The following is a 57671-nucleotide window of genomic DNA, read 5'->3' on the forward strand; positions in this document are numbered from 1 at the left end:
GCACCATTAACGGGGAACGCTATATTGAGTTTCTCGAAGAATTGATTACAAACCGGTTCGCCAATATGTCAATGAGCATAGGACCCAATTAAGGGTTTATTTCTTGCCCAAACGCGCACCTGAATTCAACCCGGATGAACAAGTTTGGAATGAAATTAAAAATAACCGTTTGGGGAAGCAACCTATAAAAAATAAAGCTGATTTAAAAGAACGGATTATTTTTGCATTGGATTCATTGAAGCACAATGCAGAACGTATTAGCTCCTTTTTCAGACTGGAAGATACTAAATACGCTTCGAATGTAGCTTAATTAATCACGGGCTCTATAGGCGCCAAATTTAACAAACGCGTCAGTCCGGCATGGATTTTCGAAATCTAAATACCAGGGATAGCAATGCTTAGGATTCGGTCATAAATAACTTCCCTATTTTTGGAGGGTTCGGTTGCTCGATTGGCAGGTGTCGGCGGCAGGGCAGATTTTTGCTCCTGCAAAATCTGCATTCATGCCATCCTTGGCAATCAGTCGCCGACGTCAAGCCTACATGGACGTATTCACAGCGTCCTGCCAGGCGAGTTACCGAACCCTCGACAAAGCTCATAACTCGAGGAAGTTATTTTTCGCGAAATCCTTAGCGTCATATCCCTACGTCCGGGATATCGTCAATTCATGCCATTAGGATAAACAATGATGCAAATGCACTATAGAATGACCGTTCAGTTGGCGCTTATACCATCCCCGATAAACCGCTTGAAAAATACCATCATAACCCTGCATTTTTTAATAAATCCGCCATTCTGTTCAACCCGTCGATGCCTTGTATGTCGGTTGCCTGTAATGGAATCGGATATCTCGGTAGTTCGCTAAAGTCTTGGTCTATTTGCTGTAGATGTATTTTTTCTTGCCGACGGCGTTGCGCTAAAAAATCACCTTCGGCTTCTTCCGGCAATATGCGGTTGACGACCAAGCCGACTAGAGGCAGCCGCTCTTGCTGCAAGATTTTTACGGTGCGTACGGTTTCGAGAATCGGCAATTTTTCGGGCGTTAAGACAAACAGCAAGGCCGTTTGCTCGCTGTCTTGAAACAGTTCGCGGGTTCGCTGTAGCAAGCGCTGCCGGGTCAGCAACGTTTCGGCGATAGCCTTGGTGCGTGCGTCCATACCTGCCGTGGCATGCTCTTTTGGATCGGACAGCGGATTATCGATGTCGCGCCCGGCTTTAGGCGTTAAGTGCTCGAGAACTTCAGCCAATTTTTCCGATCGTTGATTGGCGTTTAGCAAGCCCTGAGTCCAAGCGGCGATGGCTTCGGGCAGACTCAATAAACGCAAGGTATGGCCGGTCGGTGCCGTATCGAAAATGGTCAGATCGTAGTCCTTGAGTCCCAGTGTTAGGGTATTGGCAATGCGTTCGAGCATCGCGGCTTCTTGCGCGCCCGGCGATTGACGGGTCAAGCGCATTTGTTTTTCGATCGCACCATACATTTCCTGTCGGGTAAACCGCTTCAGTTGGATGCTCACCCGCTCCAGATGTTGTTCCACTTCGCGGTCGGGGTCTAATTCCAAGCCGTCTATATTGGCCGCCAGCCGGGTGATGTTGTCGCCGATCCTGCAGCCGAATGCATCGGCCAGGCTATGCGCCGGGTCGGTCGAAACCAGCAGCACTTTTTTTTCGCGCCGGCCGGCAAGTAAGGCAAGCGCCGAGGACACCGTGGTTTTTCCGACACCGCCCTTGCCGCCGACCAACAGAATCCGCTTTTCGGTTATCAAACTCATCGCATCAACAGCATTTGATATGGTCCAGCGGCGAGTGCTCCATGCCCATGCGCCGATGCCAGTCGTGAAAACGTTCGAGTAGGATGGGCTGTAATTCCAATGTGTAATAACTGACGGGATTGGGCACCCCCATCATTTCGCTGAACACCAGCAACATGAAGAGATCGTCCTGCTCGCGGCGAGCGCGGGCGATAGCCGCTCGATAGGGGGCGTTATAGAACGCTTCGGCGTAATGATCGGCCCGGTCGAATAAGGCCTTTAGTTCGTTCAATTTCATGTATTGACGGCCTCCGCTTTATTGGCTTTGATTTGTTTACCGAGTACCCAGCTCGATTCCAGAGAAATCAGGATGGCGGCGATCAATACTACGATGTCGAGCGACAGCAGGAACCAGTCTTGTTGGTCGAAAAAACTTTTCAGCTGGATTAGCAGGCCCAGCGTGGTCATAATCAGTAAAAACAGCAACGGTGCCAGGGTATACCACATCGGCCGGCCGCGTTTTACCAACATGACCGTAATCACCAATAGCGTGAATCCTGCCAACAATTGATTGGTTGTACCGAACAACGGCCATATCAAGAGCCCCCCGGAACCGTCGCCGCCGACGCCGAAGGCCAATAGCAAACACGAACCGACCGCCAATAGAGTCGCCTGAAGCGGTTTTTGCAGCCAACCGATCCGGTAAATAACACCCCATTCCTGAAAAATATAGCGCTGTAACCGCAAGCTGGTATCCATTGTGGTACCGGCAAACAATACGACCATCACAGTTAGTAGCGTTTCCGCCAAAACGTTATCCAGCCCAAGACCTTGTTGCAGGATATTCGCCCCGCCTTGGATGAATGCGCCGACGCCGCCTTGCCCGAAGCTGTGATAAATCGCTTGCCAGTCGCCTAGCGTAGAAAATCCCGCAGTTGTCGCAATGATGGCCGACAATGCTAATAAACCTTCGCCGACCGCGCCGAAATAACCGACAAAACGTAAATCCGGCTCTTTATCCAACTGCTTGGAAGTCGTACCGCTCGACACCAAGCCATGAAAACCGGAGATGGCGCCGCAAGCAATGGTCACGAATAAAATCGGAATGATCGACGGCGTGCCTTCCGGCAAATGGGTATTGAAGGGAGGGGCGACAATCTCCGGTCCTGCAGCCAATACCGCACCATAAAACAAAATCAGTCCGATGAACAATTGAATGCCGTTGATGTAATCTCTCGGTTGCAACAACACCCACACCGGCAATAACGAAGCGATCGCAGCATAAGCGAATAGGATAATGATCCAGCTTTGGTTGGCGTTTAAACCGGCTACTTGCTCAGGCAATGAAACCGGCAGTTTGGCGCCTACATAAATCATCGCATACAATGCAATGACGCCTAATAACGTAACGCTCATCAAGCCGATAGAACGGCGGTAAATCAGTTGGCCGATGATCAACGCCACAACGATAGCCCCCCACACCGGTATCGTCGCGCTGGGAAAACCAATCAACTGGCGGGCAATGACGACCGCGAACACGGCATTCACCATCAGCAGCAACAGAAAGATCACGATCATGAAACAGCTGCGGGCGCGTTTGCCGATGATATCGCCGGTCAACGAACCGATCGATTTGGCTTGATTGCGGTTACTGGCCCAGATGCCGCCGGCATCATGCACGCCGGCAAAGAAGATGGTGCCTAACACCACCCAAATGAAAGCCGGCACCCAGCCCCAGATCACGGCGATGGCGGGACCGATAATCGGCGCGGCACCGGCGACGGAGGTAAAATGATGCCCCCATAGTACATATTTGTTGGTCGGTACATAATCGATGCCGTCGTTCAATTCATGGGCCGGAGTCAGAAAATTAGGATCGACTTTAAAGATTTTTTCGCAGATAAATTTGGCGTAGACAAAATAACCCAGCGCCATTGCGGCCAGGCCCATTAACATCAGATAAATTGCATTCATTCAACCGACTCTTGAGAGAAAAAGTGCCCTAGATTATCAAAATCCGGCCGATTATACCCCTCGTAGATCAAATTAAGCCCCGAGCATTACTGAAATTTGACGTGCGAAAGGTATAACAAAAATGGCGGCTTGTTTGAGTAGACGGGATGATGAACATCAATATAAGTTGCCGATTACAGTGAAAGTTCGCAGATTGGGACTCTTTATCTAATTTTTCGATACGCAAAAGCTCAGCAATGAAATGACCGGTTCCGAACAGGGTTCGCTCGACCAACAGGTGTCGGCGGCAGGGCAGATTTTTGCTCCTGCAAAACCTGCATTCAACCAACAGCTAAAAAGGGGTCAGGTTCTGATGTATCCCCACAAAACGCTCGTTCCCATGCTCTGCGTGGGAATGCCGCTTTAGACGCTCTGCGTCGACTGCCGCGGGCAATTGGATTAAGAAACTGTAGAGAATGTCTGGTTGATCTTGTCGGGATTATCGACCTCTGGGGACGCAGAGCGTCCCGGGATGCATTCCCACGCAGAGCGTAGGAACGATAAAAAATCAATAAATCTATCAATTTTTAGCCATAGCAAATTGTTTTATTTGGCTATTTCGTGGGGATACCTCAGGGTCAGGTTTAATTTCGCACTTGACTACGAAACTCGTTGCACAAAAAGTTCGTACATTAAGCTCGAAAACATGTGCCGTTCTTCAGATTCTGATTTTTCTTGTCCCTTAAGCTTTAAGTTTGAGGGGGCCGTCGACTTCCAAGTTCCAACTTACCGGGACAAGATTTGTAAACCCGTCCTAAACGTTTCGACCGTAGCCCAAGCAAATCGGAACGTTCGGAGCAGGTTAAATAACCCGCTCCGCGTGAAGGAACTGATACAATTTACTCATTATTTACATAGCAAGAGGACTTATCACCATGCAAAAAATCCATTGGCATTCGTTTACGACAGCGGACAAAGTTGCCGCGTCCGCTGCACAACAGATCCTTGCAGCCGCCGAACAAGCCATCGAGGCAAGAGGCGCCTTCAAATTAGTCTTGGCGGGAGGAAGCACGCCCAAAAAGGTATATCAATTGTTAGCTGAAAGCTCGGACGATTGGAGTAACTGGCATATTTATTATGGAGACGAGCGCTGTTTACCGGTTGATCATGCCGAGCGTAATAGCCGCATGGCCGGCTCGGTATTTTTGGATAAGGTTTCTATTCCTGCCGGACAAATCCATACGATGCCGGCCGAACTCGGCCCGGAAAAAGCGGCCGAAGCCTACCGCACAACAATCGAACTGGCCGGACGATTCGATATGGTCTTGTTAGGCATGGGCGAAGACGGACATACCGCGAGCTTATTTCCAGGCCACGTTCATTCAACCGATGAAACGGTACATGCCGTTTTCAATTCGCCGAAGCCGCCGCCGGAAAGGGTTTCTTTGAGCGCTAAAACCCTGAGTAATAGCTTGCAGGTGTTGTTTTTAGTAACTGGAGCCGGCAAGCAAGAAGCCGTGAAGCAATGGCGTCAGGGAGAAGTCCTGCCGGTCGCATTAATCAGACCGGAAGCCGGCGTCGATGTTTATATCGATGAGGCCGCTTTAGGCGATGCTTGAGATAGTTGTCAACAAGCCTCTCGCCGAGACCGGCTACTAAGAACACGAAGGAGAGCGAATTTTAAATTTCGGGCCTTCCGTGTTCTTTGTAGTTGAAGTAGAGATTATCGCCAAAGCACAATGCCCGGATTATTGACGACGATATAGCCCCTCGGGTGCCTCCGATAAAACGTATTGCCTACGACAAAATACGGCGAACCTCGCCACATCACTTGATGATGCAATCTCGGCAATGTCGCTATAATCGCGCCGATCGGCGCATCGACGATGATATAGCCGGATTGAAACGGCTCATAATAAAAGCCGTCATAAAAATAATAACTTGAACGATCGACGACTACCCTTGATGCGCCGCGAGGCAAAGGCCTAGTCCGGTAACCGGGTTTATAATAATGCGGATAGGGCGGCGCCGGCGTGTAGTGTCGCCTAGGCGTCGAATATATGCGTGATCGCGGCGCTTGCGGCGGCGCGGTCCGTTGTTTCGAATGACTGTGCCGGCTCGAACGAGACCGGTGATCTTGAGCATAGACGGCGCTATTCATCAACAGCATCGCACTGATGGCCAAGACGACTATTTTTGTTAGACCTTTCATAACGACCTCCCGGTGGTACCGAGTGAAACCGCTATCCGTCCCTGGCTTGCGGTTGCATTTTGTCCATCGATACTTGCCTTCTCAGCCGCGCTCATTGTCTATTGCTTAGAAGATCAAGTCGTTGCGCTTATTGTGCGTCGACAGTTTTGCCGGATTTTCTTTCCTGTCTTTCCTGGCGTCTCTCTTGACGTTTTTCCTCGCGTTTTTCTTTCCATTTTTCATGGCGCTGCTGTTTTAACGCTTCCATTTTTTGCATTTGCTCATCATTCAGCACTTCCTGCATACGGCGGCGGGTTTCTTCGTGGATCGCTCTGTATTTTTCATGCTGTTCCTTGAAGATGGATTCCAGCTGAGTGCGTTGTTCTTCAGTCAAGTCCAAATCCTTGGTCAAACGTTCTATTCTTTGTCCATGACGGCCTTCCATATCGCCTTTTCCGCTGCCGGGAGGAAATGCGGCTGCAGTCAACGGAAGTGCCAATGCGATTGCGATTGCGATGATTTTTTTGTTCATGATCTTATCCTCTTGGGGTTAGTAATAAAAGAACGGTTTATCTCCGTTCTTGATGATTAATATAAACGCCAAATGCGTAAACAATTTGCAGCAATTATGGAAACATTGTGAAAGTGCATGACAACGGCAAAAACTCAAAACTCTCTTTTGCCGGTAACGCAGAGATAAAAATAGAGATTTACCCTATACCCTTTATTGCTATTACTACTAACCGCTTACTGCTCACCGCTCACCGTTAACTTGTGGTTCGTAACGGTAGCCGGCGCCATAAACCGAGTGGACTAACTCCTGTCCCGGTAACAAGTCCGATAATTTCTTACGCAACTTTTTAATATGACTATCGATCGTGCGATCGGAAACGATTCGCTGATCTTGATAAATCAAGTCCATTAATTTCGACCGCGAAAAAATCCGTCCGGGCTGATCGTATAAGGCCTGCAACAATTGAAATTCCACCGCAGTCAATTCGGTTTCCTTATGCCCCGCCCGGACCCGAAAACTTTCCGGAACGAGCGATATCGGACCTTCGGTGCCGCTTACCTCTTGCGGCTTCAACCTGCGTAAGACCGCCTTGACGCGCGCGACCATTTCGCGCGGACTAAATGGTTTACAAATATAATCATCCGCGCCTAATTCTAAGCCCAACAATCTGTCGACTTCTTCGATACGTGCGGTCACGATGATAATCGGCACGGTACTGAAAGCCCGTATTTCTCGGCAAATCTCCAGCCCATCCTTACCCGGCAGCATTAAATCCAATAAAATCAAATCGACCGGATTTTGCTTAAACCAGGGTACCACTTTAAGACCGTCATCGAGGCATTCGGTTGCATAACCGGCATTGTTTAAATAATCCGCCTCCAGCCGTGCCAGCTTGAGTTCGTCTTCTACGATCAAAATACGGCTCATAAAAATATTCCTCAGATCAAATGCCTCCCATTGTCAATCGCCATTGCTATCATGAATGCAGCTTTTCTAGGATATTAACGGTAACGCAATACGGATGTTAAGCCCGCCCAATTTTGATTTCCCGGCTGTAATCGTACCGTTGTGCGCATGGGCGATATTCGCGCAAATGGCAAGGCCTAGACCAGCGCCGCCATGATGTCGGCTGCGAGAACTTTCGACTCGATAAAAGCGATCGAATAAATGCCTTATTTCCTGTTCGGAAATGCCGGGTGCACTGTCGGCGAATTCGATAATCAACAAACCGCTTTTTTGTATGACGACGATCTTTAAACAACCGCCGGCATCGGTGTATTTGGCGCTGTTGCTCAATAGGTTGCGGAATAGTTGCGACAATCGGTCCGGGTCGGCATGAATGTGCACGGTTTTAGTCAGACGATTCAGCAACTGCAAGCGGATTTGCCGGTTATCGAATTCCGGCGATAAGGCGGCGATATCCTCCTGCAGCACTGGAATCGGATCGAGGCTTTGCTTGCGATAGCTAAGCGCGCCTTGATCTGAAAGCGCCAATTGATAAAGATCCTCCGTCAAACGATTCAGTCTCATGACATCGCCAAGCAGCGAATCGACCGCTTCGGCTGTCAGCGGACGGATTCCGTCTTGCAAGGCCTCCAATTCTCCATGCAGCACCGCCAAAGGTGTACGCAATTCATGGGAAATATCGGCGACCCAGCGCCGTCTCGATTGTTCGGACCGTTCCAACGCCGTTGCCAATTCGTTAAAATCGCGCGCTAAATGCCCGAGTTCGTCGGACGATTCGACAGGAAGCCTTACATCGTATCGGCCGATGGCAAGCGCTTTCGCCGCCGTGGTTATCCGTTTTAGCGGCCTTCCCAGCATATAAGCCAATAGCCAGGCCAGAAAGGCGGAGAGCAATATCATCAATAAGGCAATCCAGACAAAAGCCTTAGCCTGACCCTCGATAAATCGCAATTCGCCGGGTTGGCTGGGCGTTTTACCCGGCAAAATTCCCAAATACCCGACAATACCGTTCTGGTAATGGATAGGCTCCAGTTTCTCTAACTGCTCGATGGCATCGACGCGTCCATATATGATCTTTCGATCGGCGCGCAACAGCATGACGCGCAGCTGGAAAGGCGTATAACGGCGGTTCATCGAATTTTCCGGCATAGCTGGAGGCCAATAACCGGACGGTTCGCTTTGCGCCCGCTCTATCAAAATAGGCGGCGGACGATGACGACGATGATCGGACTGCCATAACAAATCAATCCACAACTGTTTATTAGCAGCCAATTTTTCCCAATCGGGATCATGGCCATAATAATCGCTGAGCGTTTCGATAAGCGTCGACACGCGCTCCTGCTGTCTTGATTTGATGAATTCGTTAAACCCCCGATCCAAAGACCAGCGCATAAACGCATACATCCCCGAAACCAAAAGCAGCGTGGTGAGCAGGAAAGTCAGGAATAATTTGATACGTATACTTCGAGCGGTCATGTTTGCGGCTTTTATGGCAATGCTATTTTGTTCGAGAGCAAAGCGCGAAAACAGGTGCATAGCAAGCTATGTAACTGTTTTCGCAACGCCGCTATCGAACAAAATAGCGAGTTAGAAAACAGCAAATGTGGACGCGCGAAGTATATAGATTGGCGCACAAGCTTTACCCATTAAGCGATAGCTCATTGTTGCCGGTAATTGTGCAAAAATTAAGGAACGTTAGCCGTTCAACACCCGGAATAAAATTTCCTTAACGTTTTGCGGCTCGAACGGCTTGTCGCAAATCGCCGATACGCCGGCTTGCTGAACTTGATCCAAGCGGGTTTCGTTCGATTCGCTGGTGACCATGAGAATCGGTATGAAGGTATTTTGTCGGTCGTTTCGGATATGACTGACCAGCTCCCGTCCATCCATTTCCGGCATGTTGTAATCGGTCACGATTAAATCGAAGGCTTCGCCAGTCTCTTGAAATAGCTCGGCCGCCGCCTTGCCGTCATTGGCCGTGGTAATCTGAGTGATGCCCATGTTATTCAACACTCGAACGATATGCTTACGCGCCATCGAACTGTCGTCGACCACCAAGACGCGCAAGGCTTCAATCGCATAATTATCCAACTCGAGTTCTTCCGGTTCGATGAATTCGATCGTCGATCGTAAGGCTCTTCGCAAATTGTCATGATCGAAGGGCTTGGGTAATATAGCCACGACGCCGGCCTGCCGGATCGGGTCCAAGGCTGAAATCCGCGTCTCGCTGGATATCAACATAAACGGAACGTCGTTCAGTTCTTCATTGACTTTGATTTTGACAATCATTTCGGCAGCCGTCATGTCCGGCAAATACATACTGCTAATGATTAGATCGGGCTTATAATCGGACAATATCGTCAAAGCCGAATCACCCGAATCCGCCCCTTCAATATTGGCAATCCCTTCTTCTTTAAGATGTTTGATGATGACTTTAAGCTGCGTCGATGAAGGTTCGACCAGTAAAATCGATAGGTCTTCTATTTTTAAAGATGTCATAAGCGGTTGATTGATGCGTTCCCGTTGCGGTTAGCGGTTAGCGGTTAGCGGAATTTTGAAAGCCATTGTATCCTTAGTCAAATAAAGTCTACTCCCTGCTAACCGTTCACCACTGACTCAATATTTTTTAAGTTTAGACGTATTACTTGCCTTTTGTAGTCTCGTGCCCGGATATAATCACGACTAAATTTTTTACGAATGAAATCAATAAACCGGAAGCTTTGTAATATAATCATGCGCACGGTTTCGGCTTCTAATAAATTACGCCAATTCAGTCGAAACAATAAAACTACCTGATTAGCAAGATGCTTCAGCTTGCCGAAGCCAAGTGTCCGAGCAGGGGCCAGTCGTAGTCGCAAAAACTAAAATATGCTGTTACCCAAGCTCCAGCTTGGGTAACCTGTTCAGGAAGCTCTAGCTTCCCGACAATCAAGAAAGATTGAACGAGCGAGTCGGGGTTGATTGAGAATGTGCGGAGGTTGTGTCGGTCTCAGGAAGCTCTTGCCCTGAGCCCTTCGGCTGCGCTCAGGAGAGCCTTGTCGAAGGAAGGGGGAGCTTCCGGGGGGCTTTCCCAAGCTGGAGCTTGGGAAAAAACGTGATGTGGGTTGGCCGTTTTTAGCTTGACGCGCATGGCTTGCGAACCCCGTACGGCTAAGGATATGCTGATCTTTGGGCTTTAGCTGAAAAAACTTGCTAATCAGGTAAAACTATACCCATCGTAAATCAAAATTCGGCACCGGGGACTCGTCAAAGGACGCTGTGAAACATCCATGTAGACTCTATGCCAGCACCCCGGTGCTTCCTTAGGCACTGCCGAAATTTGAAGTGCGAAAGGTATATAAAATCGTACTAAAAAGGCCCGCTAAAACCGGGATCTCTATAACTATAACAAATGAGGATAGGAATATGTGTTGGAGTGGAGAAGCATCGACCGTTTTGGCTGCCGCAGGGCTGTCGACGGCGGTTTATGTCGCCAGGAAAGGCGAATCGAACGAATTGTGGATTCCATTGGTGTATTTTGCACTGATGGAACTTCTGCAAGCGGCAACCTACGTTTACATCAATCTATGCGACAATCCGAATAATCAGATATTGACGCTTTTCGGTTATGTTCACATCGCTTTTCAGCCATTTTTCGTCAATATGGTCGCGATGTATTTCATTCCGGAAAGCGTCAAATTAAAAATTCGTACGACTGTTTATACGATTTGCGCGATGGGATCGTTAGCAATGTTGGTTAAAATGTTTCCTTTCGATTGGGCAGGATCATGCCAAATCGGTGTCGAAGGTTTTTGCGGACCGGCGACCTGTTCGGTATCCGGCGATTGGCATATCGCTTGGCAAATGCCATTGAACGGCTTAATGTCCGAACCGCAAAGCTGGCTATTCGGTTTCGATTGGGGTTTGCATGCCTTTACATACATTTTGGTGTCTTTCTATCTGCCGTTACTTTACGGATCTTGGCGTTTTGTCGGATTCCATTACTTGATCGGTCCGTTCGTTTCCGATCTGACCACGACTGACCCGAACGAATATGCCGCTGTTTGGTGTCTGTTTTCGATCGCCTTATGCGTATCGGTTATCAAAACGCCAATTCGTAAGCATTTGCATGTCAAAACATGGCCTTATTATCATCGCCAAGTGTCGGACGCTTTATAACGGCCTAAAATGGCCTAAAACGGCGCGCTGTCCGGCTCATTGACATCGCTGTCAACAGGGGGCGCGTCAGTCCGGTAAGGATCGCCGGAATCCGGCTGCCAGGGATGGCGCCGAATCTATTTTTCTGGTGCCCACGGTCCTCCGTGGGAACCCATACCTTGGCTGCCGAGGCAAGATCGGCATGCATTCCCGCCTTATTAAAATTTCTAGTGCGAAGCCAAAATCATGCTCAGCTACCGTCACGGATTTCATGCCGGCAATTTCGCCGATGTACTCAAACACAGCCTGCTTTGTTTGACGATCATCGAACTCAAGAAAAAAGACAAGCCCTTCGTTTATATCGACACACATGCCGGCGCCGGCGCCTATTTTCTGCAGTCGCCCTTTGCCGAAAAAACCGGCGAATACCGACAAGGCATTGGACGTCTATATCCCAACGAAACCTCTCATCCTTTGCTTGATAATTATTTTGATGGCGTTCGCTCGTTAAACACCGATAATAAACTAAGCCATTATCCCGGGTCGCCGGAATTTGTCCGAGCGCTGATTCGTTCTCAAGACAGAATGCAACTTAGCGAACTGCACGGTAGCGATTTTGCGTTCTTGCAAGAACGCTACCGTAACGAACGTCAAATCAGCGTGGCTCAAGAGGACGGCTTAAAAAATCTAATGAAAAAACTGCCTCCGGTACAAAAAAGAGGATTGATTTTTATCGACCCGAGCTATGAAGTGAAGGAGGATTACAGTCGCGTGGTTGAAACGCTCACTAAAGCGTACCGGCGTTTCGCTACCGGCGTGTATTGTCTTTGGTATCCCGTGATTCGCCGGGAAACGGTCGATAATTTAATGGCGGAACTTGCCGAGACCGGCATTAGGAAACAATTGCGGATCGAACACTGTGTGCTTCCGGACAGCGAGGAATTGGGCATGACCGGATCGGGCTTGTTGCTCATCAATCCGCCTTGGCAATTGGAAAGCCAGGCCCGCGAATTATTGCCTTGGCTGAACGATAGGCTTACGGATGGTGCGGGAACTTGGTCTGTTGATTGGTTGGTTCCAGAATAAATGGCTGGATAATCCTAGAAAAAAATTCACCATGAAGATCATAAATAATAAGAAGTTAATTCAATGACTTATTATGCATTTGTATAAAGTTTCCTGATTAACTATAAGATTCAGTTTATTTGAAAACTAAAAAAAGGCTTTGTATCGCTATCGCGACGCTTATGTGTAGTCGGTTCGCGGACCGACAGCCACGATACTGCTACGAAACCCAATCCCTGGGTTTCGCCCTTCGGGCCAGCTAAAGCTGTTCAAAATCGCTCCAGGCGATTTTGTCTTTGCTTGTCCAAAGAAAAGTATCCAAAAGAAAAGACACCCGGAGGCCGCTGCATCCTGCGCGCTGACGATTTTGCCGAGGGTTTTCGGAAGGGCTATCCCTAGCCCTCCGAAAACGAGCGGCATCCCTGCCGCTCCCCTAGCGGGCTGTTCTCGGCAAAATCGCCAGTGCTCGGCGCGGCCTAACGGGGCCCAGGCGGGAACTTTAAGCCAAATCAAATTGACTGAAGGTTCTAAGCAATCAGGTTGATTTTTAGTCACCCAAGAGGTTAGCAAGAAAGTTTAGATAATCTTTGAAATACCGCATGAACTTCATGTGTTTCATGGTTAAACTGCCGAATTTAGAATATTGTCACGATTCACGTTTCTGCTTCGATTTTGCCGTCCACGATACGAATCTTGCGCTTAGCCCGCTCGCCGATCGACTGGTCGTGTGTAATCACAATCAAAGTCACGCCTTGCTCGTTAAGGCGCTCCAATAGATCGATGATTTCGGCGCCCGATTTGCTGTCGAGATTGCCGGTCGGCTCGTCGGCCAGAAGAATACCGGGGTTCATGATCATCGCTCGGGCGATCGCGACGCGCTGCAACTGGCCGCCGGATAATTGATCGGGCCGATGGCCGGCTCGATCGGACAAACCGACTTGCTTCAAGGCTGTTTCAATTCGCTGTTGCCGTTCCTTGCGGTCGATTCCGGCCAGCATCATCGGCATTTCGACATTTTCGGCGGCGGTCAGGCGTGGGATCAAATGAAAAAATTGGAACACAAAGCCGATATTTTCGCGTCGCACTTTGGCCAATTCGTCATCGCTGTACTGTGTAATATCCCGGTCATTTAAAAAATAGCGACCGGAACTAGGCTGATCCAGCAGCGCGATCACATTCAATAAGGTCGACTTCCCGGAACCCGACGGCCCCATCACCGATAGGTATTCGCCGTGCTCAATTGTCAGATCGATACCGTCGAGCGCATGCACCGACTGTTCCCCGACTTGAAAGTACCGATGAATGTTTTCCAGGCGAATCATTGTTTTTCGCGTACCGCAACGCCTTGTTCGATGCCTTCCTGGCCTACCGAGTACACGACCCGATCGCCCTTGTCGAGCCCCGACACGACTTCGGTAAAACTCCAATTCGCCAAACCCGGTTCGAAGCGGCGCTCTTCAAGAACGCCGTCGGCTCCTATCAACAAAACCCGCTCGGTACCTAAAATCGCTTCGGCGGGCAATCTCAAGGCACTGTCCTTACGCGCCAACAGCACTTCGACATCGGCGCTGTAACCGGGCATCAAACCTTCAAGATCCTTCGGGTCTGTTAATATGACTTCGATTTCGACGGTGCGCGCCTGCTTTTCCTTTTCCAAAACATAAGGCGCGATGCGCGATACCTTGCCGGAGCAACGCTCGCCGCTAAACGCATCGAGCGATACGCAAGCCTGCATCCCGGTTCTGATATGTGCGGCATCGACTTCATCGATCGGCGCCGAGACATACAAGCAATTGAGATCCAGCAAATCGATCGGAGGCAACGTGAGAATGCCGGGCGGCGACGGCGTGACGAATTCGCCCACTTCGGCGTTGACTTCAGCGACGACACCGTCGAACGGCGCGTGTATTATCGTGCGCTCGACGGCAGCCTTGGCGACATTCAAATTCGCAATACCGACCTCGACGTTAATGCGGGCAGACCGACAGTTGGCTTGTTGCGCCTTGGCCTGAGTCACGGCTTTGTCGACCATGTCGACCGAAACGAATTGTTTGCTACGTTGCAACTTAACCAGCCGATCGGCCTCTCGTCCGGTGCCGGCAGCGAGTTCGCAAATTTGTTCGGCATTGGCTCGATTGACTTTGATTTGTGCCGATTGAAGCTCGACTTGCGCCTTCAAATCGTCGTTCCATATTTCGAGCAATAATTGATTTCGTTTAACGCCATCGCCTTCCGCGACATGCAATGCTGCCACCTGGCCGCCGGTAGCCGGAGCCAAATAGGATCTACGGCAAGCCTTTACGGTGCCGACGCGGGTATTCGATACAGTCGCCTTGACCTCGCCTTCAGTCAAGACATAGACCTCGACTTCGACCGGCTTGGGTCGTTTCGCGTAATAATAAGCGCCGACGATGACGCCTATCACCGCAAGGCTAATCAGTGCAGACCGACTCATGTTGTCAGGCGCTGTTCCAGATTCGTCCGCAACACGTTTAAAAAGTCTTCGGTAGTCAAATAATGCGAGTCTTTCAGGTCGTCTCCGTGAATACACAGCGCCAGGTCTTTGGTCATTTGCCCGGCTTCGACGGTTTCGACGCAAACCTTCTCAAGCGTATCGCAAAAATCGATCAAGGCCTGATTGCCGTCCAACTTGCCTCGAAATGCAAGGCCCCGCGTCCAGGCGAAAATCGATGCGATTGGATTGGTTGAGGTCTTTTTGCCTTGTTGGTGCATACGGTAATGCCGCGTGACGGTGCCGTGAGCAGCTTCGGCCTCCATGGTTTGACCGTCCGGAGTCACTAGGGTCGAAGTCATTAGTCCCAACGAACCGAAACCTTGCGCGACCGTATCGGATTGCACGTCGCCATCGTAATTCTTGCAGGCCCAGACGAATGCGCCATTCCATTTCAATGCCGATGCGACCATGTCGTCGATCAGCTTATGTTCATAAGTTATGCCTATCTCGGCGAAACGATCCTTGTATTCGGCCTGATAGACCGCTTCGAAAATATCCTTGAAGCGCCCGTCGTATTTTTTCAGAATCGTGTTCTTGGTCGACAGGTACAACGGCCAGCCGCGATCCAATGCAACATTGAAGCAACTGCGTGCGAATCCCGCAATCGATTCGTCGTTGTTGTACATTGCCAAGGCCACACCGTCCCCTTCGAAATGATAGACTTCGAAATCCTGAACTTCGCCGCCGTCATCCGGCGTAAAGCTTATGCGCAGTGTACCCTTGCCTTTCGTTATAAAATCAGTCGCGCGGTATTGATCGCCGAAAGCATGACGTCCGATGCAGATCGGTTGCGTCCAATTCGGCACCAACCGGGGAACATTTCGGCAAATGATCGGTTCTCGAAATACGGTCCCGTCGAGAATATTTCGTATCGTGCCGTTCGGCGATTTATACATTTTCTTCAGATTGAATTCTTCGACACGTCCTTCGTCCGGTGTAATCGTCGCGCATTTGATGCCGACGCCGTGTTTTTTGATCGCATGTGCAGCATCGATCGTAATTTGATCTTCGGTCGCATCGCGTTGTTGAATACTCAAATCGTAATAGTCGATCGTCAGGTCCAGATAGGGCAGAATTAATTCCTGCTTGATGAAATGCCAAATTATTCGGGTCATTTCGTCGCCGTCCAGTTCGACAACCGGCGTTTTAACGGGGATTTTGGTCATGCCGCGCTCCTTTAGATATTGGGTTTAGGTAGGAAAGTATAGCTTTAAATGCTTACGAATATCTCGATTGCCCTCCCTATTCTTCAGGCTTTTCTTGTTCTTCTGCAGGGGTTTCGCCTTCTTCATCCGCAGGCTCCGTTTCTTCGACTTCCGGCGCTTCCTGAGCGTCTGCTTGCTCGAGGATTTTGATGATGCGCTCATTACCGACTTTTTTCGCTCGGCCCAATACCGTTATATTTTGATTGTCTTTGGCATTGACATCGGCGCCTGCCGTTATCAACAAGTTAACGATATTTTCATGACTGAAAATCAATGCATCCATCAACGCTGTCGTTCCGGTATTATCGGCCATATTCACATCGGCACCGTAAGCCAAAAGAGTTTGCACAATCCGCGCATTACCGCCGAAACTCGCCCCCATCAATGCCGTACGCCCGCCGGGAGCTGCGCTATTAACATCGAGACCTTGAGCCAGAAGCGCTTCGACTCGGGCTTGATTACCGCCGACCGCGGCGGAAAACAAATCAGTAGCGCTTGCCGCATAGGCATTCAAAGGCAACAAAAACAATAGAATTGGAAACGCTCTGTTGATTCTCATTTTGAATAGTTGCTTGCGTTTAAAACCGAGTTAAGTTGAAATACTAATCAATTTAGCATTCATAATTTATACCATCGTCGATGAGCACAAAAAATAAAATCATTATCGAGGCTATCCCTCATTTCATCGAAACGCAATCATACCCGGAAGAAGGACGTTACGTCTTCGCCTATACGATTACGATCACCAATGCCGGCATGATTCCGGCGAAATTATTGACTCGGCATTGGTTGATTACCGATGCCAACGGCAAAGTACAAGAGGTTACGGGCGAAGGCGTCATCGGCGAACAACCCTATCTCAAACCCGGCGAATCATTTCGTTATACCAGCGGCGCAATGATCGAAACGCCGGTAGGCGTGATGCAAGGCAAATATTCGATGTGCTCCGATGACGGCGAGGATTTTGAAGCTTATATCCCTAAGTTCACGCTGTCGATTCCTAGAACCTTACATTAACCATGTCCATTTATGCGATTGGTGATATTCAAGGTTGCTACGACGATTTGCTCAGGCTATTGGATGCGCTTCGATTCAATGAAAACACCGATCAAATCTGGTTTGCGGGCGACTTGGTCAACCGCGGGCCTAAATCGTTGGAAACCCTACGTTTCGTAAGATCGCTTGGTTCCTCGGCCGTGACCGTACTGGGCAATCATGATTTACACTTGCTCGCCACGGCTTGTTCGATTAGATCCGAGCGCAAAAAAGACTCGCTGAGCGAAATCCTCGAGGCGTCGGACCGAGACGAACTGCTCGATTGGCTCAGACATCGGCCGCTGTTTCATTACAATGACGAGTTTTGTCTCGTGCATGCCGGCCTGCCCCCGCAATGGGACTTCGACACGACCCGCGAAATGGCCGCTCTGGCGGAAAATGCACTACAAGATTCCAATTATGCCAATTTTCTCAAAGACATGTACGGCAACAAGCCGAATGTATGGTCGCCTCAATTAAAAGGCGTCGACCGGCTACGTTTTATTATCAATTGTTTTACGCGCATGCGCTATTGCGATGATAATGGTAAGCTCGATTTTATTCATAACGGACCGCCAGGAACTCAGCCCAAGAGTTTAAAACCCTGGTTTGAAATACCCAACCGTAAAAACGCCGATTTGCGCATCGTATTCGGACATTGGTCCTCGCTCGGTTACTATCGGGGCAACAATTGTTATTGCATCGATACTGGCTGTCTCTGGGGCGGTGCTTTAACCGCGTTACATCTAGGAGACAATGTGTTCCGGGTCAGTATCGATTGCGAAGGCGTTATGAAACCTAGGCAGAAAAAGAACTAATTTATTGGTATTTCAATATTTGGGTATTCGAAATCAGGTGTTGACAAGCAAAGTACCATCGCTGGTATTGCTTCCTCATTCGCGTGTCTTTTGACGCCATAGAGTGGAATATCGGAATAGATCTTGATCCTGAGTTTTTTACAGCAAGCGCCAGCTTTCAACCGCACAACAAGGCGCTACAGCCTGCGCTTGGCCGTGACTGTGAATTCGCCACTCTTGATAGCTGACGTTGTGTTTTTTACCAGGTCAAAGGCGCTAATTGGATAACCTTTCCAGATCAGTTTGACCGTTCAGCTATCGATAAGATCAGGAAGAAAGTTTAGCTCCGGTGATTTTAGGATTTCGTGATAAATAACCTCCTGGAACTATGAGCTTTGTTGAGGGTTCGGTAACTCGCTTGACAGGACGCCGTGAAACCATCCGTGTAGGCTTGACGGCGGCGACTGATTGCCATGGATGGCATGAATGCAGATTTTGCATTACGCCATGGATAGCGTGTATTAGGGCGCCAACAGTAGGCGCTTTAGGCGATGCAGGGCAGAAAAATGCTCCTGCATTTTCTGCATTCATTACATCCTTGTAACTCAGCAATTGCCGAGGAGCAAAAATCTGCCCTGCCGCCGACACCTGCCAATCGAGCAACCGTACCCTCCATAAAATAGGGAAGTTATTTTCGACCAAATCCTTAGCACTTCCCTTTCCGTTTTAAATTTACAAATTAGCAAATATTTTATGACCAAGCTTCCCAACGTCTCCATGCTATCCCTGCATGAAAAAATCCAACTTTTCGATTTGCTGAAAAATGAACTTCAAGAATATCTAAATGAAAGCGAAACAGCGCTGAGCTTTTATAATTTGAAAGTCACTTATGAAAATGTTCTTTGCCTAGCATTCGACAAGCATGAAGCGCTTGAAATTCTCGAGGAAAACATACAAAGCCTGTGCAAAGATTTCCAGGTTAATGAAGTAACTCTGATCGATTTAGTTAATTCCAGGTACAACGTGATAGCCGACGATAAAAGGGTCGCCGAGGAAATTAAGGACGATTTAAAAGCCCTGTGGGAATTAGATGCGGACGACCTGCGGGACAAGGAAAAGTTACTTACCTACTTTGACTTGATAAAGTCCGACCATGTAAAAAAACTGTTGCAACAGCATATAGACCAGTTTTGAAGTCGGCGAAAAAATTTCGTACAACTAACCAATCCGAATACCCCATTTTTTAGGTTATGTTCGCGTTAATAGTTGAAATTAATACGGCACTCATCTCGAAACTTGAAGGCTGTAGGGTACGCTACGCGTACCATAGCAGCACCACCTGAGTTTAACGTGCCCTCAGGTTGTTGCCTTGTGCCCCGACATTAGGTGCGCGCAGCGTACCCTACAATTCACTTTGAATTTTTAAGTACTTCCGGTAGTGGTAGGTATTTTCAACTATTACCGCATACATAGCTTTTTTTAGCCGACGCGGATTCAACTAACAAGTGCAATTCATTTTGTGTATAAAGGGATTAAGAGACGATCATACCAAAGCCCGCGCCTTCTGAAAAAACGCGAAGGCCGTTTTCCGCATGAATCTTCGAGAGTAGCGGTTATTGGTAAACGGCATTTTCGGAACCCGGTATATACCCGTCGCAGATCAAAATTCGGCGCCTGGGTATCCGCTAAAGGACGCCGTAAATACGTCCATGTAGATCCATGCTGGCAAAGCCTTTGTGAGCGCCATGGATGGCGTGAATGTCGATTTTGCAGGAGCGAAAATCGACCGGACACCCGGGCGCCTCTTCTGGCACTGTCGAAATTTGAAGTGCGAAAGGAATAACAGCTATTTATGCCAGCGGGCCTTCATATAATCCATTGCTTCTTGTACATTCAACTCTCGGGTACCGCCGCCGGTTCTCAAATAAAGCTTCGGGTTGTTACCTTGTTGAATGAAGACAGGGCGTGTTGACGGCAGCACGATCAGGCGGCAAATATCCAAACCGTCGAGATCATGAAAAACGACCCGGACGAATTGACAGATATCGGCGCCCATATTTGTCGCGATCATGGTCATGATCAGTTGTTCATATCCGTCGCGTCCGGGTTTTTTCAACGTTTGATAATCCTTGTCTAAACCCAGAATTTCACCCTCGTCGGATAAACCGATCAATAATGTGCCGCCTTGTCCGTTCATAAAGCCGGCCAAGGTCTTGATCACGACGCCTTCGAGCGCGCGATTAACTCGATTTTCAACGATATCCCAGCGCAGTGACGACTTAAATTCCAAATACGGATTTTCTCCCTGCTTAATCAGCGCCTCTAAATCTTTGTCCAGCTCATGCGTTAGCTGTTGGATTTGCAGCCAGCGCCGATGCATGACATTGTAAAGCAACGCGGTAATGCAGCCTAAACTAGCGCCGACGAATGCATAAAACGTTGTTTTCATCGGTGTCTTGCCTCCCAGCGAATCCATCATTTCACCGGTCACATATCGAATCACGCTCGCTGCATCGGGTCGGTAGCGTTCGTGTTCGAAGTAATAAACGAATTCGTTGATCGGGTATAAAAAGAAAAAGCCGATCAAGGCACCGAGCAAGGCGGCCATAAAATATAAAACAACCCAATGCCGGGTACGAAATAAAACTAAACTGGTCAGAAACTGCATAGTGGAATTAAATTAGCCTGATATGAATTCGTTAAACTCATCGAGTTAATACTCCATCTCGACTGCCAGTTCCCGACGCAGTCTAGTCTACCGCTTACATCCATATAAGCGTCTTCGAGAAGGGAAAAATGAATACCAAAATCATGCCGGAGGATCTTAGTTAAACCCGGCATGAATCGTCTATTCAACCAAGAACTGCCGCATCATACCTAAGTTTTCATGCTCCAGATTATGACAGTGGTATAAGAACAGGCCTTTAAAATCCTGGAAGGGTTTGGCAATTTCTACTTCTTCTCCAGGCATCACCAACACCGTATCTTTCCAGCCGCTGTCGATAAAGCCATCCTTAACGGTTTCATAGCCTTTCGAGCCCATCGGGCCGATTTTTCGGGATAGAACTTGATATTGCTGACCGTGTAAATGAATCGGATGCGCCATCGATAGATTCATTCCGCCCATCATACCCATGCCGTCTCCTTCTTGCATACCACCGCCCATTTGCATGTCGGTATCGCCGCCGTGCCGCATGCCACGCATACCACTACGATCGCGCATGCCGCGACCCATGCCCATTCCGCCTTCATGATTGGCTTGTTGCGCATCGCCGTCATGTTGCATACCGCTCATCATGTCCATGCCGCCGCCATGCCGCATGCCGCCCATTTTACCCATGCCGCCTCGGCCATGACCGTCTTGCATCGATTCATCGTCTTGTTTATCGGCGCCATGCTCCATCTGCATAGCCGAATCGTCTTTCGGTTTAGCGCCGTGATCCATTTTTGCGTCGCCGTGCTGACCTCCTCCGGGGCCATGATCATGAAAAATTTTGATTTTTTTGATCGACCCTAGTTTAACCTTTTCAAAATCGAATACATGATCCAATGTAAACGATTTGCCGTTCAGTTGCGGTCGCATCGGTTTTTCGGAAATCCCGATCGGAATCGGTTTAGCGGCATTGTCGACGCTTGCCTCGGTCAGACGATCGAAGGCGACCAATTTCGTCGGTAGTTTGGGCGAGTCTTCGGCTGCTGCGGTAACATTGAAAGTAGCGACTGCAAATTTAGCGCCCTGCGCTAAGCCGCCCGACATCATTCCGCCGCCCATCATCCCCATACCCATACCCATGCCGCGGGTTTCATTTGCCGGGTCATCATCCATGCCGCCATGATCGCTTTGCATGCCGCGCATGCGTTCGTACATCGGAGGCATCGCGCCAGTATAAGACAAACTATACAAAACGAGCTTCGACCCGACTTCGCGTCCGCTAAAGTCGAGCCAAAGATCGACCCTCTCGCCGGGCGCCAGCATAATATAGGGGCGGGTTTCCGGCTTTTCCAGTAAATGGGCATCGGTGCCGATCGCGGTCAACGGCGTACCGTCATCCCAACCCAATTTATAGATTCTGGAATTGGAACCGTTCAAGGCCCTAAACCGGTAGGCGCGTGTCTTGACAGAGAATTCGGCATCCTCTTTGCCGTTGACGATGATTTTATCGCCGAGAAAGCCCATCATTTTGTCATGCATGCCGCGCACATAACGCAATTGGTTTTTAGCATCGAAGCGCCTGTCTTGCAGCACCAGAGGAACATCGTATTCGCCGCTCGGCAATCCCAAGGCTTTTTCGGCCTCGTCGGTGACTTGAATCAAACCTGCCAAACCGAAATACACTTGATCGCCGGTGACTTCATGTGCATGTGAATGATAAAAACTGGTGCCGGCCGGATTCATCACTTCAAATTCATATACATATTGCTCGCCGGGGCCTATCGTATACATCGGATGCCCGTCGCTCGCTTGCGGCACATGCAATCCGTGCCAGTGGATGATCGACGGTTCGTTTAACCGATTTTTATAATAAACCCTGACTTTTTGGCCTTTGACCAGATTCATAACCGGTCCCAAAAAATTATCGCCGAGGTCTTGCAGAGTATTCTCAGGTCCTTTCAATAGCTTGCCATAATACTTTTGTACTTTAGACTTCTCCCCATTGCTTAAAATCGGCATGAAAGCGTTACGCGAGGTAAATTCAATTTCGACATCGGGATGGAAGTCGGGGGAGGGTTCGCTCTTGATTTGTTTCATCGCCGCGGCGCTGATGCCGGGCAGGGATGCGGCGGCCACGCCGAAAAACGAATATTGTAAAAATTGACGCCGTTGTGGATTGATGATACTTGACATTATTCCTTCCTCATTTGTAATTATAATTTTCGAACGGATGCGCGATAACAACACCTCTTAACCGCGTGGTCTTGCTTCCACCGTTTTGTTCATCTTGGTTATTACGATGTACTAGGAAACTGGGATTAATCTACTTATTTTTTTATTCGTTCCAACTTTACAAAACTGTACCCGAAAGAAACGTCCGGGTCATCGTGAATATCTTCACGATGCGTCTCCAACCAATGATCAGCCTCGATTTCCGGAAAAAAAGTATCGCCTTCGAACGTCCGCCTAACCTCGGTTAGGTATAGGCTATCGGCTATCGGCAGCATGGCCTCGTAAAATGTCGCACCGCCGATCACGAAAATTTCGTTATGATTGCGGCAACTTGCCATCGCGCTTTCGATATCGTTATACACCTCGCAGCCCGATGGCCGGTAATCAGTGTTACGCGTAATAACGATATTAGTCCGTCCCGGCAACGGCCTGCCGATCGACTCGTACGTTTTACGGCCCATCAATATCGGCGATCCCATCGTGATGGACTTGAATTTTTTCAGGTCCGCAGATAAATGCCACGGCAAGCTGTTATCGATACCGATCACACGATTACTAGACATGGCGACGATTAGAGATATTTTCATTTTTTTAAAAAAGGGTCTTTGCTATTCTTGGACGATTTGTTTTGGAATTCATCATACTATGAAAAACGTTTTGCTTGTATTTACCGGCGGCACGATCGGCTCGGAGGCTTCCTGCGGCACGATCGCAACTTCCGCCAACGCGCCTTACCGTTTACTACAGCTATTTGAACGACAGTATCCGGAGCATTCACAAATCGACTTCACGACGATAAGACCGGTTCAAATTTTAAGCGAAAATATTACGCCGGGCTTTTGGGAAACATTGATCAAAGCTATCGAGGCAGAGCAACCGGAACGCTACGACGGCATCATCGTCACGCACGGCACCGATACCTTAGCCTATACCGCCGCTGCGCTAAGCCTTTATTTCCATGCATTAAACAAACCAATGCTGCTGGTGTCGAGCGACCGTCCTCTTGATCACCCCGAGGCCAACGGCTTGAAAAATTTTATTGCCGCAGTCGAATTTATTAGGCAACGCCGCGAAACGGGCGTTTTCGTCCCTTATCAAAACCGGGGCGAATGCACGCAAATCCATTTGGGCAGCCGCCTGGCTTCTTCGCTGCAACTCAGCGGCGATTTTATCAGTGTGCAAAACAAATGTTATTGCCATTTCGAAAACGGCGTTTTTTCCGAACCGCTCATCACGCTTAAAAACAAAGCCGCCGCGGCTTTCGATTTAAAACCGGATTTCGCGAAACGCATCGCATTAATCAGGCCTTATCCAGGTTTAAATTACACGCTGTTTAACTTGGATGGCATCGATGCGGTATTGCACGATCTCTATCATTCCGGCACCGCCTGCGCCTCGATGCAGAGGGGTGCTGATTGGTCATTGCTGCCGTTTATCGAACGTTGCCGGAAACAGGGCATTCCGGTTTATCTAGCGCCGTCGATACACTCCGATAGCGCCTACGAAAGTACGCGCGAATTACTCGAACAAGGCGCTGAAATGCTCTGGAATCTGTCGCTCGAATGCGCCTATGTGAAACTGCTGCTGGCATACGGTAATTTTAGCGAAGGCGGAATTACGAGTTTTATCGAACGGAATATTGCCGGAGAGCACGTTGCCTGTGCAAAAAGCAATTCCATATGACCTTATTTATCAAATTAAAATTCAATGTCGTAAAACCTTAAACCTAAAAAGATATTTTGAACCCGAAGAAGGTAATTATTGACATCCCCCTATCGTTCTCAAGCTCCAGCGTGAGAATGTCGGGGTTGGATAATCACCCAAAAAACTGTGCCGTAATCATTTTTTGGATTGCAAAGATTCCCATATAGATTCAAACATTATTTTTAGGCTGCTCTAAAGCAAGTAAAAATCCGTATTTTTATTTCCACATTTGTATGCTTAAAATGTTAGTCTTAGCCGACCGATTAACCCTAACAACAATAATACAATAATGGAAAACGGCACTTCCTTCGAATCTACGGCGCCATATATAGTTGGCATCGGCGCTTCGGCCGGCGGCCTTGAGGCGATCGAGTCATTCTTCAAGAAAATGCCGATCAATTCCGGACTCGCATTTGTCGTCGTCCAGCATCTTTCGCCCGATTATAAAAGCCTGATGGCTGAATTACTGTCCAAGCATACCGAAATGCCCGTACATCGGATCGAGGATGGCATGGCAGTCAATCAGAACCACATTTACCTGATACCCCCGCGTCAAAACCTAACCATTTTTCACGGCAAGCTGTTGCTCAAGGAACAAGTTCGAACAGAAGGACTCAATCTACCGGTCGATATCTTCTTGCGGTCTCTAGCCGAAGACGCGGGCAGCCAAGCGATTGCGATTATTTTGTCCGGAACAGGCAGCGACGGCACTCGCGGCATTCGTGCAATCAAGGAACACGGAGGCATGGTGATGGTGCAAGACGAAGAATCCGCCAAATTCACCGGCATGCCGAACAATGCAACCGGAACCGGACTGGCCGATTTTATTCTGGCGCCGGACGAAATGCCGACGCAATTATCATCCTTCATCAAACATCCTTATTCCGGCAGCTTGGAAACGGACATCATTCCACAAGGCGGAACCAGCATTACCCGCATCTTCGCGTTGCTTCGCGAAAAATGCAAAATCGATTTTACCTATTACAAACCCAGTACCGTAATGCGCCGTATCGAGAGGCGGGTCAGCATCAATCAACTTGCCGACTTGACCGACTATGTCCGGTTCATGGAAACGAACCAGCAAGAAATCAATACTCTTTATCAAGAGCTTTTGATCGGCGTGACCTGTTTTTTCCGAGACGAATTCGTTTTTCAAGAGTTCAATGAAAAATGGCTGCCTGAATCGATCGGGCGACTGCAAGGTGAAGACTTGCGTTTGTGGGTAACCGCTTGCTCGACTGGCGAAGAGGCTTATTCTCTAGCAATGTTACTCGCCGAATATCGAGAGCAATCCAATCATTATTTCCGCATCAAAATATTCGCGACCGATATCGATCACAGCGCTATCGAAAAAGCGAGCGCCGGTTTGTATCCTGAAAGCATTGCCGCCGATGTGCCGCCGGAACTGTTGAGCAAATACTTTTCACGCAAGGAAGACAATTTTCAAGTCACGCAAAAAATTAGAGAAATGGTGGTTTTCGCCCAACATAACCTGATCAAGGACCCACCATTCACCAATATCCATATGATCAGTTGTAGAAACGTACTGATTTATCTGCAACCGGTTCTACAAAAAAAATCCTGGAGTTATTCAATTTTTCGCTGACCAAGGACGGTTTGCTACTACTCGGCACCAGCGAAACGATCGGCGATATGGTCGATTATTTCGACTTTGTCAGTCCCAAAACCAAACTATACCGTTCCAAAGGTAAATACAAAGCATCCGGACTGACACCTTTAGAACCTCGCCCCATTTCAGGCTCTATCTTTCAGCCTTCTTTCACAACGACTTTCAACCGTCCATCCATCAATCGGTTTTCCGAAGACCGGACGCTGGAGCGTTTCGTCAACGGCATTGCAGGGGATATTTTGCCGTTCACGATGTTGGTCAACGAAAACATGGAAATCTCGCATACCTTCGGTGAAGCCAGAGACTATTTATCCTATCCTAGCGGTAAGATCAGCAGCGAAATCACTAAAATCGTCATAAAGGATCTGGCAATACCCATTGCAACCGGTATCAATAAAGCGTTAAAAGGCACGAATGAAATCGTGTTATCCAATATACGCATTCACGGCCATGATCAATTAAGAACGGTTACGCTGACCGTCAAAAACTTGCCCGGCAAGAAAAGCCAGGAAAAATTGCTCGCGGTCATGATCAGTGAAACAACCGAGCCCAATAAACCAAACTCGACCGAACCACTCTCCTACGACGCCGACATGGATGCCCGGCAACGCATCAACGATTTAGAGCAGGAATTACAATTCACGAGAGAAAACCTGCAAACGACGGTAGAGGAACTGGAAACATCGAACGAAGAGCTGCAAGCAACCAATGAAGAATTACTAGCCAGCAACGAAGAACTGCAAAGTACCAACGAGGAACTGCAATCGGTCAATGAAGAGTTGTACACCGTCAACGCCGAGTATCAAGGCAAGATCACCGAATTAACGCTGCTCAATAACGATTTGGATAATTTGTTCAATAGCACCAATATCGCGACGCTTTTTCTCGACGAAAATCTCGAAGTCAGACGCTTTACCCACCGACTCGAATCGATATTCCATATCCGAGACAACGATCTCGGCCGGCCTTTTTTTCATTTGTCGCATTCGGTTCTCGACTTCAACCTCGATGCAATCGTCAACGAGGTGTCCGAAAATCAAACACCGTTCGAACAAGAATTGCAAACCGCCAACGGCGATTGGTATCTATTGCGCGTATTGCCCTATGCCATATCCGACAATGCCTATGCCGGCATCATTCTGACCTTCATCGATATCGACCGGCTAAAACGCACCGAAACCGAGCTTAAGATACGCGAAAAAATGGAACGCGAACGCTTGGCCAATTTCGCGCTTTATTCTGACGACGCGATCACGCTGCAAGGCTTGGAAGGTAACATCGTCACCTGGAACCGCGGCGCCGAAAAACTGTACGGGTGGACTGAACGGGAAGCCCTGGGAATGAAGTTTCAATCGCTGATGCCGTCTGCCGACATCTCGATCGCAGCTAAGCTGCAACAAAAAAATCATCTAGGCGAAGCCGTGTCACAATTCGAAGCTCGGCGTATTACCAAAAGCGGCAAATTGATCGATGTTTCCGTCACGGCTTCGCTGCTCTATTCCGAAAGCCAAGGCAACGAATTGATCGCCTTGACCGAACGTGATATCAGCGCACATCTGACGGCGGTTAAAAACGATTGCGTCAGTTGCCTTCAACGCCTTGCTTCGCTCGTGATGGATACCGAAGAAGCATTGCTTCTACTGGACCCGCAAGGAAAAATAACCGCTTGGAATAAAGGCGCCGAGAATTTATACGGTTGGCTCAAGCAAGAAGCCATAGGCCGTAATATCGCAGACCTAACGCCCGAATCAGGTAGAACACAAGTGCTACGCTTTATCGCCGGATTGACTCTGGGTTGCTCGGCCCCGCAGACCTTATTGACCCGAAGAGTCACCAAAGATCATCAAGAATTAGCCGTCAAAATAAGCGCATCGGTTCTCGGAGATCACGCCGGAGAGGCGCTTTTGATTGCATTCAGTGAACAACGACACTAAACCGGTACGCACGATGAAGAACAATTCAGGGGATATCGACGATCTAAGGCACGAAGCGGAATCCTTAATCAATTTAGAGTCGGTCAATATCGATGCGGTTTCGCCGCATGATCTACAGACGCTATTTCACGAACTGAATGTGCATCAAATCGAACTGCGCATGCAAAACGAACAGCTTGTAGAAGCGCAGCAACAACTCATTGCGTCGAGAAACGACTTCATTACACTTTTTGACCTAGCACCGGTAGGTTATTTAAGACTGGATGAAAAAGGACGCATTTTACAGTCGAATCGGACCGTGCAAGAAATGCTCGGCAAAAACCATAGCGAATTACGCGATAAATTTCTAGCGGCTTTTATTCATACCGACGACCTAAGTATTTTTAACGCACGTTACAGCGCGTTTTATAAAAAACCGGACGGAAAGCACATCGAGTTGAGATTGCTCGATAGACACAAGAAACCCATTTACATAGAACTCAGCGGACGCCTGATAAAAAATCAAGCAGCCGCGAGTGTCGATTTCAACCAAGATTGTTTACTAGTCAATATCATTGCTATCGGCGAACGCAAAAAAATGGAAGCGCAATTAGAACTTGCCGCGAAAGTGTTCGAGCATAGCCAGGAAGGCATCATGATTACCGCACCCGATACGACCATTCTTAAGATTAATCTCGCTTTTACCGCGGTAACGGGCTATAAACCGGCCGAAGTCATCGGCCGAACGCCCAAAACCCTCTCCTCGGGACGACAAGGCCCGGCGTTTTACCGCGATATGTGGCAAAAAATCAACAAGGAAGGCTGCTGGCAAGGCGAAATCTGGAACCGTAGAAAAAATGGGGATTTATACGCCGAATGGCTCAGCATTTGTCGTATCAACGATAAATTCGGTCGCGTCAGTCATTATATCGGTATCTTCTCCGACATCACGCTGCGCAAACTCAATGAAAAACAAATCGAACAATTAGCTTATTTCGATACGTTGACCGAACTGCCGAATCGCGCTTTATTAAACGACCGGCTCAAGCAAGGCATCGTTCAAGCGGTACGCCATAAATTATGGCTTTCGGTGTTTTTTCTCGACCTGGATCGTTTCAAAATACTCAACGATACCCTCGGTCATTTTGCCGGCGACTTATTACTGCAAAATGTGGCCAAACGCCTCAGGGGCTGCGTGCGAGAAAGCGACACGGTCGCACGTTTCGGCGGCGACGAATTCGTTATTTTATTGACCGATTTCGTCGACGAACAGAGTGCGGCACAGCACAGCGCCGAAATTGCCAAAAAAATACTCGACGTGTTATCGCAACCTTTCGATTTATCCGGCAACCAGTTTATTACATCAACGAGTATTGGTGTTACGCTGTTTCCGAAGGATGGCTCCTCGGTCGGTGAATTGATCAAGAATGCCGATGCTGCGATGTATTACGCAAAAGCTTCTGGACGAAATAATTACCAACTCTTCTCCGATAGCATGCGCTCCGAAGCCCTCACTCGCAGTACACTGGAAAATGATCTGCATCATGCCCTGCCTAACCAAGAATTGGTCGTATACTATCAACCTTTGATCGACTTACAAACAACACCGAATCAAATTATCGGTTTCGAAGCGTTATTACGCTGGAATCATCCGATAAAAGGACCGATTTCACCCGATGACTTCATTCCGATTGCCGAAGAAACCGGTATGATCGTTGCCATCGGCGAATGGGTTTTAAAGACCGCTTGTAAGCAATTCAAGATTTGGCGCGATCAAGATCAGCCGCAATTAACAAAAATTTGCGTCAATCTATCGGCCCGGCAATTTTTGCAAAATGATTTGGTCCATTCGATTAGGCAATGCCTGGAGAACTCGGAGCTTGACCCCGAGTTTTTGGAGATCGAAATCACTGAAACCGTCATGATGCAACATATGTCCGCCGTAATACGTATTTTGCAACAATTGATGCAAATAGGCGTAACCGTATCGTTGGACGATTTCGGAACCGGTTACTCTTCGCTGACATATCTAAAAAAATTTCCGATCAATTCGATCAAGATCGACCGGTCCTTTGTCCGGGACATTTTGAACGACCCCGACGATAAAGTAATCGTCCATTCCATCATTTCGATTGCCCGTCACATGCGTTTGAATATTATTGCCGAAGGCATTGAAAATGCCGAACAAGCCGATTACTTAATGCAAGCAGGTTGCCGTCTCGGACAAGGCTTTTTGTATTCCAAAGCGCTTCCCGCCGAACAATTAGACGCCTTGTTTCCGCCAACTGATTAACCCTACCCTCTAAAATCAATTGTCTTGTGACAATAAGATTTCAGAACTACAATGCAAGCTAGCTCTTCTCTCTCTTTGTAGGAGGATCGTAATGCGCAATTCACTCGTATTAACGCTCGGCATTGCCGTTTTGTTCGGTTGCGAACAATCAGTCGAGACACCGAAAACCGACCCGCTCGAGCCTTCTGCATCGCCCCCTCCGCAGACTCAAGCAGCACCGCCGAGCCGCTATTCCGAAGAAGACAAACTAATCGGTTTACCGCCGGTTCCCATTCCGGAAAACAATCCGCAAACGCCGGCCAAGATTGCGCTTGGCGATAAACTCTTTCACGACAAACGCTTTTCGATCGACGGTACGGTCAGCTGCGCAAATTGCCATGACGACGGCAAGGCCTTCACCGACAATCTACCCGTTTCGGTCGGTCACAGCGGCAAGACCGGCACACGCAATGCCCCGACAGTGCTGAACGCGGCGTTTTATCATTCCCAATTTTGGGACGGACGCGAACCCGATCTCGAAAGTCAAGCGAAACAGCCGTTTATCAACCCGGTCGAACACGGCCTGCCCAATCACGACCCGATTCTCGATATCGTTCGTAGCGACCCGGATTATCAACAGTCTTTTCAAGAAGTCTTTGAAGTTACGGGCGATGCGCTAACGATCGATCATGTCGTACAAGCGATTGCCAGTTTCGAGCGTACGCTAGTCACCGGCAACTCACCGTTCGACCGTTTTTATTTCAAAGGCGAAACCGATGCGATGACCGACGCGCAAATTCGCGGCTTCAACTTATTCATCGGCCAAGGCCGGTGCGTATCTTGTCATGTGATCGAACAGGATAATGCGACCTTCACCGACAGCCGCTTTCATAATATCGGTATCGGCATCGATTCTATCGAATCTGACATTCCGACCTTGACGCAAGCCTTCCTCGAAGCGAAAAATCAAGATAAGGACGTCGATATCATGGTGCTGACCGATCCGAAATCATCGGAACTCGGCCGTTTCGCAGTCACTGACGAATTGAACAAGATCGGCGCATTCAAGACGCCGACGCTACGCAATGTCGAATTAACCGCGCCCTACATGCATGACGGCAGCCTGAAAACCTTGCGCGAAGTCATCGTGCATTACAACAACGGCGGCGTCGCGGAGGCTAGCGCACGTGTCAACGATTTCTTGAGCGGCGGCATACGCCCGCTCAACTTAACCGGCACGCAAATCGACGATCTGGTCGAGTTCATGAAAGCATTGACCAGCCCTAAAAAACCGGCCGAAACCGAATCGGCTCAAGCGGTTAATTGAAGGAGACTTGAACGATGAATACGATCCATAAAAGCCGCCGGAATTTTTTGAAGACAGCGGGAGCAGCGGCCATCGGCAGCACGTTACCGATTAGCCTGATTGAATTAGCCTTTGCCGACACGGCCGAAAATTTTACGTTCGCCTATATTTCCGACGCCCATATTCAACATATCGAAGGCACGCGCTTCGTCCGCAATTGGGATCGGGGACTGATTCGCGCGGTGGCCGAAACCAATCTACTGGTACCGAAGCCCGATTTCGTGTTTTTCGGAGGGGATTTGGCCCAACTCGGCACGAAAGCCGAATTGGATCACGGCGCTGAAATCATATCGGCATTGCGCTATAAAGTCCATTATGTAATGGGCGAGCACGACTATTATCTCGATCTCGGCGACTATTGGGAGCAACTGTTCGGCGCGCAATATTACAGCTTCAATCATAAGGGCGTGCATTTCGTCGTTTTGAACAGCATTCGGACTTACGACGACTGGACTTTCAACCGCTGGCCGAGCAACGAACAACGTATGCTGGAAATGGCCGGACTCGACAATCCGAACGGATCGCCGTTCATGGTCGGCGAGGAGCAAAGAAACTGGCTCAAATCCGATTTATCCAAAGTCGCCAAAACCACACCGATCGTCGTGTTATCGCATTCACCGCTGCAAAAAATATTCAAAGGCTGGAATTTCTGGACCGAAGACGCCGAACAAATCCAAGCCTTACTCAAACCTTTCGATAAGGTATCGGTGATTTACGGCCATGTTCATCAAATCCAATACAACCAGATCGGCAACATCAGCTTCAATTCGGTCATGGCTACTGCATGGCCATGGCCTTATCCGCAGTCTTATGCCCAGGCCGAGCAATATCTGCCGAAATTGACCGTCCCAATAAACCGCGCCGATCCTTTTTTCGAGCGCGACGCGACCGGCTGGCAGTTTATCAATATGAACAACGGCAATATCGACTTGCATTACACGCTGTATAACAATACCGCGCGTTCGGTGATCTACAACACCAAAACCAAGCAACCGGAAGACAGCGCTTATCAAAGCGAAGACGCTCGCATTCCGCCGCAAACGCATTTCTAGGATTCCGACCCGGAGAACCGCATGAACCTCAAACTCATTAAAGCTATCCTATTGCTTCCGTCGGTGCTGGCATTAGCAATACCCACCGCTTCCGCCGATGAATTTACCGATACCGACCTCGAGCGCTGGCAACAGCAATTCATGGGAGTCGTTCAACAAGGCCGCGACCTATGGACCAGCCCGGAACTAGGCACCAACGGCGTCGCTTGCGCACAGTGCCATCCGAATGCCGCGAACACGCATCCCGAAACTTATCCGAAATTTCAAAAACAGCTAGGTAAAGTCGTGCCGATGTGGGAAATGATCAATTGGTGTCTAAAAAATCCGCTCGAAGGCCAACCGCTTGCCGCCGACGACCCGAAAATGACCGCCATTCAGGCTTATGTGACGCACGAACGGCGCGGCGTGAAGCTGGAGCCGGGCAAGCATTGAGCTTCTTCATGCTTGGGGTTTACTCAATTTCGTAAACAACCGATGATTTATTCGGCCGAAGCAAAGAGCGATCATCGCGCCCTTCACGATAAAAATCATAATCATGCTGCCCGAATAGCGCGTTTTCTCGCGGGCGTTATTCAACCCGCTCCTAACATTTCGATTTGCCTTACCATGACGGGAATGTTTAGGATTTTGCAATAAATAACTTCCGGGAGTTATTTGTCATGAAGTCCTTATGTTTTTTCGGCCAAAAAATTTGTGGATAATTTTTGATGAAAGCGACTACCGGCATGACGGATATAAAAGATATCTCGGGCCATATCAAGTTTGAGCAAATCGATGCGGATACCTGGTCAATTCGCTTGGCCGGCAGTTGGACTCAAGGCGCTAATATAAAACCTGTCGAACAAGTGTTGGCGCAACTTGCCGCCACCACGCCCTTTGCGCGATTAACGCTGCAAGCCGGCGATCTTGACCGTTGGGACAGCCGCTTGCCGACGTATCTGCTCGCAATGCTGGACTATTGCCAAGCCAAGAACATTCAAGCCGACTTATCGGGCCTGCCGGAAGGCATTCAAGGCCTACTTAATCTGGCTCGCGCCGTTCCGGAACGTGCCGGCGATCGCCGTTCGGCGCAACAAACGCCGGCCTTGGCTAAAATTGGCATGATGGTATTAAGCGGACTCGCCGACATCAAAAGGCTCATTATATTTATCGGTGAAACGGTACAGGCCGGCGTTTCGCTGATGCGAGGCAAGGCTCGATTTCGCACCGTCGATTTATTTTTGTGTATACAAGAGACGGGCCCCGGAGCCTTGGCGATCGTTACGCTGATCAGTTTATTAGTCGGCCTGATTCTGGCTTTCGTCGGAGCGGTGCAACTGGCGATGTTCGGTGCGCAAATTTTCATTGCCGACCTAGTTGGTTTGGGAACGGTACGCGAAATGGGCGCTTTGATGACAGCGGTCATTATGTCCGGCCGCACGGGAGCAGCCTATGCCGCGCAGCTGGGCACGATGAATGTCAACAGCGAAATAGACGCGCTCAAGACCATGGGTATATCGCCGATGGAATTTCTGGTGTTGCCAAGAATGTTGGCGTTAATCTTAATGCTGCCGTTGTTGTGTATTTATGCCGACTTTATGGGTATTCTCGGCGGAGCCATCGTTACCACCAACGCCTTCGATGTATCCTTGACCCAATATTTTAATCAACTCAGCAAGGCCGTCGATCTCACCGACTTCAGCATAGGTTTATTCAAAAGCTTGGTGTTTGCGGTACTGATCGCCACTGCAGGCTGCATGCGAGGCATGCAATGCGGACGCAGCGCCTCGGCGGTCGGCGATGCCGCGACGGCCGCCGTCGTCAACAGCATCGTCTATATCGTCGTAGCCGACTCTATCATCACATTAATCTGTAATCGGCTGGGCATTTGAACACATTTCGAAAATCATCATGAACACGCCTCATATCACGGTAAAGGATTTGACGATGGCTTACGGCGACTTCGTGATTCAACGCGATTTGAATTTTACGATTAACCGCGGCGATGTTTTCGTTATCATGGGCGGTAGCGGTTGCGGCAAAAGCACACTGCTAAAACACTTAATCGGCCTTCAGCGACCGGCACGGGGCGATATCATTTACGATCGGCAAAATTTTTGGCGCGCAAGCGATGCGGAACGCATTCGAATCTTGCGGCGCATAGGCGTTCTGTATCAAAGCGGCGCCTTATTCAGCTCGCTAACCTTGGCCGAAAATATTGCCTTGCCGCTCGGCGAATTTACCGATTTCAGCCGCACGGAAATCGCCGATATCGTTTCTTACAAACTTGCATTGGTAGGCCTGGCTGGTTTCGAAGACTATTATCCTTCCGAAATCAGCGGCGGCATGCAAAAACGGGCGGGGCTGGCCAGGGCGATGGCGCTCGACCCGGAAATACTGTTTTTCGATGAGCCGTCTGCCGGACTCGACCCTGTCAGTGCAAGGCTTTTGGACGATCTGATCATCAATTTGAGCGATGCCTTAGGCACGACGATTGTCGTTGTTACCCACGAACTGGCCAGTATCTTTGCCATTGGCACGAACGCGGTGTTTCTCGACCCTGAAACCAAAACCATGCTGGCTACCGGATCACCCAAACACTTGCTGGCCGAATCCAAAGATTCCAAAATCATTCAATTCTTGACTCGAGGCGAGGGCAATGTCGAGACAACGCGTTAATAGAGGGCTAGCAGTCTTATGAGTAAACCGATAAACCCATTGGCGATAGGCAGTTTTACGATCGGCGCGGTCGCACTGGTCATCGTGGCCTTGTTTATATTTGGCGGCGGCCAGTTTTTTAAATCGGATAAAGTTTACTTTGTGGTGTTCTTCGACTCTTCTCTCAACGGTCTGAATGTTGGAGCCCCGGTAAAAATGCAGGGCGTGCAAATCGGCGAAGTCACCGATATCGCATTACAATTCGATAAAACCTCAATTAAGGTTTATAAGCCCGTCGTGGTAGCGATCGATCGCCAAAAGATGATGGGCACGAGTGGTAAGACTTTCAATATAGCCATGACGAAAGAAGAGCGATTAGCTCTTCGGGACAGATTGGTTGATGCTGGATTTCGTGCTCGCTTGGAAACACAAAGCTTATTGACCGGCCTTCTCTATGTCGATGTAGATAAGCACCCCAATAAGCCTCCCGTATTTGCTAAGCTGGACTATAAAGGGATTCCTGAGTTTCCGGGCATCCTAACAACCAGCGACGAAATCCTGCATTCGGCGGAAGAATTTGTCAATCAATTACGCGAATTGCCGCTGGAACAAATCGTCACCGACTTTGCCGACAGTTTAAGAGAAATGAAAGACCTGCTAGCATCCGATGAACTCAAGCAATCTCAGGTTGCTCTCGCTCATGCCATGGAGGGGATGGAAAAGGCGGTTGGCACGCTCAACCGCAACCTTGAACCGATGCTCAAGACTACGCATACAGCTATTAACAACACGAATTTATTGGTCCAAGATTCCAGATCGATGGTTCAGGATATCAAACCTATTTTGGCTTCCGCTAACAACGCCTTGACTGCAGCGACCGCCGCCTTGAATAAGGCACAGTACTCGGTAACCATGGTCGGCGATACCTTTGGCCCAGAATCGGTTTTAATCGAAACGCTGGAATCGGTCAACGATGCATCGAGGTCGATCAAAGAACTGACCGATTATTTGGAAAGGCATCCGGAATCGTTGATTTCCGGTAAACATAACTAGAGAATATTGAATTATGAATGCAGTCCGGCCTTTTTGTTTACCAGTCTTAACCTGTTTGTTCTTATCCTTAACAGGGTGCGTGGGCGGGACAACTCCACCTTCGCAATTCTATCTTCTCGAACCGCTCAACGAAAACGAAAGCAGTGTTATCGAAACGAGAACCAAGCCTGTTATCGCACTTGGTCGGGTGCGTATTCCTCGCTATGTCGATAGGCCGCAAATTGTCGTCGGAACTGGAGGAAATACCTATCATTTGAACGAATTCAACCGTTGGGCCGAATCGCTCGATGCCAATATTAGCCGCATACTGATGCAAAATCTTTCAATGCTCGTCCCGGCTGAGGTCGTAGAAGCTAGATCTTCAAGCTTAGCCAGGCAGGCTAAGCTCCGCGTCTCGTTGACTATTTTGGAGTTTCATGTCGATCAGAAGGGACAAGCCGGTTTAACGGCGCAATGGTTTATCCGTCGCGGTCAGGATGTCATACAAAACCGTCAAGTCTCTTACCGTTTGCCGGGATCAACCGATGATTATTCGACCATCGTGGCAGCGCTCAATGAATGCCTGAATCGAATGAGCCGTGACTTATCGGCATCGCTTCAACAAGTGCTTCAAGAAATGAGAAGCTAGCCAAATACAATCGATGTGTTTCCAAGACCTCTGCGTTGGCGACTTAATATTCCGGAGTCATGAGCATTATCCTAATGCTCATGAAGGCCAGGTATCCGCTCCAGCAAATGAAAGGATGCTGTCACTCGCCCATCAGGACGCCGTAGGTTTGACGTCGACTCGAACCCCAAGGATGGCGTGCCGCCGACATTCTCGCCAAGCATGCTCCACACCCTTTTTTACCCTCAAACTTGGAATTGCTGCCTCTTTAAGCATCGCCGAAATTTGAAGTGTGAAAGGTATATAATATCTTGCAAATTTTCACTTGGGAACGAGCATGAAATAACTTCGACAACTTCTGGGAGGGGGTTCGGTGGCTCGATTGACAGGTCAGGGAAAGCCGCCGTCAAGCCTACATGGAAGTATTCACGGCGTCCTCTGTCAAGCGAGTCACCGAATCGCCGCAAAGCCTACTACTTGTAGCAGTTATTTTGTGCATATTCCTTAGTATTTTTTCGGCCCTACCGTCACCTCTTTGCGCCCATGAATACAGTCCTAACCGGCATTCTGGTTTATATATCGGCACAGCTTTTGATCGGCGTTTTCGTTTCAAAAAAAATCAAAACGGAAGACGATTATTTATTGGCCGGACGCAGTCTCGGCGTAGGCCTTGCAACGTTGAGCGTGTTCGCAACTTGGTTCGGTGCCGAAACCTGTATCGGCGCGGCTGGTGCTGTTTATGAGGAAGGTCTGTCCGGCGCAACGCTCGATCCTTTCGGTTATTCGCTCTGTCTGGTTTTGATGGGCTTGGTATTTTCGATTCCATTGTGGCGCCGGCAATTGACCACATTGGCTGATTTGTTCCGGCAACGCTATTCGCCTCTGGTTGAAAAACTTGCGGTATTGATGATGGTGCCCGGTACAATCATGTGGGCCGCCGCTCAAATTCGGGCATTCGGACAGGTGTTATCGGCTACGTCCGGCTTCGAAGTCGAGATGACGATCGCCTGCGCGGCGCTGGTTGTAATAGTCTATACGATGTACGGCGGTTTGATGGCCGATGTCATCACCGATGCGGTGCAAGGTGTCGCTCTGATCATAGGCCTTTCGATTTTATTGGCGATTGTGTTGACCGCCGGAGGAGGCTGGCAGCCTTCGGTTGCTTCGATAGAACCGGAGCGATTGGTTTTATTCAAAACCGCCGAGAACGAAAATTGGCAGGATATTCTGGAACACTGGATGATTCCAATTGGCGGATCGGTAATCGCACAAGAACTGGTATCTCGGGTACTGGCTTGCCGTTCGCCGCAAATCGCGCGTCAAGCTTGTTTGGCCGGCGGTCTATTATATCTTTCGATCGGCCTGATTCCGGTCTTGATCGGATTACTCGGTTATCGCTTGTTACCGGGCCTAGCACAACCCGAACAAATCTTGCCGCAATTGGCACAGCATTATTTACCAACGTTTTTATATATCATTTTTGCCGGTGCGCTGATTTCGGCGATCTTGTCCACCGTCGACAGCGCACTTATGGCTGCCTCGGCGCTTCTGTCGCATAATCTAATCGTGCCGTTGCTGGGCACGATCGACGAAAGTCGAAAAGTTCGTATTGCGCGGCTGACCGTTCTGTTCGGCGGCATGGTCGCTTACTTACTTGCCTTGCAAACCGACCGCATTCACAGCCTAGTTGAGCAAGCTTCAGCATTCGGCAGCGCTGGGATCGTGACCGTAGTCGTATTCGGCTTATTCACGCGCTTCGGCGGTGCTTACAGCGCTGCCGGGGCACTTTTAGCCGGAACCGTCATTTGGACTGCCGGACACTACGCATTCGATATGAAAACACCCTATCTAATCGCACTCTGCGGCGCAATTGCGGTTTATTCGGCGATTGCGATTTTAGAACCGAAACTCCATAAAATTATCCATTTATGATTTCGATATCGTCTCGATTCGGAAATCATAGGCCAAACCCAAATTGATAAACGCGACTCAACATTCATGAATCAAGTAAGACCCGACAAAAAAAATGACGTACTCTGCGTCTGCAGCGGCACAACCGACCGGCAAATTCGCCGGCTCATTGATGAGGGCATTACGGACCCTGAAAAACTGTCGAGAATTACCGGCACTTGCACGGGTTGCGGTTCTTGTGAACCAACGCTTATGGCTTTGTTAAACGCCGCTAGTTTGAAAGAACCGCTCGTATGAGATCCTCTTTTCAGAAGCATTGGCTGGACCGAGTTTGTAGCCGAGTCCTAAACATTTCGAGCGCGGCCAAAGCAAACCGAAAACTTAAGGTATAGCAAAATTTTGGGGACGGGTTAAATAAGGCTATGTTCGCGTTAATAGTTGATACTTTTAAACTTAAAGCCAACATGAAACCCCAGGATACAACTCTGAATAACTTTCCTTTTTCAATATCGCGCCAATGGTTGAAAGGAGGGTACGATTGCTCGATTGACAGGTGTCGGCGGCAGGGCAGATTTTTGCTCCTGCAAAATCTGCATTCATGCCATCCTTGGCAATCAGTCGCCGCCGTCAAGCCTACACGGACGTATTTACCCAGCACCTAAATTATCTATGTAATCAATCATGGCCAATAGACTATGGAATTTAGGTGCTGGGTTTACGGCGTCCTGTCAAGCGAGTAATCGTACCCTCTTCCACGCTCAGTGTATTGGAAAGCAATCATTGACTATTTCCTAAATGGTTTATTTAGTAGGAAAGAGAACCGTTTCAACTGCTAACGCGAACATAGCCTTAAATAACCTATCCTGCCAAGCCAACTAATTTTTTTAGGTTTATCCGCCTAAGGCATCAAAGCCGAACGAAGCAGATTCGATGTTGCTTGCCCACTGGTGCTGCCGACATAGTCGACAACCACGGGAATAAACTGATTAACCATTCCCGGCGATAAATTCAGTTGCCTAAACGACGAATAAAGCGACTGCATGGTACCGATAGTTCCACCGGCCCCTCCTAGCATTGCAGCGCCACCGACCTGCGGTGCAGCAGCGAGCATTTCCGACATACCCGGAATGGATTGCGACAAGCCGGCGAATGCTTGTTGCGTCATATTCGTTTTGGCGGCTTGAAATATTGCGCCGGCCCCGCCCAGTGCTTGCTGCTGGGTAACGCCCAATTGACCGACTAGCGCTTCGGTTAAAGCGGTTTGTGTCGCGGGCACGCTACCAGCAATCGCTGTTCCGGCCTCGATCGTTTGCCTTCCCGTTTGTGCGGTCTGACCAATCGTCGCCAGACCGCTGTCGACTTTACCAATGACACTCTGCCCGCTCTCCGGAGATCCGGCGCAACCGGCGGTCAGAAGTGAAATCAATAAGGGCGAGATATATTTGCAATGTTTTTTTATCATAGTGTCCTCTCAACGGTAGAGTCGTGTCTTTCGGTATAGCCTGCCGATGTCTCAACTAATGTTCGGCCTTATTCATAACGGCCGGATTACAATTCTTACGAAAAGCGATGCTTATGCAAGATTTCTCTAGTTATGCCGTTCATGTTAAACGTACAAAAACCGAAAACCAAATTTAATTCCTAATTCGATGACATTTTATTTCGGTTGATATAACGCCAATTAGGAATCCCTATTTAAAAAAGCGCCTCGATAACATCAGTGCCTTTTCAACGGAAGGTGCTAAAATCACCGCTCCTTACTACTTATCAAGGTTTTTTATGACGCAAATCAAGATTGAACATCAACCGAGCGAAGCCCGTTTAGAAGAATTAGGCGTTTCGGACTGGGACATTTGGGAGAAAGAAGTTTCCAAGTTTTCGATCGACTTCGATGAAACCGAAACAGCCTATATTCTCGAAGGTGAAATCATTGTAACGCCCGAAGACGGTGAACCGTTACGAATCCTACCCGGCGACTTGGTCGTTTTCCCCGAAGGTTTAAACAGCGACTGGGAAATCGTTAAGCCATTGCGCAAACATTACAGCTACGATTAAACGTGCTTGCTATTTAGCAAGCCTCAAAATTAATGATCAATTGGCTCATTTTTTCCGGTTTAGGCGCAGCGAATTAACGATGACCGACACCGAACTGAGAGCCATCGCTGCCGAGGCGATGGCCGGATTGAGCTTACCGGCCACTGCAAACGGTATTGCAATCGCGTTATAACTGAATGCCCAAGTCAGATTCTGCTTGATAATACTTAGTGTATTCTCGCTCAATTCGATGGCATCGGCGATTTTGCCGATATCGCCGTCCAACAGGACCAAGTCGGCCGCTTCGATGGCGATATCGGTTCCTTTATCGATCACTAGGCTGACATTAGCTGCCGCTAACGCCGGCGCGTCGTTAATGCCGTCGCCGATCATTGCGACTTTGTGCCCGCTTTCGCGTAATTGACGAATCAACGCTAATTTTTTGGCGGGATCCGCCTCGGAATACACGGTAACGATTCCTACCTGCTCGGAAATATGTCGGGCCGCCAGTTCGGTATCGCCGGTCACCATCCAGGTATCGATCCCGGCTTGATGCAAATGTTCGACAACTTGTCGGGCGTTCGGCCGTATCGTATCGGTAGCGGCAAACAACGCCGCCGCGCGCCGATCGATTGCAAGATAAACCAAGGTCTTGCCTTGCTGAGCCAGCTTTTTTGAGGTCGCTTTAAGCGGTGTTAGATCGATCTGGTGTTGTTTCATCCAGAGATCGCTGCCAAGCAATAATTGGCGGTCACCGATTTGAGCGCGAATACCCCGATCCGGCGCATTATGAAATTGCGAGGATTCTTCTATTTCCATGCCCCGATCTTTGGCGTAGCGTACAATCGCTTGACCTAAAAAATGTTCCGAATTGAACTCCGCTGACGCGGCAAGCTGCAACAGACGCTCGTCGTCGAAATCCGATACATTGAACAAGTCGGTTATTTCGGCAATACCTTCAGTGATCGTACCGGTTTTGTCGAATAAAACGGTATCGATGGACGCCGCCGTTTCTAGGACTTCGCCGTTCCTGATATAAATGCCGCGCCTGGCCGCCTGACCGGTTCCCACCATCGTTGCCGCCGGTGTTGCCAAACCGAGCGCGCATGGACATGAAATTAACAATACGGCAATCGCATTGGACAAAGCATGCGCTACCCGCTCACCAGCCAACAGCCAGCCTCCGAAGGTCGCACCCGACAATACAATCACCGACGGCACGAACACTGATGCGACGCTATCGACGGTTTTTTGGATTTTCAATTTCGATGCCTGAGCCTGGTCGACCATATGGATCAAACCCGACAAGAAGGTATCCTTGCCGGTTGCGGTGGCGCGCATTTGCAGTACGCCGCTACCGTTGATGCTGCCATCGTAGAGTTTATGACCGGGCTCCTTGATCGATGGCATCGCCGAGCCGGTTACCATTGCTTCGTTGACGCTGGATAACCCTTTGATCACTTCACCGTCTGCCGGAATGCGCTCGCCCGGCCTGATCAGAAGGATATCGCCGATCTCGATTTGTTCGGCCATGATTTTTAATTCTTGGCCGTCTTTGAGCAATGTCGCTTGATGAGGCTGTAGATTCACCAATTTGCGTATATCCTGAACCGCCCGGTTTTTGGCTAGTTCTTCCAGATAGCGGCCTACCGTCACAAAATCGATAATCGCAGTCGCCGCATCGAAATAGACATGCCGGGAGGGACGAAATAATGCCGGAATGCTGTAGATATAAGCCGCGCCGACCCCTAGCGCAACTAAACTATCCATCTCGGCAGCGCCGCGCTTGGCTTGATTAAACGCTTTTTTGAAAATGTCTCGGCCGCCGCCGATAATGGCGGCACCGGCTAAAACGGCTTGTATTAATAATAGTGTGCGCGATTTTGAGCCGATCGCGCTCAGCAACCAAACCGGCACGCTCAATTTGCTTAGCGCCAGTATTTGCCGTTTGGCTTTATGTAAATGCTTGCGCTCAAGATCGAATAATAATTTTCGTTCGGCCAAGGAATCGATCGAAAAGCCCTGATAGCCATTATCTGCGATAATTTTGAATAACTTATCTTTCGGCAAGTAAGTTTTGATACGCGCGGTTTCGGAAATGTAATTGACACTGGCGTGAAGCACATCAGGTTGCCGCTGCAAGACCATTTCCAAATATAATGCGCAGGATGCGCAGCTCATATCACCGACACCGATGACAAAGTCTTGGGCAGGTTTGTCGGAATAATTTTTATCGCGCTTAAGGCTTGTCAGCGCTTCGCGCGGTTGTACACCGATATTGGCGATTACGGCATCAAGCAGATGCAATAGATTTACGAACGGCAATTTTTCCGGATCGAATACTATTGTTAACGACCCAATCTGCGGCGTGATATTGACCGACTTAACGCCTTCGCGTTTTAACAATAGAATTTGCAAGATATAAGCACGCTCTCGATCTTTTCGCAAACTCGGAACGATGATGCGGAGCCGTTTGTTTAAGCGGTGTGCAATCGAAAAATGCTTGGTCGTTTGAATCGTATCCATATTGCCCATTTTATGTTTCCGTCGGCCATTTAACTATCCGCTTCAGCATAACCGCTTATCAATAAATTACAAGCCCCTTCTTTTAGTATGGTTTTGAAGCCGGAACCAGATTCACCTTTCACTGCTCACTGCTCACTGCTCACTGCTCACTGCTCACTGCTCACTGCCACCATTATAAGTCTCATAAGTTTGCATACCACCCGATAAATTTCTAACCCGAAATCCGTTTTGCTGCAGAATCCGGGTGGCATTGTATGCTCTTTGCCCAACGCCGCAAACGACCCAAATTTCCCGTTCGCGGGATAATTCATTTAACCGATCGCGTAAATTATCCAACGGAATGTTTATCGCATTCGGAATATGTTTCTGGAGAAATTCCGCTTCGGTTCGCACGTCGACAAGCTGAGCCAGTGTAAAAGGATCGTTCAATATAAACGCGAGTAATTGCGCCGCTTCGTCTTGATCTTCCGATACTTGTACATGCGTTTCGAGTAACTCTTCCCATTTTGCAAGCGGATGCATTCCGCGCAATTGATTGGCCGCGATCATGCCGGCTAAATTTACTGGATCCTTGGTGGCTCCGAATTGCGGGGCATAACATAATTCGGCTTCCTCTAAATCGTAAACGCTACCGTCCATTTGTATGAATGCCGAAATGACATCGATACGCCGCGCTACACCGGACTCTCCGAGCGCTTGAGCGCCGAGAATTTTGCCGTTGCTAGTATCGTACAACAATTTCATGTGAATCGGCTTCGCTCCCGGGTAATATCCGACATGATTACCCGGATGCAGATAAACCTTTTCGTAATTTTCATAATTGATCTTCTGTAAGGTCTTTTCATTGACGCCCGTACTAGCGATTGTCAAATCGAAAAGCCCGCACACCGATGTCCCTTGAACGCCTCGGTAGGTCGACGGAATATCTTGCTGATCTTCATTGCTTAATATTGCCGCGGCCGCCAATCGACCTTGCCGGTTCGCAGGACCGGCCAAGGGTAATAGTTGCCATTCTCCGGTTATGACATTCCGTACTTCGACTACATCACCGACCGCCCAAATTTGAGAGTCGCTGGTTTGCATGGTTTCATTGACTCGGATTCCGCCTAAATCTCCAATGGCCAAACCGGCTTGACGGGCTAATTGAGTTCTGGGTTTTACGCCAACGGAGACCATGACCGCATCGCTGACTATCGATTCGCCGTCTTGCCGGTGCACGGTTAGCGTTTGATCTTGATTCAGCTCAAATCGGTTAACTTGGCAGTTAAGCTGCAAATCAATATCATTTTTTTGCAAATATTGCGCGACAAACCTAGCCATTTCCTTATCTAACGCCGTCATGACTTGATCGGTCGATTGCAACACGGTTACCTTTAAGCCCCGTTTTTTTAAATTCTCGGCTAACTCTAAGCCTAAAAATCCGGCACCTAAAACCACTGCGCTTTTCATATTCGCCAAATTGCCGCGTATTTTGCGGCTATCCGGAATCGTTCTTAACACGTATATACCGGGTAAATCGATGCCGTCGATATCCGGCCATACGGCCTCTGACCCGGTCGAAAGCACCAAGGCATCGTACGACTCTATCCGCTTCCTGCCGGTTTTTAAATCGCACACTTCGATGCTTTTATTCGTTCTATCGATCGCCAGAACTTCGCTATCGGTACAAACACGAATATTGAATCTTTGTTCGAACAACTCCGGTGTCGCGACGAGCAATTTTTGTTCGTCGACAATCACGTCGCCAATAAAATAAGGTAATCCGCAATTGGCAAAGCTGACATAGGAGCCCATTTCGAAAATGACGATTTCACAATGTTCACATAATCGGCGAAGCCTTGCAGCGCAGCTTGCACCCCCTGCGACGCCGCCGATAATTAATATTCTTTTTTTCATTCCCAATTACTCCCTTTTGATCGAAAAACCGTCTAAGAATAAAAGGTATGGGATGTGTCTATCGAGGACCGCCGTGAACCCATCCATGGAGGCTTGACGGCAGCAATCCCTGCTGCCGACATCCTCGTTAACCACACCCCATACCTTCATAAAGTTAACCATTTTTTGAGTATAAAGGGAGTAAGGTTCCTGCATGACTGCTTACGCCCATGTTAAGCCGACAACAATCCGAGTTTTTAGATTTTTTATGACTCGAAATACGACCTATTTCAGGCAAATAAAAAGCCGATAATGTCATTATCGGCTTTTTGGAATACGCGGTTATTACAACGTATTGTTTGCGTTTAAGTCTTGGAAGGCTTGCTGCAAACGATTGACCATTCCGGCTTGGCCGGCACGTTGCCACACGCGAGGATCATAATATTTTTTATTCGGCTTGTCTTCGCCGTCAGGGTTACCGATTTGGCCTTGTAAATAACCTTCGTTTTTCTTATAAAATTCCATTACGCCAGCCCAGGTGGCCCATTGAGTATCGGTGTCGATATTCATTTTAACGACGCCGTAGCTTATCGACTCTTTGATTTCCTCTGGAGAGGAACCCGATCCGCCATGGAAAACGAAAGTCAGGCTGTTTTCCGGCAAGCTAAATTTGTCTGAAACATATTTTTGCGAGTCTCGCAAAATTGTCGGAGTCAATTTAACATTGCCCGGTTTGTACACGCCGTGCACGTTACCGAATGATGCGGCAATCGTAAAACGGTGACTGATTTTATTTAAATGCTCATAAGCATAAGCGACGTCTTCCGGCTGAGTATATAGCAGTGAGTGATCCATATCCGTATTGTCAACGCCATCTTCTTCGCCACCGGTTACACCCAATTCTATTTCCAGAGTCATATCCATTTTGGACATGCGCTCCAAATATTTACCGCATATTTCAATGTTCTCTTCCAGACTTTCCTCGGAAAGATCTAACATATGCGAGCTGAATAAAGGCTTGCCTGTTTTTTCGAAATGCTTTTCGCCTGCATCCAATAAGCCATCGATCCATGGTAAAAGCTTTTTCGCGGCATGGTCGGTATGCAGAATGACCGGTACACCATAATGTTCCGCCATCAGATGAACATGCTGTGCACCGGAAATAGCGCCTAAAATCGAAGGCATTTGACCTTCTAAGTTAACGCCTTTACCGGCGAAAAAAGCCGCACCGCCGTTGGAAAACTGAATGATAACGGGAGATTTCGCTTTAGCTGCGCCTTCAAGTACCGCGTTAATCGTATCGGTACTGATAACATTGACTGCGGGAAGCGCGAATTTCTGTTCCTTACAAAACGCAAAGACTTTTTGTACATCTTCACCGGTCACGACACCCGGTTTAACTATATCTAAAATTTTTTGTGCCATTTTGGGTTCCTATATTAAAAAACAAACCCGTTTTCGCGACAACTGCACAAAAACGGGAAAATGTATTTACGGATAAAATTATATCATTTCATGCGGTTCATCCCCTGTACCGCAGTGTCGAAACGTATCTTATCCTTCTAAGGATGCCAAACGCTCAGCCAACAGTTTTTCCAAGGTTTCGAGCGCTTTAGTGAATCCATCGATACCTTCGGATAATTTATCCGTCGCCATTCTGTTATCTGCATGCATACTTTCGAAAGTTGCTTTATCGATAGTGATTTTTTCAATCGCTTGTTCAGCAGCTTTTGCAGGGTCGAGTTTGCGAGGCAAATCACCTTCGGTTGATTGCAGTTCACCCAGCAGCGAAGGCGAGATGGTTAATAAATCGCAGCCCGCCAATTCGGTGATTTCCCCAATATTACGGAAACTCGCGCCCATAACTTCAGTTTTATAACCAAATTTTTTGTAGTAGTTGTAAACGGTCGTAACCGAAACAACACCCGGATCTTCTGCTGGTGGATAAGAGTCGCGTCCAGTATCTTTTTTATACCAGTCCAGAATACGTCCGACGAATGGAGAAATCAGCGTAATGCCCGCTTCAGCGCAAGCGATCGCTTGATGCAATCCAAATAATAAAGTCAGGTTACAATGAATGCCTTCTTTTTCGAGAACTTCCGCTGCTTTAATGCCTTCCCAAGTCGACGCGATTTTAATCAGGATGCGCTCTTTTGAAATGCCTTTGGCTTCGTATTGCGCAATGATTTCACGACCTTTGGCAATCGTTGCTTCGGTATCGTAAGACAGTCTGGCATCGACTTCTGTCGATACGCGGCCAGGGATGATATCGAGAATTTTCAACCCGAATGACACGGCCAATCGGTCGAACGCCAAAGTCACGACTTCGGCAGCGGATGCGCCTGCTCCCAATGTGGCTCTTGCGCCTTTCAGCGTATCGTCGACAATGTCCTGATATTGAGGCATTTGCGATGCGGCCGTAATCAACGAAGGGTTGGTTGTCGCATCCCTTGGTTTGTAAGTTTCAATTGCTTGAAGGTCGCCGGTATCCGCGACAACGACGGTCATTTCCCGAAGTTGTTCAAGTAAATTTTTTGCCATTTTGTGCACCTTTATTTGCTGTTGTATTAATTTTTATGCTTCCAGGCTATCTTACCGTGTCGGTTCGTTTATAGGTAACTCATACCGGGAAGTGAAATGCCAATTAATGCGATATACCCATCGTAGGATCAAAATCGGCTCCGTGACCCGTTCAAAGGCCTAGCGCTCAAATTATCCAAAACGATTAACCAAGGCCAATAGCCTATGGAATTTAGGTAGCGGGTGAATGCGTCCCTGAAGGCCTTATGCCAAGCACCCCGCCGCCGCCTTAAGCATCATCGAAAATTGCAATGCTAAAGGTATATGCGAACCGCTATAATTGAGTTGTTTGGATTCGGTTCCTAACTCGTCAAACGATCGAGCAAGACTTTGATGTTTTATGTAATCATTCGATGGTATCTCATAATCACTCACATACCCATATTGGTTCTTCGTGATTCGAAATAGCAACCGATCGATCATACCGGCCTGCGTCAACATAAAGTTATCTAGCAAGCCGGTAATCTCTCTAGAGGTATTAAATGCCGGGTAATTATTTCATCCGTGTCGATGAAACAGTTGTCTCAAACATTCTGTATTTATCCGGCAGGCAAACATCGATTGTTTACTCTTTATCATCCGTTAGCGCTCTTCGATTTCAGCCCTTAGTACGAAGATATTTTGACACGCCGGTTTCCGATTCCAGTTCTTTCTTTTCCAAATATTTATCGACGCCAGTAGCCCCAACTTTTTCTTGAACCGAAGCCGCTTGTTTTTCCAAATATTTAGCGACGCCAGTTACAGCAGAACCTTCAAGTTTGCTCAGGTATCTTGCAACACCGGTTGTTCCACTGTTATCTTGATAATAAGCTGAAGAGCTAGCACTTGACTTGGCAACGCCCGAGCTTCTTCTAAATACAACAAAACCGATAGCCGCCAATACTGCGACTAAAATCACTAACGTATTATCGGATTTCGCTTCTTGAGTTGTCGATTCGGCGCTCGCGACTTCAGCACTTGAGCTCGCCGCAGAAGAGGAGCTTGATTTTGCAATTGGAGCCGCTACTTTTGGCGTTGTATGCTTATACTCACTATCTTGATAAACCACTTTCGGTTCGAAATTGGTTGCCGGATAACGTGGGTCAGACTCTGTCGTTTTGGCAGTGGCTTCTGCCTTAGCAGGCTGTTTCGCTGTATTGGCGATATAGTCGGCATCCTGATATTGGACCTGTGGTTTAAAATCAGATGCCGGATATTTATCTTCAGCACCTGCTATCGGGCTGGATAATAGCAAGGATGCCAATGCACCCATGGTAATAGTATTCACTTTCACGTTGTTCCCCTTTCTGCTGTAGGAAGCGGAAAAGCCATTCGATACTAACGCATTTCCGAATGACTTTTCGCTCTGTGTATGTTAATTGTTAAAGTTAATAATTAAAGCAGAGCTTCGACGTGTTTGACGACATTGTCAACGGTGAAGCCGAACTCTTTGAATAGCGCGCCGGCCGGTGCCGATTCGCCGAAACGATCCATTCCGATGACGCAACCTTGTGTGCCCGCGTATTTCCACCAGCTGTCGGTCACGCCCGCTTCAATTACGACGCGTTTTGTCACCGATGACGGCAGCACCGATTCACGGTAGGCTTCGTCTTGCGCATCAAATACGTTGGTCGACGGCATCGAGACGACACGTACTTTTTTGCCTTTGCCGCTCAACTCGTCCGCCGCTTTCACCGCCAATTCAACTTCCGAGCCCGTCGCAATCAGGATCACGTCCGGCTGACCTTCGCTGTCTTTCAGGATGTAGCCGCCTTTACCGATAGCTTCGATTTGTGCCGACGTCCGCGCAATGTGCGCTAGATTTTGCCGTGAGAAAATCAGACAGCTCGGTCCATCGTTTCGTTCAATCGCCGCTTTCCACGACACCGCCGATTCCACGGCATCGCACGGACGCCAAACTTGCATGTTCGGAATCATCCGCAAGGTCGCGGTTTGTTCGATCGGTTGGTGGGTCGGGCCGTCTTCGCCGAGTCCGATCGAGTCGTGCGTGTATACGAAGATGGTCGGGATTTTCATCAACGACGCCATCCGCAAGGCATTCCGCGCATATTCGGAGAACATCAGGAAGGTCGCGCCGTACGGCTTGAAGCCGCCATGCAGGGTGATGCCGTTCATGATCGCCGACATGCCGAATTCACGGACGCCGTAGTAGACGTAGTTGCCGTCATGTCCAGGGGCGTTGACGTCTTTGCAACCCGACCACAGGGTCAAGTTGGAGCCTGCCAAGTCCGCCGAGCCGCCCATCAGTTCGGGCAGTAACGGTCCAAATCCGTTCAGGGTGTTTTGCGAGGCTTTGCGGCTAGCGATGGTTTCGCCTTTCGCGTCGACCGCGGCAATGAAGGCGTTCGCTTTTTCCGACCAGTCGCTCGGTAGTTGTCCGTTCATGCGACGTTCGAATTCGGCCGCCAGTTCTGGATGCGCGGCTTGGTATTTCGCGAATTTGTCGTTCCAGTCCGCTTCTTGACGCGCGCCTTTGTCTTTCGCATCCCAACCCGCGTAAATGTCCGCCGGGATTTCGAAAGGTGCATGCGGCCAACCGATGCGTTCGCGAGTTGCCATGATTTCGGCTTCGCCTAATGCCGCTCCATGACATTCTTCTTTGCCTTCTTTGTTCGGCGAGCCCCAGCCAATGATGGTTTGGCAGCAAATCAATGTCGGCCGGTCGGTGACGCTACGCGCTTCTTCCAAGGCTTTTTTCACGGCTTCCGGATTATGACCGTCTACTTTCGGGATGACGTGCCAACCGTAAGCTTCGAAGCGTTTCGGCGTGTCGTCCAGGAACCAGCCCGGCGTGTCACCGTGACCGCGGACTTCGCCGTCGATCGAGATGTTGTTGTCGTCGTAGACGGCAATCAGTTTGCCCAGTTTCATTGAGCCGGCCAATGAGCAGGCTTCATGCGAGATGCCTTCCATTAAACAGCCGTCGCCCAGGAAGGCGTAGGTGTAATGGTCGACGATTTCGTGCCCAGGACGGTTAAATTGACCCGCTAGTGCGCGTTCGGCTATCGCAAAGCCCACGGCATTGGTGACGCCTTGACCTAATGGTCCGGTCGTCGTTTCGACGCCCGGCGCATAGCCGTATTCCGGATGACCCGGGGTTTTTGAATGCAGTTGACGGAATTGTTTCAGTTCGTCGATCGGCAGCTGGTAACCTGTCAGATGCAGTAACGAGTACAGCAGCATCGAGCCGTGTCCGTTGGATAGTACAAAACGGTCTCGATTGGCCCAGTTCGGGTTAGTCGGGTTATGCTGCAGAAAGTCGTTCCATAACACCTCGGCGATATCCGCCATCCCCATCGGTGCGCCCGGGTGTCCGGAGTTGGCTTTTTGGACGGCATCCATGCTCAAAGCGCGTATGGCGTTCGCTAAGTCTCGGCGCGAAGGCATATTCTTCTCCTTTGTCAATTCGGTAAGTTACAACGGTGACTCGTTTCGGTAAAGCCTTGCGGCTCGGTCACTTCTTTTGTTGTGTTGGAATTCGGTTGGAACGAGTGACAGGTCGCCACTCGTTCGGTTCGGCTTTCGGTTTGTTCCAGCGCGGATCGCTCCGCCTCGGATCATTCCAGGTTCGCGTGCCGCGATCTCATTTCTTCTTCCGGTATGCCTTTCTCATGAATGATATGTGAGATGATCGCTTCCAGGAAGAACAGCGTTGATAGTTCGAACACGGTGCCCATCGGCATGCCTTTCACTTTGCCATACAGCTCCGATGTCCCAACTTGGAACACCGCATCCGCAAGGTCGCCTATCGTCGAATCGCTTTTCGCCGAGATCAACAGGATTTTAGCGCCGATTTCTTTCGCTTTCTTGGTGAACGCGATCAATTGTTCGGTTTCGCCAGAGCCTGAAATAATGACCAGCAGGTCCCCCGCCTTGATACTCGGCGTGACGATTTCGCCAACCACGCTGACATCGTAGCCGCTATGCATCAAGCGCATCGCAAAAAACCGACCGATCAAGCCCGACCGACCCGCGCCCGATACGAACACGCGTTTCGCTTGGTCGAGTAGGGTAGTCAGTTTTTGATCATAGCTGTCGTCGGTCGCCGCCAGAATGCCGGATATTTTGTCAATGATCAGTTGCTGATGCATGACTTATGCACTCGCTGCATCAACCAGTTGGCGGATTTCGCGTGCCGCTTCCGCCGGGGATGGCGCGCCATAAATCGCCGCACCGACCACGATGATGCTCGCGCCGCTGGCAACCACTTGTTGCACGGTCGCTTGTTTGATACCGCCGGCTACCGATACGCGTACGTTCAGGCCCAGATCGGCAATCGCTTGCAGGTCGGCAAATGGCGTTTGGCCCGCTGCTTGTGCGTCCAAGCCCGTGTGTACACCGACGATTTGTGCGCCCAGTTTCGCAGATTCGCGTGCGCATTCAACTTTGTCAGGCACGTTGATCAGGTCGACTTGCACTTCGGCATTGTGCGCGCGTGCCGCTTTGATCACACCACCGATAGTGGCCAGACCCGATACGCCCAACACGGTGCAGATGTCCGCGCCCGCTGCGTAGAATGGCGCCGCTTCGTATTCGCCGGCATCCATCGTTTTCAGGTCAACCAACAACAGTTGGTCTGGGAAACGCTGTCTCAGTTCTTTCACTAAGCCAACCCCGTTGTATTTGATGCATGGGGTGCCAATCTCAAAAATATCTACATACGGTGCCACTTGCTCGGCAAGCGCAACGGTTTGATCGAAATCCAATGAGTCCAACGCCATTTGTATTAATGGTCTTGCCATGTTTCTTCTCCGATAGGTTATTATTTTTTGTTACATATTCGTTATGCGGAGGTAACTGTAAAGTAGAAAGGACTGAAATGTCAATGCCCAATACCTTTTAGAGACTTTGGGCCGAAAAAGCGAGAAGCAGCGCTTAAATGCTTGGAACGAGCCAATTCCATTTATCGCTGTTAGGGTTCGCAAGATTTGGCTTGCGGCTAGAGAAGAAGTTTAGCCGATTATTCGGCCTCGAGGGCCGGACCATGCTCTTTCGAACTAACCCGACCACCCGTATACGGTTGAAATCAATGCATTTTTAGAAATATTAACCGGCATTCCTTAAATATTTTTCGACGCCGGTTAGCTCGATGGCGGGCTCGGCGACGGTTGGCGTTACGATTTGCTTGATCATATATCTTGCAACACCGGTTATGTTACGGACTTTATTATCAATTAAGGCGTGTTTTTTCACATATTTGGACACACCGGAAACTTTTAACGTTTCTTTACGAGATAACAAAGATTTAGCAAGATATTTATCTACGCTGGTCGTCGCCGGCGCTTTCAATGCTGCCAACTCTCTTTTTGTTATATATTTTTCAACCTTGGTCACTTTAGGCGCATTCAACGAAGCCAAATATTGTTTTAAGAGATATCTGGCAACACCGGTTTTAACCGGCTCACCATGTTCCTTGGCTAATTTTTTAGCGGCATATTTTGCCACGCCGGTAACCGGCGGTTGCAGGCTAATTAAAATACTCCGTCTAGCGACGTATTTATCTACACCAGTTCCGTCCATTTCTCTGATAGCCGCTAATTTACTTTCAATCGACTCCTCTGCCGTTCCAGTCGCAGTAGATTCAGCTGCTTTTTTTTCCGCTGCTAATCGAGCTTCTTCAATATATCTTGCGACAATTTTTTCCGCTTCCAGTTTTTTCTCTGCTTTGTTCTGTTCATCAATGAACTTTTCAACGCCTGTTAACTGCGCGGATTTTTTTGCCAACTCTACTTGCTTGGTGAGGTATTTTGCTACACTGGTCAGTGCCGGTATTTGACGAGCAGCTTGTTCTTGCTGCGTCATATATTTAGAAACTTTAGTTGTTTTCGGCAAGTGACTTGCTTCAACTTGCTGGCGCAATAAATATTTGGCGACTCCTGTTGCAGGCGCCTCTGCATTTTCCATAAAACCTTGCTTAGCGACATATTTTTCGACGCCGGTTCTAACCGGCACCTTTTTTTCTTCAAACCCTTGTTTAGTTAGGTATTTTGCCACCCCTGTTACAACTTCCCGGGGTTTATCCAGTATCTCATGCCTCATTTGATACTTAGCCACGCCGGTAACTGCCGGCTCAACCTTGGCACGTTCATTCATTTTCGTTAAATATCGAGATACTCCGGATTCGATTTCTTCCGGCAATGTCTCTGGGTCTATTTTCTCGACAACAATTTCTTGAGGTTTATCAACTTCCGGTTTTACATCAAGCTTTTCAAGATATTTTGCAACACCCGTTACAGAAACCGTTTTTTCCGGAGTAATTTTATTCAAATATCGCTCTACTCCAGTCGGCCCTTCGGAATTTCTGTCAGACACTACAACATCGCTACTCAGCTCGACCGAGTCGTCGGAAGAAGAGGTCGGCAGTATCCCTAATAAACTATTTAGCCAATTATTATTTTTCATTTGTGGACACCACATCAATACGTTGTTTTTAAGAAGCTGTACAGCAAAACCCGCCGACGAAACCTAATAGGTTCGCGGCTACCGAGAGATTAAATAAACTCATAGCGCCGCAAACCATTTTGTTATCCAGACTCTGCAGATACTAGCTAGGGATGGATCATAGCAGAGCTTCGACGTGTTTGACGACATTGTCAACGGTGAAGCCGAACTCTTTGAATAGCGCGCCGGCCGGTGCCGATTCGCCGAAACGATCCATTCCGATGACGCAACCTTGTGTGCCCGCGTATTTCCACCAGCTGTCGGTCACGCCCGCTTCAATTACGACGCGTTTTGTCACCGATGACGGCAGCACCGATTCACGGTAGGCTTCGTCTTGCGCATCAAATACGTTGGTCGACGGCATCGAGACGACACGTACTTTTTTGCCTTTGCCGCTCAACTCGTCCGCCGCTTTCACCGCCAATTCAACTTCCGAGCCCGTCGCAATCAGGATCACGTCCGGCTGACCTTCGCTGTCTTTCAGGATGTAGCCGCCTTTACCGATAGCTTCGATTTGTGCCGACGTCCGCGCAATGTGCGCTAGATTTTGCCGTGAGAAAATCAGACAGCTCGGTCCATCGTTTCGTTCAATCGCCGCTTTCCACGACACCGCCGATTCCACGGCATCGCACGGACGCCAAACTTGCATGTTCGGAATCATCCGCAAGGTCGCGGTTTGTTCGATCGGTTGGTGGGTCGGGCCGTCTTCGCCGAGTCCGATCGAGTCGTGCGTGTATACGAAGATGGTCGGGATTTTCATCAACGACGCCATCCGCAAGGCATTCCGCGCATATTCGGAGAACATCAGGAAGGTCGCGCCGTACGGCTTGAAGCCGCCATGCAGGGTGATGCCGTTCATGATCGCCGACATGCCGAATTCACGGACGCCGTAGTAGACGTAGTTGCCGTCATGTCCAGGGGCGTTGACGTCTTTGCAACCCGACCACAGGGTCAAGTTGGAGCCTGCCAAGTCCGCCGAGCCGCCCATCAGTTCGGGCAGTAACGGTCCAAATCCGTTCAGGGTGTTTTGCGAGGCTTTGCGGCTAGCGATGGTTTCGCCTTTCGCGTCGACCGCGGCAATGAAGGCGTTCGCTTTTTCCGACCAGTCGCTCGGTAGTTGTCCGTTCATGCGACGTTCGAATTCGGCCGCCAGTTCTGGATGCGCGGCTTGGTATTTCGCGAATTTGTCGTTCCAGTCCGCTTCTTGACGCGCGCCTTTGTCTTTCGCATCCCAACCCGCGTAAATGTCCGCCGGGATTTCGAAAGGTGCATGCGGCCAACCGATGCGTTCGCGAGTTGCCATGATTTCGGCTTCGCCTAATGCCGCTCCATGACATTCTTCTTTGCCTTCTTTGTTCGGCGAGCCCCAGCCAATGATGGTTTGGCAGCAAATCAATGTCGGCCGGTCGGTGACGCTACGCGCTTCTTCCAAGGCTTTTTTCACGGCTTCCGGATTATGACCGTCTACTTTCGGGATGACGTGCCAACCGTAAGCTTCGAAGCGTTTCGGCGTGTCGTCCAGGAACCAGCCCGGCGTGTCACCGTGACCGCGGACTTCGCCGTCGATCGAGATGTTGTTGTCGTCGTAGACGGCAATCAGTTTGCCCAGTTTCATTGAGCCGGCCAATGAGCAGGCTTCATGCGAGATGCCTTCCATTAAACAGCCGTCGCCCAGGAAGGCGTAGGTGTAATGGTCGACGATTTCGTGCCCAGGACGGTTAAATTGACCCGCTAGTGCGCGTTCGGCTATCGCAAAGCCCACGGCATTGGTGACGCCTTGACCTAATGGTCCGGTCGTCGTTTCGACGCCCGGCGCATAGCCGTATTCCGGATGACCCGGGGTTTTTGAATGCAGTTGACGGAATTGTTTCAGTTCGTCGATCGGCAGCTGGTAACCTGTCAGATGCAGTAACGAGTACAGCAGCATCGAGCCGTGTCCGTTGGATAGTACAAAACGGTCTCGATTGGCCCAGTTCGGGTTAGTCGGGTTATGCTGCAGAAAGTCGTTCCATAACACCTCGGCGATATCCGCCATCCCCATCGGTGCGCCCGGGTGTCCGGAGTTGGCTTTTTGGACGGCATCCATGCTCAAAGCGCGTATGGCGTTCGCTAAGTCTCGGCGCGAAGGCATATTCTTCTCCTTTGTCAATTCGGTAAGTTACAACGGTGACTCGTTTCGGTAAAGCCTTGCGGCTCGGTCACTTCTTTTGTTGTGTTGGAATTCGGTTGGAACGAGTGACAGGTCGCCACTCGTTCGGTTCGGCTTTCGGTTTGTTCCAGCGCGGATCGCTCCGCCTCGGATCATTCCAGGTTCGCGTGCCGCGATCTCATTTCTTCTTCCGGTATGCCTTTCTCATGAATGATATGTGAGATGATCGCTTCCAGGAAGAACAGCGTTGATAGTTCGAACACGGTGCCCATCGGCATGCCTTTCACTTTGCCATACAGCTCCGATGTCCCAACTTGGAACACCGCATCCGCAAGGTCGCCTATCGTCGAATCGCTTTTCGCCGAGATCAACAGGATTTTAGCGCCGATTTCTTTCGCTTTCTTGGTGAACGCGATCAATTGTTCGGTTTCGCCAGAGCCTGAAATAATGACCAGCAGGTCCCCCGCCTTGATACTCGGCGTGACGATTTCGCCAACCACGCTGACATCGTAGCCGCTATGCATCAAGCGCATCGCAAAAAACCGACCGATCAAGCCCGACCGACCCGCGCCCGATACGAACACGCGTTTCGCTTGGTCGAGTAGGGTAGTCAGTTTTTGATCATAGCTGTCGTCGGTCGCCGCCAGAATGCCGGATATTTTGTCAATGATCAGTTGCTGATGCATGACTTATGCACTCGCTGCATCAACCAGTTGGCGGATTTCGCGTGCCGCTTCCGCCGGGGATGGCGCGCCATAAATCGCCGCACCGACCACGATGATGCTCGCGCCGCTGGCAACCACTTGTTGCACGGTCGCTTGTTTGATACCGCCGGCTACCGATACGCGTACGTTCAGGCCCAGATCGGCAATCGCTTGCAGGTCGGCAAATGGCGTTTGGCCCGCTGCTT

The 57671-nt window shown here is 49.1% G+C and carries 49 protein-coding genes (1 of these 49 running past the window's edge); 21 read left to right on the forward strand and 28 right to left on the reverse strand.

Annotation, left to right across the window (positions count from 1 at the left end; genetic code table 11):
- Window positions 1–40 precede the first annotated feature (40 nt).
- Window positions 41–310 (forward strand): transposase, encoded by a 270-nt coding sequence (locus ACRJJO_RS00005; RefSeq protein WP_431064211.1) that lies wholly within the window; start codon window positions 41–43, stop codon window positions 308–310.
- Between the two features lie 451 nt (window positions 311–761).
- On the opposite strand, the gene ACRJJO_RS00010 is transcribed toward ACRJJO_RS00005, so the two are convergent.
- Genes ACRJJO_RS00010 through ACRJJO_RS00020 form a run of 3 tightly spaced genes read right to left on the reverse strand, consistent with a single transcriptional unit; the run spans window position 762 to window position 3722 of the window.
- A complete protein-coding gene (locus tag ACRJJO_RS00010; protein ID WP_431063970.1) occupies window positions 762–1769 on the reverse strand; it encodes an ArsA family ATPase in 1008 nt (335 codons plus the stop codon).
- A 4-nt stretch (window positions 1770–1773) separates the two neighbouring features.
- Entirely contained in the window at window positions 1774–2046 is a 273-nt protein-coding gene (locus ACRJJO_RS00015) for a cory-CC-star protein (protein ID WP_404358681.1), read from the reverse strand.
- A complete protein-coding gene (locus tag ACRJJO_RS00020; RefSeq protein WP_431063971.1) occupies window positions 2043–3722 on the reverse strand; it encodes a carbon starvation CstA family protein in 1680 nt (559 codons plus the stop codon). The genes ACRJJO_RS00015 and ACRJJO_RS00020 overlap by 4 nt, the downstream gene beginning before the upstream one ends.
- Window positions 3723–4636: 914 nt before the next feature.
- Between ACRJJO_RS00020 and pgl the strand changes: the two genes are divergently transcribed.
- On the forward strand, window positions 4637–5320 hold the full coding sequence (pgl, locus tag ACRJJO_RS00025; RefSeq protein WP_431063972.1) for a 6-phosphogluconolactonase: 684 nt from the start codon (window positions 4637–4639) through the stop codon (window positions 5318–5320).
- A gap of 104 nt (window positions 5321–5424) precedes the next feature.
- Here pgl and ACRJJO_RS00030 read toward each other — a convergent pair whose 3' ends face one another.
- The 5 genes from ACRJJO_RS00030 to ACRJJO_RS00050 form a co-directional block, all read right to left on the reverse strand.
- Window positions 5425–5913, reverse strand: coding sequence for a DUF6515 family protein (locus ACRJJO_RS00030; RefSeq protein ID WP_431063973.1), 489 nt, complete (start codon window positions 5911–5913; stop codon window positions 5425–5427).
- Window positions 5914–6040: 127 nt separating this feature from the next.
- On the reverse strand, window positions 6041–6424 hold the full coding sequence (locus ACRJJO_RS00035) for a hypothetical protein (protein ID WP_431063974.1): 384 nt from the start codon (window positions 6422–6424) through the stop codon (window positions 6041–6043).
- Between the two features lie 222 nt (window positions 6425–6646).
- Complete coding sequence (locus ACRJJO_RS00040) at window positions 6647–7333, reverse strand: response regulator (RefSeq protein ID WP_431063975.1); 687 nt, start codon at window positions 7331–7333, stop codon at window positions 6647–6649.
- 66 nt (window positions 7334–7399) lie between these two features.
- Window positions 7400–8908, reverse strand: coding sequence for an ATP-binding protein (locus ACRJJO_RS00045; protein WP_431063976.1), 1509 nt, complete (start codon window positions 8906–8908; stop codon window positions 7400–7402).
- Window positions 8909–9067: 159 nt separating this feature from the next.
- On the reverse strand, window positions 9068–9871 hold the full coding sequence (locus ACRJJO_RS00050; RefSeq protein ID WP_431063977.1) for a response regulator: 804 nt from the start codon (window positions 9869–9871) through the stop codon (window positions 9068–9070).
- A gap of 906 nt (window positions 9872–10777) precedes the next feature.
- On the opposite strand from ACRJJO_RS00050, the gene ACRJJO_RS00055 reads away from it, so the two are divergent.
- Together ACRJJO_RS00055 and ACRJJO_RS00060 are read left to right on the forward strand one after the other, a co-directional pair.
- Window positions 10778–11530: a DUF5765 domain-containing protein gene (locus tag ACRJJO_RS00055; RefSeq protein ID WP_014150254.1), complete on the forward strand. Its 753-nt coding sequence runs from the start codon at window positions 10778–10780 to the stop codon at window positions 11528–11530.
- A 225-nt stretch (window positions 11531–11755) separates the two neighbouring features.
- A complete protein-coding gene (locus ACRJJO_RS00060) occupies window positions 11756–12595 on the forward strand; it encodes a 23S rRNA (adenine(2030)-N(6))-methyltransferase RlmJ (RefSeq protein ID WP_431063978.1) in 840 nt (279 codons plus the stop codon).
- 632 nt (window positions 12596–13227) lie between these two features.
- Here the strand turns inward: ACRJJO_RS00060 and ACRJJO_RS00065 are convergent.
- From ACRJJO_RS00065 to ACRJJO_RS00080, 4 genes are all read right to left on the reverse strand, one after another.
- Window positions 13228–13896, reverse strand: a complete 669-nt coding sequence (locus ACRJJO_RS00065; RefSeq protein WP_431063979.1) for an ABC transporter ATP-binding protein — start codon at window positions 13894–13896, stop codon at window positions 13228–13230.
- Window positions 13893–15029: an efflux RND transporter periplasmic adaptor subunit gene (locus tag ACRJJO_RS00070; RefSeq protein WP_431063980.1), complete on the reverse strand. Its 1137-nt coding sequence runs from the start codon at window positions 15027–15029 to the stop codon at window positions 13893–13895. The genes ACRJJO_RS00065 and ACRJJO_RS00070 overlap by 4 nt, the downstream gene beginning before the upstream one ends.
- Window positions 15026–16255, reverse strand: a complete 1230-nt coding sequence (locus tag ACRJJO_RS00075; protein ID WP_431063981.1) for an NADP-dependent isocitrate dehydrogenase — start codon at window positions 16253–16255, stop codon at window positions 15026–15028. The genes ACRJJO_RS00070 and ACRJJO_RS00075 overlap by 4 nt, the downstream gene beginning before the upstream one ends.
- Window positions 16256–16331: 76 nt before the next feature.
- The gene (locus ACRJJO_RS00080) at window positions 16332–16853 is read right to left on the reverse strand and encodes an ankyrin repeat domain-containing protein (RefSeq protein WP_431063982.1); all 522 of its coding nucleotides are present in this window, start codon (window positions 16851–16853) and stop codon (window positions 16332–16334) included.
- Between the two features lie 80 nt (window positions 16854–16933).
- On the opposite strand from ACRJJO_RS00080, the gene apaG reads away from it, so the two are divergent.
- The 3 genes from apaG to ACRJJO_RS00095 all read left to right on the forward strand — a co-directional run bounded on the left by apaG (window position 16934) and on the right by ACRJJO_RS00095 (window position 19320).
- Window positions 16934–17311, forward strand: a complete 378-nt coding sequence (gene apaG / locus ACRJJO_RS00085; RefSeq protein WP_404358705.1) for a Co2+/Mg2+ efflux protein ApaG — start codon at window positions 16934–16936, stop codon at window positions 17309–17311.
- Window positions 17312–17313: 2 nt separating this feature from the next.
- Entirely contained in the window at window positions 17314–18147 is an 834-nt protein-coding gene (locus ACRJJO_RS00090; protein WP_431063983.1) for a symmetrical bis(5'-nucleosyl)-tetraphosphatase, read from the forward strand.
- 732 nt (window positions 18148–18879) lie between these two features.
- Window positions 18880–19320 (forward strand): hypothetical protein, encoded by a 441-nt coding sequence (locus ACRJJO_RS00095; RefSeq protein WP_431063984.1) that lies wholly within the window; start codon window positions 18880–18882, stop codon window positions 19318–19320.
- Window positions 19321–19972: 652 nt separating this feature from the next.
- On the opposite strand, the gene ACRJJO_RS00100 is transcribed toward ACRJJO_RS00095, so the two are convergent.
- The 3 genes from ACRJJO_RS00100 to ACRJJO_RS00110 form a co-directional block, all read right to left on the reverse strand.
- A complete protein-coding gene (locus ACRJJO_RS00100) occupies window positions 19973–20794 on the reverse strand; it encodes an AlbA family DNA-binding domain-containing protein (protein ID WP_431063985.1) in 822 nt (273 codons plus the stop codon).
- Window positions 20795–20974: 180 nt separating this feature from the next.
- Window positions 20975–22972 carry a multicopper oxidase family protein gene (locus ACRJJO_RS00105; protein WP_431063986.1) on the reverse strand — a complete coding sequence of 666 codons (1998 nt, stop codon included), beginning with the start codon at window positions 22970–22972 and terminating at the stop codon, window positions 20975–20977.
- Between the two features lie 134 nt (window positions 22973–23106).
- A complete protein-coding gene (locus ACRJJO_RS00110; protein ID WP_431063987.1) occupies window positions 23107–23598 on the reverse strand; it encodes a dihydrofolate reductase in 492 nt (163 codons plus the stop codon).
- 58 nt (window positions 23599–23656) lie between these two features.
- On the opposite strand from ACRJJO_RS00110, the gene ACRJJO_RS00115 reads away from it, so the two are divergent.
- The 13 genes from ACRJJO_RS00115 to ACRJJO_RS00175 all read left to right on the forward strand — a co-directional run bounded on the left by ACRJJO_RS00115 (window position 23657) and on the right by ACRJJO_RS00175 (window position 39453).
- Window positions 23657–24694 (forward strand): asparaginase, encoded by a 1038-nt coding sequence (locus ACRJJO_RS00115; RefSeq protein ID WP_431063988.1) that lies wholly within the window; start codon window positions 23657–23659, stop codon window positions 24692–24694.
- 310 nt (window positions 24695–25004) lie between these two features.
- Window positions 25005–26321, forward strand: coding sequence for a chemotaxis protein CheB (locus tag ACRJJO_RS00120; RefSeq protein ID WP_431063989.1), 1317 nt, complete (start codon window positions 25005–25007; stop codon window positions 26319–26321).
- A gap of 11 nt (window positions 26322–26332) precedes the next feature.
- Complete coding sequence (locus ACRJJO_RS00125; protein WP_431063990.1) at window positions 26333–28279, forward strand: PAS domain S-box protein; 1947 nt, start codon at window positions 26333–26335, stop codon at window positions 28277–28279.
- Window positions 28280–28292: 13 nt separating this feature from the next.
- Window positions 28293–30551 (forward strand): EAL domain-containing protein, encoded by a 2259-nt coding sequence (locus ACRJJO_RS00130; RefSeq protein ID WP_431063991.1) that lies wholly within the window; start codon window positions 28293–28295, stop codon window positions 30549–30551.
- Window positions 30552–30642: 91 nt separating this feature from the next.
- Window positions 30643–31857 (forward strand): cytochrome-c peroxidase, encoded by a 1215-nt coding sequence (locus ACRJJO_RS00135; RefSeq protein WP_431063992.1) that lies wholly within the window; start codon window positions 30643–30645, stop codon window positions 31855–31857.
- A gap of 14 nt (window positions 31858–31871) precedes the next feature.
- Window positions 31872–32948: a metallophosphoesterase gene (locus ACRJJO_RS00140; RefSeq protein ID WP_431063993.1), complete on the forward strand. Its 1077-nt coding sequence runs from the start codon at window positions 31872–31874 to the stop codon at window positions 32946–32948.
- A 21-nt stretch (window positions 32949–32969) separates the two neighbouring features.
- On the forward strand, window positions 32970–33380 hold the full coding sequence (locus ACRJJO_RS00145; protein ID WP_431063994.1) for a cytochrome C: 411 nt from the start codon (window positions 32970–32972) through the stop codon (window positions 33378–33380).
- A gap of 275 nt (window positions 33381–33655) precedes the next feature.
- Window positions 33656–34819: an MlaE family lipid ABC transporter permease subunit gene (locus ACRJJO_RS00150; RefSeq protein WP_431063995.1), complete on the forward strand. Its 1164-nt coding sequence runs from the start codon at window positions 33656–33658 to the stop codon at window positions 34817–34819.
- Between the two features lie 19 nt (window positions 34820–34838).
- The gene (locus ACRJJO_RS00155; RefSeq protein WP_431063996.1) at window positions 34839–35606 is read left to right on the forward strand and encodes an ABC transporter ATP-binding protein; all 768 of its coding nucleotides are present in this window, start codon (window positions 34839–34841) and stop codon (window positions 35604–35606) included.
- An 18-nt stretch (window positions 35607–35624) separates the two neighbouring features.
- Window positions 35625–36638 (forward strand): MlaD family protein, encoded by a 1014-nt coding sequence (locus tag ACRJJO_RS00160; protein WP_431063997.1) that lies wholly within the window; start codon window positions 35625–35627, stop codon window positions 36636–36638.
- A gap of 79 nt (window positions 36639–36717) precedes the next feature.
- Window positions 36718–37266 (forward strand): PqiC family protein, encoded by a 549-nt coding sequence (locus tag ACRJJO_RS00165; protein ID WP_431063998.1) that lies wholly within the window; start codon window positions 36718–36720, stop codon window positions 37264–37266.
- A 522-nt stretch (window positions 37267–37788) separates the two neighbouring features.
- Window positions 37789–39177 (forward strand): sodium:solute symporter family protein, encoded by a 1389-nt coding sequence (locus tag ACRJJO_RS00170; RefSeq protein WP_431063999.1) that lies wholly within the window; start codon window positions 37789–37791, stop codon window positions 39175–39177.
- 66 nt (window positions 39178–39243) lie between these two features.
- Window positions 39244–39453 (forward strand): (2Fe-2S)-binding protein, encoded by a 210-nt coding sequence (locus tag ACRJJO_RS00175; RefSeq protein ID WP_431064000.1) that lies wholly within the window; start codon window positions 39244–39246, stop codon window positions 39451–39453.
- Window positions 39454–40054: 601 nt separating this feature from the next.
- Here ACRJJO_RS00175 and ACRJJO_RS00180 read toward each other — a convergent pair.
- Window positions 40055–40618 carry a DUF2780 domain-containing protein gene (locus ACRJJO_RS00180; protein ID WP_431064001.1) on the reverse strand — a complete coding sequence of 188 codons (564 nt, stop codon included), beginning with the start codon at window positions 40616–40618 and terminating at the stop codon, window positions 40055–40057.
- Between the two features lie 317 nt (window positions 40619–40935).
- Between ACRJJO_RS00180 and ACRJJO_RS00185 the strand changes: the two genes are divergently transcribed.
- Window positions 40936–41211 (forward strand): cupin domain-containing protein, encoded by a 276-nt coding sequence (locus ACRJJO_RS00185; protein ID WP_404358742.1) that lies wholly within the window; start codon window positions 40936–40938, stop codon window positions 41209–41211.
- A 45-nt stretch (window positions 41212–41256) separates the two neighbouring features.
- Here ACRJJO_RS00185 and ACRJJO_RS00190 read toward each other — a convergent pair whose 3' ends face one another.
- The 12 genes from ACRJJO_RS00190 to hxlA (ACRJJO_RS00245) form a co-directional block, all read right to left on the reverse strand.
- Window positions 41257–43716, reverse strand: a complete 2460-nt coding sequence (locus ACRJJO_RS00190; RefSeq protein WP_431064002.1) for a heavy metal translocating P-type ATPase — start codon at window positions 43714–43716, stop codon at window positions 41257–41259.
- A gap of 153 nt (window positions 43717–43869) precedes the next feature.
- Window positions 43870–45612 carry an FAD-dependent oxidoreductase gene (locus ACRJJO_RS00195; RefSeq protein ID WP_431064003.1) on the reverse strand — a complete coding sequence of 581 codons (1743 nt, stop codon included), beginning with the start codon at window positions 45610–45612 and terminating at the stop codon, window positions 43870–43872.
- A 324-nt stretch (window positions 45613–45936) separates the two neighbouring features.
- On the reverse strand, window positions 45937–47016 hold the full coding sequence (fbaA, locus tag ACRJJO_RS00200; RefSeq protein WP_404358748.1) for a class II fructose-bisphosphate aldolase: 1080 nt from the start codon (window positions 47014–47016) through the stop codon (window positions 45937–45939).
- Window positions 47017–47145: 129 nt separating this feature from the next.
- Window positions 47146–48132, reverse strand: coding sequence for a transaldolase (locus ACRJJO_RS00205; protein WP_431064004.1), 987 nt, complete (start codon window positions 48130–48132; stop codon window positions 47146–47148).
- A gap of 637 nt (window positions 48133–48769) precedes the next feature.
- Window positions 48770–49444: a hypothetical protein gene (locus ACRJJO_RS00210; protein ID WP_431064005.1), complete on the reverse strand. Its 675-nt coding sequence runs from the start codon at window positions 49442–49444 to the stop codon at window positions 48770–48772.
- A gap of 101 nt (window positions 49445–49545) precedes the next feature.
- Window positions 49546–51558: a transketolase gene (gene tkt / locus ACRJJO_RS00215; protein ID WP_431064006.1), complete on the reverse strand. Its 2013-nt coding sequence runs from the start codon at window positions 51556–51558 to the stop codon at window positions 49546–49548.
- A 170-nt stretch (window positions 51559–51728) separates the two neighbouring features.
- Window positions 51729–52262: a 6-phospho-3-hexuloisomerase gene (hxlB, locus tag ACRJJO_RS00220; RefSeq protein ID WP_404358754.1), complete on the reverse strand. Its 534-nt coding sequence runs from the start codon at window positions 52260–52262 to the stop codon at window positions 51729–51731.
- A gap of 3 nt (window positions 52263–52265) precedes the next feature.
- Entirely contained in the window at window positions 52266–52913 is a 648-nt protein-coding gene (gene hxlA, locus ACRJJO_RS00225; protein ID WP_404358756.1) for a 3-hexulose-6-phosphate synthase, read from the reverse strand.
- A gap of 304 nt (window positions 52914–53217) precedes the next feature.
- Window positions 53218–54573, reverse strand: a complete 1356-nt coding sequence (locus ACRJJO_RS00230; RefSeq protein WP_431064007.1) for a hypothetical protein — start codon at window positions 54571–54573, stop codon at window positions 53218–53220.
- Window positions 54574–54730: 157 nt separating this feature from the next.
- Window positions 54731–56743 carry a transketolase gene (tkt, locus tag ACRJJO_RS00235; RefSeq protein ID WP_431064006.1) on the reverse strand — a complete coding sequence of 671 codons (2013 nt, stop codon included), beginning with the start codon at window positions 56741–56743 and terminating at the stop codon, window positions 54731–54733.
- Between the two features lie 170 nt (window positions 56744–56913).
- Window positions 56914–57447, reverse strand: a complete 534-nt coding sequence (gene hxlB, locus ACRJJO_RS00240; protein WP_404358754.1) for a 6-phospho-3-hexuloisomerase — start codon at window positions 57445–57447, stop codon at window positions 56914–56916.
- Between the two features lie 3 nt (window positions 57448–57450).
- A protein-coding gene (gene hxlA, locus ACRJJO_RS00245) for a 3-hexulose-6-phosphate synthase (protein ID WP_404358756.1) crosses the window boundary here: on the reverse strand, window positions 57451–57671 show its 3' end. Its footprint extends 427 nt past the window's final position; 221 of the gene's 648 nt are visible here — the last part of the coding sequence; the start codon falls outside the window, past its right edge — the gene reads right to left on this strand; it ends in the stop codon at window positions 57451–57453.

Source organism: Methylotuvimicrobium sp., assembly GCF_050611805.1.
GTDB lineage: Bacteria > Pseudomonadota > Gammaproteobacteria > Methylococcales > Methylomonadaceae > Methylotuvimicrobium.

Excerpts from the sequence above, each read along its gene's own strand:
- hxlB (WP_404358754.1), bottom strand. The coding sequence starts at position 57,447 with ATGCATCAGCAACTGATCATTGACAAAATATCCGGCATTCTGGCGGCG.
- ACRJJO_RS00150 (WP_431063995.1), top strand. The coding sequence starts at position 33,656 with ATGAAAGCGACTACCGGCATGACGGATATAAAAGATATCTCGGGCCAT.
- ACRJJO_RS00115 (WP_431063988.1), top strand. The coding sequence starts at position 23,657 with ATGAAAAACGTTTTGCTTGTATTTACCGGCGGCACGATCGGCTCGGAG.
- ACRJJO_RS00020 (WP_431063971.1), bottom strand. The coding sequence starts at position 3,722 with ATGAATGCAATTTATCTGATGTTAATGGGCCTGGCCGCAATGGCGCTG.
- ACRJJO_RS00140 (WP_431063993.1), top strand. The coding sequence starts at position 31,872 with ATGAATACGATCCATAAAAGCCGCCGGAATTTTTTGAAGACAGCGGGA.
- ACRJJO_RS00070 (WP_431063980.1), bottom strand. The coding sequence starts at position 15,029 with ATGAGTCGGTCTGCACTGATTAGCCTTGCGGTGATAGGCGTCATCGTC.
- ACRJJO_RS00040 (WP_431063975.1), bottom strand. The coding sequence starts at position 7,333 with ATGAGCCGTATTTTGATCGTAGAAGACGAACTCAAGCTGGCACGGCTG.
- ACRJJO_RS00205 (WP_431064004.1), bottom strand. The coding sequence starts at position 48,132 with ATGGCAAAAAATTTACTTGAACAACTTCGGGAAATGACCGTCGTTGTC.
- apaG (WP_404358705.1), top strand. The coding sequence starts at position 16,934 with ATGAGCACAAAAAATAAAATCATTATCGAGGCTATCCCTCATTTCATC.
- ACRJJO_RS00185 (WP_404358742.1), top strand. The coding sequence starts at position 40,936 with ATGACGCAAATCAAGATTGAACATCAACCGAGCGAAGCCCGTTTAGAA.
- ACRJJO_RS00145 (WP_431063994.1), top strand. The coding sequence starts at position 32,970 with ATGAACCTCAAACTCATTAAAGCTATCCTATTGCTTCCGTCGGTGCTG.
- ACRJJO_RS00170 (WP_431063999.1), top strand. The coding sequence starts at position 37,789 with ATGAATACAGTCCTAACCGGCATTCTGGTTTATATATCGGCACAGCTT.
- ACRJJO_RS00075 (WP_431063981.1), bottom strand. The coding sequence starts at position 16,255 with ATGACCAAAATCCCCGTTAAAACGCCGGTTGTCGAACTGGACGGCGAC.
- hxlB (WP_404358754.1), bottom strand. The coding sequence starts at position 52,262 with ATGCATCAGCAACTGATCATTGACAAAATATCCGGCATTCTGGCGGCG.
- ACRJJO_RS00105 (WP_431063986.1), bottom strand. The coding sequence starts at position 22,972 with ATGTCAAGTATCATCAATCCACAACGGCGTCAATTTTTACAATATTCG.
- ACRJJO_RS00120 (WP_431063989.1), top strand. The coding sequence starts at position 25,005 with ATGGAAAACGGCACTTCCTTCGAATCTACGGCGCCATATATAGTTGGC.
- ACRJJO_RS00045 (WP_431063976.1), bottom strand. The coding sequence starts at position 8,908 with ATGCACCTGTTTTCGCGCTTTGCTCTCGAACAAAATAGCATTGCCATA.
- ACRJJO_RS00230 (WP_431064007.1), bottom strand. The coding sequence starts at position 54,573 with ATGAAAAATAATAATTGGCTAAATAGTTTATTAGGGATACTGCCGACC.
- ACRJJO_RS00010 (WP_431063970.1), bottom strand. The coding sequence starts at position 1,769 with ATGAGTTTGATAACCGAAAAGCGGATTCTGTTGGTCGGCGGCAAGGGC.
- ACRJJO_RS00035 (WP_431063974.1), bottom strand. The coding sequence starts at position 6,424 with ATGAACAAAAAAATCATCGCAATCGCAATCGCATTGGCACTTCCGTTG.
- hxlA (WP_404358756.1), bottom strand. The coding sequence starts at position 52,913 with ATGGCAAGACCATTAATACAAATGGCGTTGGACTCATTGGATTTCGAT.
- ACRJJO_RS00090 (WP_431063983.1), top strand. The coding sequence starts at position 17,314 with ATGTCCATTTATGCGATTGGTGATATTCAAGGTTGCTACGACGATTTG.
- ACRJJO_RS00030 (WP_431063973.1), bottom strand. The coding sequence starts at position 5,913 with ATGAAAGGTCTAACAAAAATAGTCGTCTTGGCCATCAGTGCGATGCTG.
- ACRJJO_RS00190 (WP_431064002.1), bottom strand. The coding sequence starts at position 43,716 with ATGGATACGATTCAAACGACCAAGCATTTTTCGATTGCACACCGCTTA.
- ACRJJO_RS00160 (WP_431063997.1), top strand. The coding sequence starts at position 35,625 with ATGAGTAAACCGATAAACCCATTGGCGATAGGCAGTTTTACGATCGGC.
- ACRJJO_RS00175 (WP_431064000.1), top strand. The coding sequence starts at position 39,244 with ATGAATCAAGTAAGACCCGACAAAAAAAATGACGTACTCTGCGTCTGC.
- ACRJJO_RS00135 (WP_431063992.1), top strand. The coding sequence starts at position 30,643 with ATGCGCAATTCACTCGTATTAACGCTCGGCATTGCCGTTTTGTTCGGT.
- ACRJJO_RS00100 (WP_431063985.1), bottom strand. The coding sequence starts at position 20,794 with ATGCAGTTTCTGACCAGTTTAGTTTTATTTCGTACCCGGCATTGGGTT.
- tkt (WP_431064006.1), bottom strand. The coding sequence starts at position 51,558 with ATGCCTTCGCGCCGAGACTTAGCGAACGCCATACGCGCTTTGAGCATG.
- ACRJJO_RS00050 (WP_431063977.1), bottom strand. The coding sequence starts at position 9,871 with ATGACATCTTTAAAAATAGAAGACCTATCGATTTTACTGGTCGAACCT.
- ACRJJO_RS00110 (WP_431063987.1), bottom strand. The coding sequence starts at position 23,598 with ATGAAAATATCTCTAATCGTCGCCATGTCTAGTAATCGTGTGATCGGT.
- ACRJJO_RS00055 (WP_014150254.1), top strand. The coding sequence starts at position 10,778 with ATGTGTTGGAGTGGAGAAGCATCGACCGTTTTGGCTGCCGCAGGGCTG.
- ACRJJO_RS00180 (WP_431064001.1), bottom strand. The coding sequence starts at position 40,618 with ATGATAAAAAAACATTGCAAATATATCTCGCCCTTATTGATTTCACTT.
- ACRJJO_RS00095 (WP_431063984.1), top strand. The coding sequence starts at position 18,880 with ATGACCAAGCTTCCCAACGTCTCCATGCTATCCCTGCATGAAAAAATC.
- ACRJJO_RS00195 (WP_431064003.1), bottom strand. The coding sequence starts at position 45,612 with ATGAAAAAAAGAATATTAATTATCGGCGGCGTCGCAGGGGGTGCAAGC.
- fbaA (WP_404358748.1), bottom strand. The coding sequence starts at position 47,016 with ATGGCACAAAAAATTTTAGATATAGTTAAACCGGGTGTCGTGACCGGT.
- ACRJJO_RS00065 (WP_431063979.1), bottom strand. The coding sequence starts at position 13,896 with ATGATTCGCCTGGAAAACATTCATCGGTACTTTCAAGTCGGGGAACAG.
- ACRJJO_RS00130 (WP_431063991.1), top strand. The coding sequence starts at position 28,293 with ATGAAGAACAATTCAGGGGATATCGACGATCTAAGGCACGAAGCGGAA.
- ACRJJO_RS00060 (WP_431063978.1), top strand. The coding sequence starts at position 11,756 with ATGCTCAGCTACCGTCACGGATTTCATGCCGGCAATTTCGCCGATGTA.
- ACRJJO_RS00080 (WP_431063982.1), bottom strand. The coding sequence starts at position 16,853 with ATGAGAATCAACAGAGCGTTTCCAATTCTATTGTTTTTGTTGCCTTTG.
- ACRJJO_RS00155 (WP_431063996.1), top strand. The coding sequence starts at position 34,839 with ATGAACACGCCTCATATCACGGTAAAGGATTTGACGATGGCTTACGGC.
- pgl (WP_431063972.1), top strand. The coding sequence starts at position 4,637 with ATGCAAAAAATCCATTGGCATTCGTTTACGACAGCGGACAAAGTTGCC.
- tkt (WP_431064006.1), bottom strand. The coding sequence starts at position 56,743 with ATGCCTTCGCGCCGAGACTTAGCGAACGCCATACGCGCTTTGAGCATG.
- ACRJJO_RS00015 (WP_404358681.1), bottom strand. The coding sequence starts at position 2,046 with ATGAAATTGAACGAACTAAAGGCCTTATTCGACCGGGCCGATCATTAC.